The organism is Tardiphaga alba (assembly GCF_018279705.1).
GTDB classification, from domain to species: domain Bacteria; phylum Pseudomonadota; class Alphaproteobacteria; order Rhizobiales; family Xanthobacteraceae; genus Tardiphaga; species Tardiphaga alba.
In genome coordinates this window covers 633063-689341 of record NZ_CP036498.1, presented here as the reverse complement: position 1 = coordinate 689341, position 56279 = coordinate 633063, and the positions used below count along the sequence as shown (strand labels likewise).

The following is a 56279-nucleotide window of genomic DNA, read 5'->3' as shown; positions in this document are numbered from 1 at the left end:
GAGGTTGCGACCACGATGGTGGTGCGCTCGTTACGCTTGGCGAGGACATGATCCATCAGCCGAGCGATGAGCTGCATCGCGACGTCCTTGAAGGCCAGCGTCGGGCCATGGAAGAGCTCCAGCACGAACTGGTTCGGCGCGCTCTGGTCGAGCGGCACCACCGCGGGATGGCGGAAGGTGGCATAGGCCTCATTGGCCATGCGGCCGAGATCCTCGTCGGAAATCTCGCCGGCCACGAAGGGGCGGATCACCTCGACCGCGACTTCCCAATAGGGCCGGCCGAACAGCGACGCGATGGTGTCGGCAGAGAGCTGCGGCCAGACCTCGGGAATGTAGAGACCACCGTCCCGGGCAAGGCCGGTCAGCATGACATCGCAGAAGCCGAGTTTCGGGGCCTCACCCCGCGTCGAGATATAGGTCGTCAAGGCGTCCTCCAAAGGCGCGGGCTACCCGCCAAGCCTTTGATCTGAAAGAGGTTAACACTTCGGTCGGATGGAAACGAAGGCGCACCATAATGGGTTTCGGGCGCGAGGGGAAATGCGTTCGCCAAGGCCCGATCTTGTTTATGTACGGAAATTCCCGTACATAAAGCCATCAGGAGGCAGCCATGTTGCCGCATCAGAGAGACGTTGCCGCCAAGGGCGCCAAGACAGCGCGGATGGAGCAGCGGACGACACCACAGACCAAAGAACTGATCGAACAAGCAGCGACGCTGCTTGGCATCAATCCGTCTGAATTCATGATCGCTGCGGCAGTGCGCGCCGCGCGCGAGACGGTGGCGAGCCAGGAGCGCACCGTGCTGACGCCGGCGTCGCACGCTGCCTTCATGCAGGCGCTGGATGCGACAGAACCGACGGCGAAGCTGCGTGAGCTGATGCAAATGCACGCGGAGGTCATTGCATCGAAATGATCGACCGCGCCTTCCTCGCGCGTTTGCGAATCGAGCCGCTCGACCGCAGCAGGCACGAGAGGGCGGGCTTTCATTGTGGCGTCGATCGTGTTGATAATTTCCTGACCAACACTGCGGCGCGCCAGCAGGATAACGACCTGACACGGGTCTATGTCGCATGCCTCGATCAATCCGATGCAGTCATCGGATATTACGCACTCAACGCCCATGCGATTGATGCAGCTTCGCTGCCGCAGGCTATGGCGAAGAAACTTCCGAACTACCCGACGATCGCCGCCATCTACCTGTCAATCATCGGCTTTCATCGCGACCACCAAGGTAAAGGCGGCGGTGGCTTTCTCATGGCGGACGCGTTCCGTCGCTGTGTGCAGGTGGCCGACGTCGTTGGCGCCCACTTCCTCGTGCTCGATGCGCTGAACGAGCGCGCCGCGAAGCTCTATCGCGAACTTGGCTTCATCGACCTACCCGACCACGAGCCACGCATGATCATCGGGATGAAGGCCATTCGCGAAGCTTTGTAGGGTGGGCAAAGCGAAGCGTGCCCACCCTGATCTGCTGGTCACGCGAAGGTGGGCGCGGCGCAAGTACGCCTTTGCCCACCCTACGGGACTACACGGCAGCGCGCCGCTGTCTTGCCCACACCCCGAACGCGATCATCACCGCCGCCGCCAGGCTGAACCAGGTGATGGCGTATTGCATGTGGTTGTCCTTAAGGCGGACCTCCAGCGGGCCGGGCTTGGGGATCCCGTTCGCCGGTACCGGACTTTCCAGATCCACATAGAAGGGCGCGACGTCGCCCCAGCCGAGGGCACTGGCCATGGCGCGCTGGTCGCGGTTGAACCAGAGGCGTTTTGAAACATCGTCATGCGGGGTCAGCGTGCCCGCCGTTTCGGGATAGCGGAGATAGCCGGTCATGGTCACCGGCACGCCGGTGATGAGCGTCTTGGCCACACGGTCCTGCTGGGCGCGGTCCTGCATGGTGTTCTGAACGAAGCCGGCATTGATCACGACCGTCGCGCCATTCGGGAGCGCGGCGGGTAGGAAAGCCCAAGTAACTGCGCCGGGGACATCCGGCCGCACGCCGGAACCGGAGCTGTAGACCATGGCGTCTGGCTGCGGCTTGTAGGTGGCGGTGAAGGTGACGCGGCGGAATTCGTCAGTCGCGGCGCTCATCGCGCGCCAACGATCGGACGATGGCAACGCGACCGGCGCCTCTGCTAGTCGTGCATCGAGGGCTGCGATCAATGCGTGCTTCTCGGTGCGGCGCTGCAGCTGCCAGAAGCCGAGACTCAGCAACGTGGCGACGATAATCAGCGTGGCAATGCCGAAACCGGTGATGCTGCGCCGGCGCGCGGTGACGTCATTCATGGGGCTTGCGCGCGATCAACTGGCCTTCACTGGCCTTGTGGTGGAATTGCAGGGCGATCAGCAGCGACTTCATAGCGCGCAGCGGTAGCAGCGTGGTCGCGAGAATCAATGGCAGCCAGAGCGCGGCGTGCAGCCAGAACGGGGGCTGGTATTTCACTTCGACGATCAGGGCGGCGCCGACCACGATGGCACCGGCGATCATGATGATGAAGATGGCCGGGCCGTCACCGGTGTCGATGAAGCTGTAGTCGAGATCGCAGCGCTCGCAGCGTGGGCGCAGGGTGACGAAGCCACCATAGAGCCTGCCCTCACCGCAGCGCGGGCATTTGCAGGCGAGGCCGCGGGTGATGGTTTGGGTGAGTGGGATTTTGGCCGGAGCTTCTTCGATCATGCTCTCTTCCTTCCTTCTCCCCAAGCACAGCGAAGCTGTGCAGGGTGGGAGAAGGTGGCTTCGCGTAGCGAAGACGGATGAGGGGTACGGCCAGGCTCGGAGCTTGTGGCCACCCCTCACCCGTCTGCGCGCTAAGAAGCGCGCATCCACCCTCTCCCACAAGGGGAGAGGGAAGAAAAGCAAAAGGGCGACCTTGCGGCCGCCCTTTGAAGCATCAGCGTTGGCCGATCAATGCGCGGCAGCGCCGGCGATGACGCCGCCATAGCCCCAGACATAGATCGTGACGAACAGGAACAGCCAGACCACGTCCACGAAGTGCCAGTACCAGGCGGCAAACTCGAAGCCGAGATGCTGCTTCGGCGTGAAGTGGCCGGCATAGACGCGGAACAGACAGACGATCAGGAAGATGGTGCCGACCAGAACATGGAAGCCGTGGAAGCCGGTCGCCATGAAGAAGGTCGCGCCATAGACGTGGCCTTTGAAAGCGAAGGCCGCGTGGCTGTATTCATAAGCCTGTACGAAGGAGAACAGCACGCCGAGGGCGATGGTGACCATCAGGCCGTATTTCAGGCCCTTGCGGTCGCCTTCCAGCAGCGCGTGATGCGCCCAGGTCGCGGTCGTGCCGGAGGTCAGCAGGATCAGCGTGTTGAACAGCGGCAGATGCCAGGGATCGAAGGTCTGAATGTCCTTCGGCGGCCACACGCCACCGAACAACGCTTCACGCGTGGCATGTACGGGATCGGCAGGAAACAGCGAGGCGTTGAAATAGGCCCAGAACCAGGCGACGAAGAACATCACTTCCGAGGCGATGAACAGGATCATGCCGTAGCGGTGATGCAGCTGCACGACGCGGGTGTGATCGCCGCGCTGGGCTTCCTTCACCACATCGGTCCACCAGGCGGCGAAGGTGTAGAGCACGCCGATGGTGCCGATGCCGAACACGAGCGGTGCAGCAGAATACATCTTGTGCATCCAGCTGACCGCGCCCACCGCCATGATGAAGGCGAACAGCGAGCCGACCGCCGGCCACGGCGAGGGATCGACGAGGTGATAGTCGTGATGCTTGGCGTGCGGCGCCGCCTCTACCGATGCCATGTGTCTCTCTCCGTCAGTTGCGCCCGTTGAAGCCGGCGCGCGTTATTTCGATATTATAGCACTTGCTTGAGCATGATCTGATCCGAAAATCGGAAAACCACTTTTCGGGATCATGCTCTAGAGATTGCCCTTGCGCGCGCCGGTCTCCGTTGCCGCTACCGGCTTCGGGGTCTGATCGCGCTGGGGGTAGAACGTGTAGGACAGGGTGATCGAGTTCAGCCCGTCATTCTCGCTGTCGTCAGCGAGCTTCGGATCGACATAGAACACCACTGGCATTTCGCGCTTCTCGCCCGGCCCAAGCGTCTGGTCGGTGAAGCAGAAGCAATTGATCTTCTGGAAATACGCACCGACCGTGAGCGGCGCCACGTTATAGGCGGCCTGGGCGGAGGTGGTGCGGGCGGACTGGTTGGTCACCGTGTAGAAAACCGTCAACACCTCGCCGATGCGGACTTCGACTTCGCTCTGCTCCGGCACGAACTTCCACGGCAGGCCCGGCGCCACATTGGCATCGAAGCGCACGGAAATCTTGCGGCCGATAGGGCCGGATTCCGGCGCGCCGGACGCCACCATGGTAGTGCCGTTGAAGCCGGTGACGCGGCAGAACCAGTTGTAGAACGGGACGGCGGCGTAGGACGCGCCGACCATGAAGGCGACGACCAGACCGCAGATCGAGGCAACGACCGTATCGCGCTTGAGGCGCGGCTTGGTGGCTGGCTGATGGGACTGCGGTTCGGTCATGTCACCTCACTTGCTGTTCATCAAATCAGAGCGGCCGGACGAGAACGGCCGGCCCCTTGACCAAGGTGACGGCGAAGAACAGCACGACGAGAATCCCGAGCGTCCAGGCGATGGCGACCGATCGCTCGCGACGGCTCTTCTTCTGAGCCTCGGTGAGGACGATACCGTCCTGCTTGGCAGGCTCGGGCTGATCAGAATTTCGCTCGGTGTCCATCGGATCATGCGCCCTCTTACCAGATCAGCGGCAGGGCAGCCTTGACGGCCACCTCGAGCAACAAAATGGCGAACAGAGCAAACAGATAGAGGATCGAGAACGCGAACAGCTGACGCGTTGCCTTGGTAGCCGGCTTGCCCTCGCGCAGGCGATAGACCTGCACGGCAAGGAACATCATGCCAGCGCCAAGGATCAGCGAAGCGACGCCATAGACGGCGGAGAAGTAACCGAGCGGCCATGGGGCAACGGCGGTGACCACCAGCACGACCGTATAGAGCAGGATCTGCAGGCGGGTCGCATCGGGACCGGCAACCACCGGCAGCATCGGCACGCCGGCGCGGGTGTAGTCGTCGTTGCGGAACAGCGCCAGTGCCCAGAAATGCGGCGGGGTCCAGAAGAAGATGATCAGGAACAGAAGGATCGGCTCCATCGAGAGCGATCCCGACGCCGCGGCCCAGGCCACGACGGGCGGCAACGCACCGGCAGCACCGCCGATGACGATGTTCTGAGCCGTCCAGCGCTTCAAGCCGATCGTGTAGATGACGACATAGAAGAAGATGGTGAAAGCGAGCAGCGCGCCGGCCAGCCAGTTCACCAGGATGCCCAGCGTCATCACCGAGAAGAAAGCGAGCACGATGCCGAAGGTGAGCGCTTCCGGGCGCGTGATGCGGCCGCGCGGGATCGGACGATTGGCCGTGCGCGTCATCAGCGCATCGATATCGCCCTCATACCACATGTTCAGCGCGCCCGAGGCGCCACCGCCTATGGCGATGCAGAGGATCGAGGTGATGGCCAGCACCGGATGATGATCGCCCGGCGCCAGGAAATAGCCGACCATGGCGGTGAAAACGACCAGCGACATCACCCGCGGCTTCAGCAGCGCGAGATAATCCCGTACACCCGCTTCAGAAATGCGGGGGCCGGACAGGTCGATGGCGTTTTGGTCGAGGACGGACAAGATCGGTCTCACTTCGTGTCACTGGCACTCCGACGGCTCCTTGAGGGGCACGGCGGAGGCAATTTCATGCGGCGCACTATTGTGCGCCGCAGCACACTTACTTGATACGCGGCAGCACTTCAAACTGATGGAAGGGTGGCGGCGAGCTCAGGGTCCATTCCAGGGTGGTGGCGCCGACGCCCCACGGGTTGTTCGCGGCCTTTTCCTTGCGGACGAAGGCATCGATCACGCCGTAGATGAAAATCAGCACCGCGAAACCTGAGATATAGGAACCGACCGACGACACCAGGTTCCAGCCGGCGAAGGCATCGGGGTAGTCGATGTAACGGCGCGGCATGCCGGACAGACCAAGGAAATGCTGCGGGAAGAACACCAGGTTGACGCCGATGAAGGTGACCCAGAAGTGCAGCTTGGCGATGAAGTCCGAATACATGTAACCGAACATCTTCGGGAACCAGTAGTACCAGCCCGCGAAGATGGCGAACACGGCGCCGAGCGACAGCACGTAGTGGAAGTGCGCGACGACGTAATAGGTATCTTGCAGCACACGATCGACGCCGGCATTGGCCAGCACGACGCCGGTGACGCCGCCGAGGGTGAATAGGAAGACGAAGCCTACGGCCCAGACCATCGGCGCCTTGAACTCAATGGAACCGCCCCACATGGTGGCGATCCATGAGAAGATCTTCACGCCCGTCGGCACCGCGATGACCATGGTGGCAGCGACGAAGTAGGCCTGCGTCGCCGAGGACATGCCCACCGTGTACATGTGGTGCGCCCAGACCACGAAGCCGATGCCGCCGATGGCGACCATGGCGTAGGCCATGCCGAGATAACCGAACACCGGCTTCTTCGAGAAGGTCGAGATGATCTGCGAAACCATGCCGAAGCCGGGCAGGATCAGGATGTACACTTCGGGGTGGCCGAAGAACCAGAACAGATGCTGGAACAGCACGGGATCGCCGCCACCTTCAGCCGCGAAGAAGGTGGTGCCGAAATTGCGGTCCGTCAGCAGCATGGTGATGGCGCCTGCCAGAACCGGCAGCGACAGCAGCAGCAGGAACACGGTGACCAGGATCGACCACACGAACAGCGGCATCTTGTGCAGGGTCATGCCCGGCGCGCGCATGTTGAAGATGGTGGTGATGAAGTTGATGGCACCGAGGATCGATGACGCACCAGCGATATGCAGCGCCAGGATCGCGAAATCGACGGCCGGGCCGGGATGGCCCGAGGTCGACAGCGGCGCATACATGGTCCAGCCGGCACCGACACCGTTGGCGCCGGGCTCGCCTTCCACGAAGGTGGAGATCAAGAGCAGCGCGAACGCGGCGGGCAGCAGCCAGAACGACACGTTGTTCATGCGCGGGAAGGCCATGTCCGGCGCGCCGATCATCAGCGGCACCATCCAGTTGCCGAAACCGCCGATCATCGCGGGCATCACCATGAAGAAGATCATGATCAGGCCGTGCGAGGTGACGAAGACGTTGTAGGTGTGCGCCTCGTGGAAGATCTGCACGCCCGGATACATCAGCTCGATGCGGATCAGGATCGACATCAGGCCGCCGATCACGCCGGCGACGATGGCGAAGATTAGATACATCGTGCCGATGTCTTTGTGGTTCGTCGAATAGACGTAACGACGCCACCCGGTCGGATGCGCATGCGCGTGATCGTCGTGGGCGTGGCTGTCGTGAGCAGGTGTCGCAGCTGTGGTTGCCATGTTGAAAATCCTTACTGCGCCTGCGTGGTCGTCGCGGAAGCAAAGGTGCTCGACGGATTGCTGGCGAACTTCTTCTTGGCGGTCTCCAGCCAAGCCGCGAATTCCTGCTCGGTGACGACGCGGATCGCGATGGGCATATAGGCGTGATCCTTGCCGCACAGTTCAGAGCACTGGCCGTAGAACCAGCCGGTCTTGGTGGCCTTGAACCAGGTCTCGTTGAGACGACCAGGGATCGCGTCGATCTTGATGCCGAAGGACGGCACCGCGAAGGAGTGGATCACGTCCGCCGCTGTGGTCTGCACGCGGACCACCTTGTTCACCGGCACCACCACCTCGTTATCGACGGCGAGGAGGCGCGGCTGCTTGTCCTGGGCCATTAGCGAGTCGAATTCGAACGGGCCGTTGTCCGGATAGGAGTAGGTCCAGAACCACTGCTTGCCGGTAGCTTTGATGGTCAGGTCGGCTTTCGGAATGTCGAGCTGCAGGAACAGCAGCCGGAACGACGGCACCGAGACCGCGACCAGGATCAGCACCGGAATGATCGTCCACGCCACTTCGATCAGCGTGTTGTGGGTCGTCTTCGACGGGACCGGATTGGCCTTCGAATTGAACTTCACCACCACGATGACAAGCAGAGCCAACACGAACAGCGTGATGGCAGTGATCAGCCAGAGCATGAAATTGTGAAACCAGGTGATGTTTTCCATCACCGGCGTAGCCGCTTCCTGAAGCTTGTATTCCCAGGGTGCGGGCTGACCCATCACCTGAGCATAGGCAGCACCGCCAACAGCGAGACCGGCCCCAATAACCGCTAACCCCAGCAACCGGTGGCCAAACTGGCCCCTCAGCATCCTCATGCCGCGTGCGCTCCCATTTGAAATCTTACGCATCCCGGTATTGCCCGAGTATGCGGCCCGACCCCCTCCCGGACAAACGGACAAATTGCCCAAGGCAACCTGCAACTCCCGTTCGTTAGAATGCGTCGAAATCCAGCCTCTCAAACCATAATTCTTGACCTGTCGCAATGCAGGAGTGCGGTATCCCGGAATGCATTCGACCGAATTGCACGAAGGTCGTATTTCCCGCGTCGCTTCAATGACAAATGTCAGTCGTTTGCGACGGCGCTTGACACCGGCGGTGGCCGCTTTAGGCACGAAATATGCGATGATCCGGCAACTGATTCGCCACAATCGACGCGCAAGCAGCTGTTGTGGCCGCCTTCAAGGCGCCGTCATTGCAGTATCATTCCGCGCTCTGGAATTCTTCAGACGAAACAGCGTTCACAGTGCTGCCAAACCGATTGCAGAGATCACTGACATGATCGCGACAACCAACCACGCCCAAAACTCCTACGCCCAAGGATCGATCCGGATGAGGCCTTCGACAACGCAGCAGCAGCCGACCGTCAGCTGGCGCCGCCTCACGCTCGGCTTTCTGACATGCGCAGCTCTGCTCGCCGTGCCTGCCGCCGCCAACGCCCAGGGCGCCGTGAAATCCACGCATGGCGACTGGCAGATCCGCTGCGACACGCCGCCCGGTGCGCAGGCCGAGCAATGTGCCCTGATCCAGAGCGTGGTGGCGGAAGACCGTTCCAATGCCGGCCTCACGGTGATCGTGCTCAAGACCGCCGACCAGAAGAGCAAGCTGATGCGCGTGGTGGCGCCGCTCGGCGTGCTGCTGCCATCAGGCCTGGGCCTCAAGCTCGACAATCAGGACGTCGGCCGCGCCGGCTTCGTACGCTGCCTGCCGAACGGCTGCGTCGCGGAGGTTGTGATGGACGACAAGCTGCTCGGCCAGTTGCGCACGGCGAAAACCGCGACCTTCATCATCTTCGAGACCCCGGAAGAAGGCATCGGCTTCCCGTTGAGCCTGAACGGGCTCGGGGATGGCTACGACAAGCTGCCGTAGGCTCAAGGCCAACGATTACAACAGGATCGCCATCGTGATCAGATTCTCGTAGGTGCCATCGACGCATACGGCGTCGCGATGGATACCTTCGGTCAGGAAGCCAAGCTTCTTGTAGAGCGCAATGGCGTTTTCATTCGGCTCCCGCACGGTCAGTTCGACCCGGTGAAGGTGAGCTGCGCGCGCCACGGCCAGCGCCGTCTGAATCAGCTCTTTGCCTAGCCCTTTCCCGCGGTAAGGGGGCAACAGCCCCAGACCAAGGACACCGCTGTGGCGATAAACGAGTCTTGCCTTCGGCAGGATGTCGCACCAGCCGACAACCCCTTCCGCTGACGTGACCGCGACGATCTGAGGGTTTCCACTGCTGATATTTCCGAGAACGAAAGCGCGGATCTCGGTGATCGGAGGAGCCTCCAGGAACGCCAGATAGCGCTTCTCGCGCGCGACGAAATCGAGCGCATGATGGAAGCCTTCGACATCGTCTGCCGTGATCGGCCTGATCTGGACATCCATGCGGATCAGCTCCCGCTGCATCGACGGTCCGCGGCATAAGCCACGGCCGCACAGATGTCGCCCTCTGTAAGCTCTGGAAAATCTTCAATAATTTCCTGATGGGATTGCCCGGCAGCAATCCAACCGAGGATATCGGACACAGCAATCCTCATATGGCGAATGCAGGGGCGCCCACCACGTTTGCCCAACTCAACGGTGATAACCGCCTGAGAGCTCATGATCCAAGCGTATCACAATCTCTAAGGTTCGTGCAGCCGTATCACTACCGCTATTCGCCCGCCACCAGCCCCGCCGCACGGCGGTGATTGCGGCTTGGCTTTGACTGCGCCTTCAATCGGCGGCGCGAGAAGTACAGGATGATGCCGGTGACCGTGAACAGCGGCATCAGCGCGGCGGCGATCATGAACAGGATGCGGCCGACCAGACCGAAGGCCGCGCCGGTATGGATCTGCAGAACCCGCTGCAGGATGCTGTCACCGACGGATTTGTCCGCATAGCGCTCGACATTGACGACACGCCCGGTGGCGCCATCGATGCGGAAATCATCGCGGGCAACGTCATGCGGGGCGTCTTTGGCCAGCGAGCGCAGGCGTACCGGACCAGGGCCGTTCGGCACCAGCAGATAGACATTGGTATATTGGCTACCCTGCTCGGCGAGGAACGTCGCCCATGCACGATCGAGCGATGGGGCAGCGGCTTGCGCTGCGTCGGCAGGCTTGGCTCCACCCTTGGCCTTCGCCGGCGCCTTGGCGGCGGCGGGCGGCTTGCTCGACAGCAGCCAGGTGGCGCTGGCCTTGTACCAGTCGAACGACCACCACAGGCCGGTGAGAATCGTGATCACATAGATCGGCAGCACCCAGGTGCCGACAACGCTATGCAGCGACCAATGGAACGCCCGGCCGGGCATCGCCAGATTGGGCTTCAGCCACATCCTGATGCTGCGCACGCGGCGCGGCCAGCGCAGCACCATGCCGGAGATCAGCAGCACCAGCAGGCCGATCGCGCACACGCCTGTGATCAGGCGGCCATAGCCATTGCCGTTGCCCGGCAGCAGCAGGAAACGATGCAGGTTGCGCAGCGTGGCGAAGAAGCCCTCGCCGCTGACGGCCGAGAGGACACGGCCGTCATAGGGATCGACAAAGACCGACGAGCGCTCGCCGGCCTCGTTGCGCGCGAAGCGGGCGCGCACGGTGGCACCCGGCTCGCTCGACAGCAGCATCAGCTGCACCTTGCCGGCACCCGGCTGGGCCTGCAGTCGCGCCACGATCTCATCCGGCGTCAGCACCGGTGCGGAGCGCACATCGACCCTGGCGACATCGCGATTGAGCGCGGCGACGATATCGTCCTCGAAGGACAGCATCGCGCCGGTGAGGCCCATGAGGCCGACCACCAGCGCGATCGCGAGACCGATGATGGAATGAACCTGCAGGAAAGCGGATTTGATCGGAGAGGCCATGAGCAGCAGAAATTCTGAGCTGGAGGACGAAATGCGTCGGGTCTCAGCGCCCGCTGCGGCAATGGCCCACGCTTACCGCACAGCCACAGGGCGGACCACCACAGCAGTTTGTAATCGCTCCAAACTGGAACTCGCGCGGCGCGCCCCTGCCTCTCCCAATTTGTAACCCCGTACCTATCTTCCCGAGCGAACACCTGTATCGTCCGAGATTACGCCAATGTAAGGCGACCCGATCCCGGGTTGCCGCTACAAGGTGAAACCGCCGTCCAGCGCAGCAATGCCCGCCGTTTTGGAGCCTGCATGACCAGCCTCGCCACCACATCCCTGCTCGACCGTGCCAATCTCGACCGCGACGAGGTCCGCCGCGAATTGTTGCGGGGTTTGCAGGGGGCCGATGATGGCGAGCTGTTCCTGGAATATAGCCAGAGCGAGGCGCTCGGCTTCGACAATGGAAGATTGAAGCAGGCGACCTATGACACCGCGCAGGGCTTTGGCCTCCGCGCCGTGAAGGACGATGCGGTCGGCTATGCGCATTCCTCGGATGTCTCGATCCCGGCGCTGATCCGCGCGGCGGATGCCGTCAATGCGGTGCGCGGCGGCTATCACGGCACCTTTGCCGCGGCGCCCTCTCATACCAATGTGAAGCTCTATAGCGACGACAATCCGCTCGATGCCCCCGGCTTCGAAGCCAAGGTCAAACTGCTGGCCGAGATCGACGCCTATGTGCGCGACAAGGATCCGCGCGTGCGCCAGGTCTCGGTGTCGCTCGGCGCGAGCTGGCAGGTGGTTGAGATCATCCGTCCCGATGGCGAAAGCTATCGCGATATCCGCCCGCTGGTGCGCGTGAACATCACCGTGGTCGCCGGCCAGGGCGACCGGCAGGAAAGCGGCAGCAAGGGCTACGGCGGCCGCGAGGGCTATGCCCGCTTCATCGAAAGCGCGAATTGGCGCGCCGCTGCCGATGGCGCACTGCGCGAAGCGGTGGTGAATCTCGACTCGATCCCTGCGCCCGCCGGCGAAATGGATGTGGTGCTCGGGCCGGGCTGGCCCGGCGTGATGCTGCATGAAGCCGTCGGCCACGGGCTCGAAGGCGATTTCAACCGCAAGAAGACCTCGGCCTTTGCCGGCCTGCTCGGCCAGCAGGTCGCCGCCAAGGGCGTCACCGTGGTGGATGACGGCACCATCTCGTCACGCCGTGGCTCGCTCTCCATCGACGACGAAGGCACGCCGACCAATCGCACCATGCTGATCGAGGACGGAATTCTCGTCGGCTACATGCAGGATCGCCAGAACGCGCGCCTGATGGGCATGAAGCCCACCGGCAATGGCCGTCGCCAGGGCTATGCCCATGTGCCGATGCCGCGCATGACCAACACCTACATGCTCGCCGGCCAGCGCGACCCCGCCGAAATCCTCGCTTCGGTGAAGAACGGCATTTACGCGGTGAACTTCGGCGGCGGTCAGGTGGACATAACCTCCGGCAAATACGTGTTTCAGTGCACCGAGGCCTACAAGATCGAGAACGGCAAGATCGGCGCGCCGCTGAAGGGCGCGATGATGATCGGCAATGGTCCCACCGACCTGCACCGCATCAGCATGATCGGCAACGACCTCGCGCTCGATGACGGCATCGGCACCTGCGGCAAGCATGGCCAGGGCGTCCCGGTCGGTGTCGGCCAGCCGACGCTGCGCATGGACAAGGTGACGATCGGAGGAACGGGCTCGTGAGCACGGAAACGACGACGGAAGCGGCCGGCAGCACCGCCAGACGCTGGGGCGGCCAGCTCGCGCAGATCGCCGCCATCGTCGGCATTGTGTTTCTCGGCAAGGGCGCGCTTGCCGAACCGTTCTACGTTCCGTCCGCCTCCATGGAGCCGACCCTGCTGATCGGCGACGCGCTGCTGGCATCGAAATTTCCCTACGGCTATTCGACGGCTTCGCTGCCGATCCATGTGGCTTTCCCCGAAACCGGCCGCGTGTTCGCCTCCACGCCGAAGCGCGGCGATGTCGTCGTGTTCCGCTGGCCCGGCGATCGCTCGCAGGTCTGGGTCAAGCGCGTGATCGGCCTGCCCGGCGATCGCGTCGAAATGCGCGGCGGTCAGGTCTGGCTCAACGGCGTTGCCACGGCGATCACATCGGATGGCATCGGAGCTGCGGAAGACGACAGCGGCGGATCCGAGCCTGCGCATCGTTACGTCGAAACACTGCCCGGCGGCGTCGCGCATCCCATCTTCAAGCTGCGCGCCAATGGCCGCCTCGACAACGCGCCGGAAGTCACCGTGCCACCGGACCATCTGTTCGTGATGGGCGACAACCGCGACAATTCCGCTGACAGCCGCGTGCCGGTTCGCCAGGGCGGCGTCGGCATGTTGCCGATGGACAATCTGGTCGGCCGGGTCGATGCCATTGTCGGCTCATGGGACCTCGGCGTGCGCAGCCAGCCAGTAACAAACTGGATTTCCGGCCTGCGCTTCGCCCGGTTTTTTACCGGCGTGCATTGAGAACGCCCTCAACAGGGTCGATGATGGCTGCGGATTTTGTCGCGGCCGCATTGCGGAATCCGGTACATGACGCACTGCTCGAGCGGATCAGCGAGCTTCAGCTTCCCGACGCATGGATCGTTGCCGGCTGCTTGACACAGACGGTGTGGAACGCATTGTCCGATCGACAGATCGACTACGGCATAGATGACTACGATATCTTCTATTTCGATGCCGACCTGTCGTGGGATGCCGAGAATCGGGTCATCAACGACTTTCGCGCTTGCGCCGACCGCGTCGACGCCCGTGTCGAGATTCGCAATCAGGCCCGCGTGCATCTCTGGTACCCTGAGAAACACGGCAAGCCTTATCCGGCCCTCTCCAACGCGACCAACGGCATCGACCGCTTTCTCACCCGCTGCACGCAAATCGGCTTGAGCAGCAACGGCCGGGATGTCTATGCGCCTGAAGGTCTGGATGATATCCGGGACTTCGTGGTGAGGCCCAATCGCACGCCAAATTTTTCGCCGGACGCTTATCGACGCAAGTCCGCGCGTTGGCAGGCGCTCTGGCCCGAACTCCGGATCATGCCTGCCGGCACGTACAGCGACTTGCATGAGCGGAGCGCCAATGACGTTTGACGACCTGCGAAAGTTTGCGCTGACATGGCCGGAGGTCGAGGATGGCACATCCTATGGCACGCCTGCGCTGAAAGTACGGAAGAAGCTGTTGGCACGCCTGAAGGACGACGGCGACACCCTGGTCATGCCCGGCGTGCCGTTTGAGGAGCGCGCCATGCTGGTGGACCGCGCGCCGAAGGTCTTCTCCTTCACCGATCACTATCGCGACTATCCGATTGTGCTGATCAGTCTCTCCAAAGCCAAGCGTGCGGATGTCGAACCGCTGTTGCGCCGACAGTGGCTGGCGCTGGCCTCGAAGGCCGCACGCAAGGCTTATGAGGCCGGCAGCATGTAGGGTGGGCAAAGGCGCCCTTGCGCCGTGCCCACCTCCACCAGCCGCGCACTTGAAGGTGGGCACGCTTTCGCTTTGCCCACCCTACGAAGTCCCGTCAGAAATAAGCGATGGCCCGGCCGCAGATCGCGACACTGAGCCAGATCACCAGCGACGCCAATGCACCCTGCCGCGCACCTGCAGGCATCGGCGACGACGGCGGCAAGGCAGCGACCTTCGGCATGATCGTCCATTCGACCCAGACGACATTGAGCAGGCCCAATCCGATCAGCGCGACCTTGATCAGGAACACGCGGTTCATGACCACGTGGCTGGCTTCGGCGGTGAACAGCACCAGGCCCGTGACAACCAGTCCAACGAAGCCGGCAATCGCGAGACGGCGCATCTGGCGCAGCAGTGGGCCAGGCGCGGTGACCGCCAATCCGCCCGCCAGCCGCGCATCCATCACCGCGATCGCGCCGGTAAAGAACAGCAGCGCGACGATGTGCCCCACATTGGCGACCATATAGACCCATCGCGACTGCCGGATCGCTGCGCCGATGCCTGAGGCTTCGATGGCGATGAACAATGCGGGTGCAGCGTCTGTCATGCGGCGCTAGCGGAGTTCGTAGGTCTTGCCGTCCACCGTGATGCGCTCGGCGCGCATCTCGTCCTTCTCCACCGTGGACGGATAGCCATAGGCCGAAACAACCTTGCCGACCGCGACGATATCGGCGGTCGCACCGCGCGCCTGCATGCGGGATGTCGGCGCCAGCGTTGCGGTCCAGGCCTTGTCGCTGCCCTTGATGACGATGGTGGCGTGGGGATTCTCGAATTTCAGGCTTTCGATCGGCCCGCTGACGGTCACCGGCTTGGCCGCGTCATAGCTGCCCCAGCCGTGATGGGCCACGGCAGCGGCGGTCGTGATGGCCATGAGGGTCGTGGCGCCGATGGCGATTCGGAGGATACGCGTCATGTGTCGTCTCCCTTGCCTGTCGATGTTATCTGACAACGCCCGAAATGAAACCCGGTTTGCGGCGCGGCGGCTTGATGTCGTTTTTCAGGAAACAGCGCGCACTCTTGCCGGCATAGCCCGACCGGGCAAATGTCCAGGCCCGGCATTTGTTGTCGCCCTGGCAGGCGTCACGGCAGACATCGCCGCGATCTGCCTTGTCGTCGTTCTTCACCTCGAAGGAGCGGTAATCGCCACCATAACGGTCGGTGGATGTCTCAACCGGGCCGACGCGCGGCTCGATGACGCCGGCGCCGCGCACGCCGGAAACGCAGCAATAGCTCTGAACCCGTGGCGTGACCTTGTCCTTCAGCCAGCACACGGCGTTTTCGGAATTGTCGCTGGGGTAATTGAAGCTCCAGGCACGGCACTTCTTGTCGCGCTCGCAGATCAGCGCGCATTCGGCGGGGTCGCCCGACATGGATACTGAGCGCTGATAGTCACCGCCCGGCCGGTCGAAATTGGTCTGCGCCTGCGCCGGCACGGCTAGCGCGAGCACCAGCATGGCAAGTGCTGCCCAACACGCTCTGAACAGGCGGCGCTTCAACATGCAGACGGGCTTCCGGCGGGTTGCGACAGGTGATGCGTGAGGTGCCATTGGACCGCGCGCCACCTGTACGTCCGATGAACGGATTGACAGAATTCATCCCTGCCGCTCACAAGCGCTTGAGCTAGAAGCAATATTCCTTATAGGCGGGGGTCACCGAGCCACCCCAGGCGCCATTGAACTTGGCGAGCATCTCCTCGGCCGGCGTCTTGCCGCTCTCGATGATGCGATCGAGCGGCGTCAGGTGGCGCGTTTCGTCGAGGCCGTCGGCATCGAGCCTGGCGCGACGGCGCAGGCCGTCATGGGCGATGGCCAGACACTCCTTGGCGATCTCGAACAGATAGCGGTCCTTGATCCGGGCCTTGAAGCCGAAACGCGGCACGTCATCGCGCAGCGCCTGACGCTCCGGCGCCGTCCAGTGTTTGGCGATATCCCAGGCGGCATCGAGCGCGGCATCGTCATAGAGCAGCCCGACCCAGAAGGCCGACAGCGCCGGCAACCGGTCCGATGTCACGCCGTCCGCGCCGCGCATTTCGAGATAACGCTTGAGGCGGACTTCCGGGAAGATCGTGGAGAGATGATTGGCCCAGTCCGACAGCGTCGGCTTCTTGCCGGACATCTTGTCGTTCTTGCCCTCGAAGAAGGCGCGGAAGGAGGAGCCGGAGACGTCGATATAGCTGTCGCCGCGCTTGACGAAATACATGGGAACATCGAGCGCGTAATCGACCCAGCGCTCGAAACCCATGCCGCTTTCAAATGCCCAGGGCAGCATGCCCGAGCGGTTGTTGTCGGTGTCGCGCCAGATCTCGGAGCGGAAGGAAAGGAAGCCGTTCGGCTTGCCTTCCGTGAAGGGGGAATTGGCGAACAGCGCCGTCGCCACCGGCTGCAGCGCCAGCGAAACGCGCAGCTTCTTGACCATGTCGGCTTCCGAGGAGAAGTCGAGATTGGTCTGCACGGTACAGGTCCGGTACATCATGTCCAAACCATACGTGCCGACCTTCGGCATGTAGTTGGTCATGATCTTGTAGCGGCCCTTCGGCATCACCGGGATCTGCGCGCGCGACCAGGACGGCGTCAGGCCGAGACCGAGGAAGCCGATACCGAGCGGCGTCGCCACTTCGCGCACCTGGGCGAGATGCGCCATCAGTTCGGCCTGGGTCTGATGCACGGTTTCCACCGGCGCGCCCGACAGTTCGAACTGACCACCCGGCTCCAGCGAGATCGCGCCACCGCCGGTCACGTCATAGAGACCGATGATGTTGCGGCCTTCCATGATCGGCTCCCAGCCGAGCAGGTGCTTCATGCCCACGAGCAGCGCTTCGATGCCGCGCGCGCCGTCATACGGCACGGGCGCATGGCCATCGAGCGTAAACGGCGTTTTCTCATGCTCGGTGCCGATGCGGAATTCGGACGCGGGCTTCACGCCCGCTTCCAGCCACGCCACGAGTTCGTCGCGCGACTGCAGCGGCGTCATATCAAGTTGGTCACGCGCCATGGGACATCCGAATGAAGGGCGCTGCAATCCGATGCGCGCAGTGTCGGGGACGCTCAAGGCCCGAGCGGGCGGTGAGCGCAGGAAAAATGTGAAACGTCATCGTGCTGCTACGGCATCTCTCGCCACAGGGTCAGATGCGGCAGCGGAGTCTTTGCACGCGCAGCCGAGTAAATCGAGTAGCCCGCAGAGCTTTGCTGCATCTGCGTCGGTCAGTTTGCAGCCGACATGCTTTTCGATGGCGACCGCATAGGCGCCGCTCATCTTCTTGTGCAATTCGCGGCCGGTCGGAGTGATTTCCACGAACAGGCCGCGCTTGTCCATCTTGCATTCGCGGCGCACGGCGAGGCCTTCGTCCACCAGCCGGTCGATCAGCCGCGACGTCGAATATTGCGGTATCAACATCTGCTTTTCGAGCTCGACGGGACGCAGCTCGCCATTTGGCGCACGCGACAACTCCATCAAGGCGTCGTACCATGCGAGCGGCGGAAAGCCGGCGCGCTTGAGATCCTGTTCGACGCCGTCCAGCACCCGGGTCTGGACGCGCATCAGGCGGATCCAGGCGGCAGCGGCCTCGGTGGAAGGTTTACGTTTCATCTCTCGGTCCAAATGGTGCCGGCACCCTAGCCATTTAATGCACCTGCATCAATCTTGACTATTCCATGCCGATGCATTTAGTCACGCCCCGGCGTTAACCCAACGTCCTTAAGGAGAAATTTCGATGAAGCTGTATTATTCGCCAGGCGCCTGTTCGCTGTCGCCGCATATCGCACTTCTCGAAGCCGGCGTGGCCTATGACCTGGTCAAGGTCGACCTCAAGGCCAAGAAGCTGGAAAACGGCGACGATTTCCTGGCCGTCAACCCGAAGGGCCAGGTCCCGGCGCTGGGTCTCGACAATGGCAAGGTGCTGACCGAGGGCCCGATCATCGTCCAGGTGATCGCCGACCAGGCCGCCGGTAAGAACCTCGCCCCGGCCCGCGACAGCGACGAGCGCTACAAGCTGCAGGAAATCCTGAACTTCCTGACCAGCGAGCTGCACAAGAATTTCTCGCCGCTGTTCAACCCGACCTTCTCGGACGAGGTAAAAGGCTTCTTCCGCGACCGCCTGACCGGCAAATTCAAATATCTCGACGGCCAGCTCGCCGGTCACGACTACCTGATGGGCAAGCAATTCACGGTCGCCGACGGCTACCTGTTCACGATGCTGCGCTGGGCCGACGCCCACAAGCTCGACCTCTCCATGTTCAAGAACCTGATGGCCTACAAGGACCGCGTCGCCGCGCGCCCGAAGGTCCAGGAAGCGCTGGAGAAGGAAGGCCTGATGAAGGCGGCGTGAGCTGCGGCTTCATTGGACTGGGAATGCGAAAGGCCGGATCGATGATCCGGCCTTTCTTGTTTAACTTGTTTCCCTCTCCCCTTGTGGGAGAGGGTGGATCGACTGCGAAGCAGTCGAGACGGGTGAGGGGTAACCACAAGCTCAGAGCCTGGTAATACCCCTCATCCGTCTTCGCTTCGCGAAGCCACCTTCTCCCACCCTGCACAGCTCCGCTGTGCTTGGGGGAGAAGGAAAAAAGGGCGCACTCAAGCCGCCGCCTTCTTCGGCGCAAAGCGTCCGTAGAACGTCTCGCCCTTGGCGGCCATCTCTTCCAGCAGTTTTGGCGGCGTGAAGCGGGAGCCGTACTTTGCTTCCAGCTTGTGGCAGAGCTCGACGAACTTCTTGGTGCCCATGAAGTCGATATAGCTCAGCGTGCCGCCGGTGAACGGCGCGAAGCCGAAGCCCAAAATGGATCCGACATCCGCTTCGCGGGGATCCACGATCACATTGTCCTCGACCGTGCGTGCGGCTTCCACCGCCTGCACCACGAGGAAGCGCTGCTTCAGCTCTTCCACATCGAGCGTATCGGGATCGAGCGGCTTCGGCAGCAGGGGCGCAATACCCTTCCACAAAGCCTTCGAGCCCTTGCCCTTCGGCGGATACTCGTAAAAACCCTTGCCGTTCTTGCGGCCGAAGCGCTCCTGCTTCTCCACCATCTCGACGATGAGCTTCTTCTGCGCCTGATCGACAGCCTGCGAGCCCAAATCGGCTTCGGTGGCCTTCATGATCTTCAGCACCAGATCGAGCGCGATTTCGTCGGACAGCGACAGCGGGCCGACCGGCATGCCGGCCATCTTGGCGGTGTTTTCGATCATCGCCGGCGGCACGCCTTCGAGCAGCATTTCCAGGCCTTCGGCCGTGAAACGCAGCACGCAGCGATTGGCGAAGAAACCGCGGCTGTCATTGACCACGATCGGCGTCTTGCCGATGACGCGGATGTAGTCGAGCGCGGTGGCCAGCGCGACATCGCCGGTGTTCTTGCCGACGATGGTCTCCACGAGCATCATCTTCTCGACCGGCGAGAAGAAGTGGATGCCGATGAATTTCGACTGATCGGTGAATTCCTCGGCCAGCGAGTTGATCGGCAGCGTCGAGGTGTTGGAGGCGATGATGGCGCCTTCCTTCAGCAGCGGCTGCACCTTCTTGTAGATCTCGGCCTTGACAGCGCGATCCTCGAATACGGCCTCGATGACGAGGTCGCATTCCTTGATCACGTTGAAATCGGCAGTGGCCGTGATCTTCGACATCAGCGCGTCGCGATCGGCCTCCTTGGCGCGGCCCTTGGCGATCAGCCCATCGATCACCGACTGGCAATGCGCACGGCCCTTGTCGGCGGAGGCCTGGTCGCGATCGATCAGCACCACGTCGATGCCGCCCTTGGCCGAGACATAGCCAACGCTCGCGCCCATGAAGCCGGCGCCGATGATGGCGAGCTTCTTGACCTTGGTCGGCGGCACATTGGTGGGACGACGCGCGCCCTTGTTGAGCTCCTGCATGGAGAGGAACAGGCTGCGGATCATCGCAGCGGCTTCCTTGGTCTGCAGGACATGGGCGAAATAACGCGACTCCACGCGCAGCGCGGCATCCATCGGCAGCTGGAGGCCTTCATAGACGCACTGCATGATGGCCCGGGCGGCCGGATAATTGTCGAAGGTTTCGCGACGATAGATGGCGTTGCCCGCGGGGAACATCATCATGCCCTGCTTGGAATAGACGGGTCCGCCGGGCAGCTTGAAGCCCTTCTCGTCCCAAGGAGCCACGGCCTTGCCGCCGGCCTTGATCCATTCCTTCGCAGTCTTGATGAGATCGGCCGCCGGCACCACGGCGCCGACGATGTTCATCGCCTTCGCCTTGGCGAGATTGACCTGGTCGCCCTTCAGCAGCATCTGCATCGTGTCCTGCGGCTGCAGCATACGCGCCAGACGCTGGGTGCCGCCACCGCCGGGGAACAGGCCGACCTTGATTTCGGGCAAGCCGAGACGGGTCTTCGGATTCTCCGCCGCTACGCGATAGTGGCAGGCGAGCGTGAGTTCGAATGCGCCGCCGAGCGCGAGGCCATTGATGGCAGCGACCCACGGCTTGCCTGCGGTCTCGATCTTGCGCAGCGTCAGCGAGAGCTTGCGGCTCTCGTCGAACAGCATCTGCTGGGCGGCTTCCTCGCCCTTGGCCTTCTTCGTCTCGGCAAAAATCTTGTTCATGCCTTCCAGCATGGAGAGATCGGCACCAGCCGAGAAAGCGTCCTTGCCGGAGGTGACGACGACGCCCTTCACCGCGGCATCCGCTGTGGTCTGGTCGACGATGGCGCCGAGTTCTTCGATGGTGGTGGTGTCGAGCACGTTCATCGAACGGCCGGGAATGTCCCAGGTGACGAGGGCAATGCCGTCGGCGTCGGTCTCAACCTTGAAATTCTTGAAGGTCATGTGTGGCTCCCAAAATGCCTGCTGCCATAAAGCGCGAGCGTTGATGTCTCTTCCCCTCTCCCCTTGTGGGAGAGGGTGGATCGAACGCGAAGCGTTCGAGACGGGTGAGGGGTAGCCACAAGCACCGAGCTTCGCTGTACGCCTCATCCGCCTCCGCTTCGCGGAGGCACCTTCTCCCACCCTGCACAGCTTCGCTGTGCTTGGGGAGAAGGGAAGAAGGTTAGACGCGTTCGATGATGGTGGCGGTGCCCATGCCGCCGCCGATGCAGAGGGTGACGAGGGCCGTGGACTTGTTGGTGCGCTCGAGTTCGTCGAGCACGGTGCCGAGGATCATGGCGCCGGTGGCGCCGAGCGGATGGCCCATGGCAATGGCGCCGCCGCAGACATTGATCTTCTCATTGTCGATGTCGAAGGCCTGGATGTAGCGCAGCACGACCGAGGCAAAAGCCTCGTTGAGCTCGAACAGGTCGATATCCGACAGCTTCATGCCGGAACGCTCCAGCACCTTCTTGGTGACATCCACCGGACCGGTGAGCATCATCGCGGGCTCGGAGCCGATATTGGCGAAGGCGCGGATCTTTGCGCGCGGCTTCAGGCCGTTCTTCTTGCCGGCTTCAGCGCTGCCGAGCAGCACGGCGGCGGCGCCATCGACGATGCCCGACGAATTGCCGGCGTGATGAACATAGTTCACCGCTTCGATTTCCGGATGCGACTGCAGCGCAACGCCGTCGAAACCGCCCATGGCTGCCACGGCGGCGAAAGACGGCTGCAGCGCGGCCAGCGACTGCATCGTGGTGGACGGGCGCATATGCTCGTCCTTGGCCAGGATGGTCAGGCCGTTGATGTCCTTGACCGGAACGATGGAATTCTTGAAGCGGCCTTCTTCCCATGATTTCGCGGCGCGCTGCTGGCTCTGCACGGAGTAAGCATCGACGTCATCGCGGGAAAAGCCGTATTTGGTCGCGATCAGATCGGCGGAAACGCCCTGCGGCATGAAGTAAGCGGGAACGGCGATCGACGGATCGACCGGCCATGCACCGCCGGAGGCACCGATGCCCACGCGGCTCATGCTCTCGGCACCGCCGCCGATGGTGAGTTCGTGCTGGCCGGCCATCACCTGGGCGGCAGCAAAGTTCACAGCGTCGAGGCCGGAAGCGCAGAAGCGGTTGATCTGGATGCCGGGGACATCATTGCCATAGCCCGCCGAAAGCGCGGCCATGCGGGCGATGTCGCCGCCGGCTTCGCCGACGGGATCGACGACGCCGAGCACGACGTCATCGACGCTGCCGGGCTTGAGATTGTTGCGTTCCTTGAGCGCCTTCAGCGGCGCAGTGGCGAGCGCGAGCGCGGTCACCTCATGCAGCGAACCATCGGACTTGCCGCGACCGCGCGGCGTGCGAACGTGATCATAGATATAGGCCTCGGGCATGGTGTCTCCCTTATCTCTGTTGTCATCGCCCGGCTTGACCGGGCGATCCAGTACACGCGGGTGTTTGAGCTTGCTCTCTGAAATCTGTGTCTACTGGATCCCCGCATGCGCGGGGATGACAGTTGAGTGTGTGGTGGTAATGGAGTGTCAGAACGCTTCCGCCGGAAGCTCCATCGTGGTCGCCGCACCCGTCTGGATGCGGGCCAGATGCAGCGCCGTCTCCGGCAGCATCCGCTCCATGAAGAAACGGCCTGTCACAAGCTTGGTGGTCAGGAACGGCGTCGCGCCTTCAGCGGCGATCTTGTCCTGCGCGATCTTCGCCATCTTCGCCCACATATAGGCAAAGGCAGTGAGGCCGAAGAGTTGCATGTAGTCGGTGGCGCCGGCGCCGGCATTGTCGGGCTTGGCCATGGCATTGTTCATCAGCCACATGGTGGCCTGCTGCAGGTGACCGAGCGCATTCGACAGCGGATCGACATAGGGCTTCATGGCTTCATCGCCGCCATGCTCCTTGGCGAAGGCTGCGACCTCGCCGAAGAAGGCCATTGCGGCACGGCCGCCATCGCGCGGCAGCTTGCGGCCGACCAGATCGAGTGCCTGGATGCCGTTAGCGCCTTCATAGATCATCGCGATACGCGCATCGCGCACGAACTGCTCCATGCCCCATTCGGCGATATAGCCGTGACCACCGAACATCTGCTGCGCCGACACCGCATTGGCAAAACCGCCATCGGTGAGAATGCCCTTCAGCACCGGGGTCATCAGGCCCATGTGATCGTCGGCGGCCTGGCGCTCCTTCGCATCGTCGGAGCGATGGGCGACGTCGCTCTTCAGCGCGGTCCACACCACCATGGCGCGGGCGGCTTCGTTGAAGGCACGGATGGTCAGCAGCGTGCGGCGCACGTCTGGATGCACCATGATGGAATCCGCAGGCTTGTCCGGCGACTTCGGCCCGGTGAGCGAGCGGCCCTGCAGGCGGTCCTTCGCGTAGGCCACCGCGTTCTGATAGGCGACTTCCGACTGCGCGAGGCCCTGCACGGCAACGCCGAGACGGGCTTCGTTCATCATCACGAACATGCCCTGCATGCCCTTGTTTTCTTCGCCGATCAGCCAGCCGGTCGCATTGTCGTAGTTCATCACGCAGGTGGAATTGCCGTGGATGCCCATCTTGTGTTCGATGGAGCCGCAGACGACGCCGTTGCGCGCGCCGAGCGAGCCGTCGTCATTCACCAGCACCTTCGGCACCACGAACAGCGACACGCCCTTGATGCCGGCCGGCGCGCCTTCGATACGCGCGAGCACGAGATGGATAATGTTGTCGGCCATGTCGTGTTCGCCGGCCGAAATGAAGATCTTCGTACCAGTGATCTTGTAACTGCCATCGTCCTGCTTCACCGCCTTGGTGCGGAGCAGACCGAGATCCGTGCCGCAATGCGGCTCGGTGAGATTCATGGTGCCGGTCCATTCGCCGGCGATCATCTTCGGCAGATATTTGCTCTTCTGCTCGTCCTTGCCATGCACGATCAATGCAGCGGTCGCGCCCATGGTGAGGCCGCCATACATGGAGAAGGCCATGTTCGCGGAGATCTGGAATTCGGCAACGGTCTGCGACAGCGTCACCGGCAGGCCCTGGCCGCCATATTCGGCCGGCGCCGACAGGCCGAGCCAGCCGCCTTCAGCCACTTGCTTGAACGCGTCCTTAAAGCCCTTCGGCGTGGTCACGCTGCCATCGTCATGGCGCTTGCAGCCTTCGAGATCGCCGACGCGGTTCAGCGGCTGCAGCACGTTCTCGCTGAGCTTGGCTGCTTCGCCGAGGATCGCCTCGCGCACATCCGCCGAGGCATCCGCGAAGCCGGGGAGATTGTTGTAGCGGTCGAACTGGAACACGTCATTGAGCAGGAATCCGACGTCTTCGAGCGGCGCTTTGTAGCTGGGCATGAATTCTTCCCGGTTGGAATTGATCAGAGGCGGCGACGCGCGGTCATCTTACAGCATCGCCGTTGAAGGTGATTTTGAAATGACAGGCGCTTATTGCCGCGCCAGCATTTCACCCATGAGACGGTGCAGGAGATTGATGGCTTTCAGCGGCCGCACCATCACCTTGAAATGCGTGATGCGCCCATCGGCATCGAAGGTGATCATGTCGATGCCGTTGATCTTGATGCCTTCGATCTCGTTCTCGAATTCGAGCACGGCCGAAGTCTCGTTCCGCCATTCGCCGGTATAGGTGAAACCGAGTCCGCCCAGCACCTGTTCGGCGGCGGCGAGATATTTGAACACGATGTCACGGCCGCGCTGTGGCGAATGCACCACCGGGCTTTCGAACACGGCGTCGGGATGCAGCAGATCCCTGAGCGCCGCGTGGTCGTGGGACTTCATGAAGCCGTACCACTTGTCGAGGCCGGGCATTCCCATCGGCGATCTCCGCGTTTCCATACATCCCTGCACGGAAACTAACGCCGACGGATGGATTTCGTCAATACACATGTGTATGGTTGGCTCATGGACGCGCAAACGACCAAGGACCGGCTGACCCGCAAAGCGTGGCTCGATCACGGCCTCCGCATTTTGGCGCGGCAGGGCGCGGCTGCCTTGAAGGTCGGCGAGCTCGCCGCCGGGCTGAACGTGTCGCGCGGCAGTTTCTACTGGCATTTCAAGGACATCGGAGAATTCCGCCTGCAGCTTCTGGAACGTTGGCAGGAGCGCACCACCGACCAGGTTCTGGAGCAAACCGACGCCTCGACGACCGGCGCCGCGCGCCTGACCCATCTGATGAAGCTCGCCTTCAACGAGGATCGCAGCCTCGACCGTTCGATCCGGGCGATGGCATCGACCGATGCCACCGTGGCCGCCATGGTCGCCTCCGTGGACGCCCGGCGCATCGCCTATATGGCGAATGTGCTGACTGAAGCGGGGGTCGAAAGCCGGCGTGCATTGTCGCGCGCGGAATTTCTGTACTGGGCCTATATCGGCCAGTCCGCGGTGATGGATCCGCGTCACGTCTCGATGACCGAGGACGACATCGACGATCTCAGCGCATTGTTCGCACGGTAGTTGCACGGGCCGCGCGTTGCGGGCTCATGCCCCGAACGCCTCATCCTACCTACAAATCGGCGCAAGTGTATCGTCCGATTAACATTTAAGGCGCGAAGAGGCGCATCCTTAACCCGTTATTTACCCTAACCCTGAAAAGTCCGGAGAGAGGCAGACCACTCCGCTCCCGTTTCTAATTTCTTCATTTTGGGACGCGTGGCGGAAGCTGCAGGCGCTGGTTGGCGTCAGGCTCGTAACCGGACCAAAGCATGAATTCGCGCGTATCGTGGAGTGTTGAGGGGATGGACCCATCGGTTCGCGAGCGCGCTGAAGCTGCGGCGCGGCGCGCCGGCATGTCCCTCTCCGACTGGCTGAACACCACTGTCGGCGAATCTCCCGCCCCGCCTGCGATGCACGGCTATGCCGATCATGCACTGCCCAATGAGGCTCCCCAGCCTCCGCGCTATCAGGCGCGCCCCGGTCATGCGTCGCGCCAGACCCCGCCGGTGCGTCCCGTCATGCCCCAGCGCGAGGTTGCCGAAGTCGCCGATATTCATCAGCGCCTCGATGCGATCGCACGCCAGATCGAGGAATTCTCGCGGCCCAATCCGCGCAACAACGAGCCCGCCGTCGCACGCCAGCTTAACGAGGCGATCTCGCGCCTCGATGCAAGGCTGTCGCAGATCAACGAGCAGTCGCGCCATCCCGCGCCGCCGTATCAGCATTACGACGCGCAGCCCAATCCCGATATGGTCGAGCGCGCCGCCAACCAGGTCTATCGCGCCACGCCGAAGCCCGACCCGTTCTCGCTCGATTTCGCCATTGCCGAGATCACTGCACGTCAGGACGAGCTCGACGGCACGCCGCGCATGGCGCCGCGTTACGCCCCGCCGATCGCCCCGCATGTCACGCCGCCGCCTCCGATGCCGGACATGTCGGGTGTCGAGCGCCAGCTGTCGCAGATCACCAGCAAGATCGACGCATTGCAGCGGCCCAATGCCGGCATCGAACAGTCGATCGCGACCTTCCGCACCGAGCTTGCCGAGATCCGCACGGCGGTGACCGAAGCACTGCCGCGCCGTGCGATCGACTCCATCGAGAACGAGATCCGCGCTCTGTCGCGGCGCATCGACGAGATCAGCCAGAGCGGCATCGGCGCCGATGTGCTGACCAATCTCGAAACCGCGCTCGGCGACATCCACAAGACGCTGAAGACGCTGACGCCGGCCGAACAGCTCGCCGGCTTCGACGAGGCGATCCGCAATCTCGGCGGCAAGATCGACATGATCGTGCGCTCGAGCGACAATCCCGGCACGATGGAGCAGCTCGAAGGCGCCATCACTGCGCTGCGCACTATCGTCTCAAATGTGGCGTCGAACGAAGCGCTCGGCCGCCTGAGCAACGATCTGCAGACACTGTCCTCGAAGGTCGATCAGCTCGCGCAGAACAATGACGGAGGCATGTTTGCCGCGCTGGAAGCGCGCATCGTGTCGCTGACCACCGCGATGGAAAATCGCGAGCGTCCGCAGGCCACCAATTCGGATTCGCTCGAAACCGCGCTGGCCGCGCTGGCGCAGCGGCTCGACCACATGCCGGTCGGCAACGATCAGTCATCGGCCTTCGCGCATCTCGAACAGCGCGTCTCCTATCTGCTGGAGCGGATGGAGACCGTCAGCGATCCCCGCGCCAATTTCGGCCGCGTCGAGGATGGCCTGCAGGACATCCTGCGTCATCTCGAACGCCAGCAGTCGATGTTTGCTGCCGCGCTGAGCGATAGCCGCGCCGAATCCGGTCTGGTCGATTCCTTCAAGCGCGAACTGTCCGACATGCGCTTCAGCCAGTCGGAAACCGATCGCCATCTCCAGGATTCGATGGAGGTCGTGCATTCGACGCTCGGCCATGTGGTCGATCGCCTCGCCAAGATCGAGGGCGATCTGCGCAACGTCAATGCGCGTCCGGCTCCGCAGCAGCCCGCGCCGACTGCAGCGCCGATGCCGCCTGCGCCGCAGCCCACACCGATGCAGCCGGCTCCCATGCAGCCTGCCCCGATGCAGCCTGCGGTAAATCAGCCTGCAATGGCTGCACCGCCGCGCCCGCAAATGCCGAATCCGGTGAAGCCGCAAGCTGCACCGTCGCAGGTCGAGGTTCGTCCGCCGCAGGCCCATTTCGACGCCGCGCCGCGCGATTTCGCGGCGACCGCGATCTCGCATGAGCCGGCGCCGGCCTTCCAGGTGCCCAAAGCGATCAGCGACATTCTCGATCCCAAGCCGGCGCCGAAGCCGATGGCGCCGCCGGTCATGGTCGAGCGTCCGTCGCCGCGGCCGATGGCCGATCCCGAATTGCCGCCGGATCATCCGCTCGAGCCGGGCACGCGCCCGCACGGCCGCGGAGCCTCGCCGTCCGAACGGATCGCCGCATCGGAAGATGCGATCAGCGAGATCGCCGGCGCTGCGCCCGAGCCTGCAAGCGCATCGAGCTTCATCGCCGCGGCACGCCGTGCCGCGCAGGCGGCCGCCGTGACAGGCGACAAGGCCAAACCCGCCAAGACCGCCCCGCAGGCAGATGGCGAGAAATCATCGTCGACGCTCGGTTCGAAGATCCGCTCGCTGCTGGTCGGCGCGAGCGTGGTCGTGATCGTGCTCGGCTCGTTCAAGATGGCGATGACGCTGCTCGATGACGGCTCGCCCGCGCCCGTCGCGGACAACACCTATTCGCAGCCCGCCTTGCAGCTGAACACGCCATCACCGACGGAGCTCCAGTCGCCAGCGCCGGCCGCGCCGCCGGCATCGTCGATCGCCTCGCCGACCTCGATCGGCAAGCAGTCGCTGATTGCGCCGGCACCAGCACCGCAGCCCGCCCCCGCACTGCAAGCCGCTCCCGTTCCGCAGGCCGCGCCTGTGCCCTATATCTCGCCCGACGTGACCGGCAGCATCAATGCGCCGCAGCCGAGCCCGAGCCCCGTCGCGCCGATGCTTCCATCGAGCGGCCAGAAGCTTGGCTCGGTCACGATCCCCGCTGGTGAAAAACTGCCCGATGGCATCGGCAGCGCGACACTGCGCAATGCCGCGCTGAAGGGCGACGCCACTGCAGCTTTCGAAATCGGTGTCCGCTATGCCGAAGGCCGCGGCGTGCCGCAGAGCTACGAAGATGCGGCCAAATGGTATGACCGCGCGGCCCAGGCCGGCGTGGTGCCGGGCATGTTCCGCCTCGGCACGCTGCATGAGAAGGGCCTCGGGCTGAAGAAGGACTACGAGGTCGCGCGTCGCTACTACATGCAGGCGGCCGAGCGCGGCAATGCCAAGGCCATGCACAATCTCGCGGTGCTCGATGCCGATGGCGGCACCAAGGGCGCGAACTACAAGAGCGCGTCGCTCTGGTTCCGCAAGGCCGCCGATCGCGGCGTTGCCGACAGCCAGTTCAATCTCGGCATCCTCTATGCTCGCGGAATCGGCGTCGATCAGAACCTCGCCGAAAGCTTCAAGTGGTTCAGCCTCGCCGCCGCCCAGGGCGATGTCGATGCCGGCAAGAAGCGCGACGATGTGGCCAAGCGCCTCGATCCGCAATCGCTGGCTGCAGCGAAGCTCGCGATCCAGACCTTTGCGCCGGAAGGCCAGCCCGAAGACGCCGTCAATGTCGCAGCCCCCGCCGGTGGCTGGGATGCCGCACCGTCGCAAGCCGCCAAATCCGCGAACTCCAAGCGCGCTGCACGCTAGAGCATTTGCTCAGCGTGTAGCCCGGATGGAGCGAAGCGCAATCCGGGAATCAGAGCATCAGTATGTCGCCGGTCCCCGGATTACGCTGCGCTTCATCCGGGCTACGAGATCGCATTTAATCGCTCCAGTGTTCGAACCCGCGGTCTTATTTCCTCAACAAACCTTCATCAGACTCGGTGTGCAGTCGCGCGCCGAGAGGGAACATTCCTTGATGCGAGATGGCGTCGGGAATGCTGAAGCGTGAGGAATTCGATTTGTCTTTGCCTGGTGACGATCCGCAGTCGCGGCCATCCGCCCCATCCGCCGGCCCCTGGAGCATCCCCCGCGTTCCGCCGCCGCAACAGCAACAGTCGCGGCCGCAGTCCCCTCCGCCAGAGCCCGAGCGGGCCGAGCGCTGGCGGCCAAGCCTGATGACGATCGCTTTTGCGGTGCTGCTGTTCGGCGGCCTCGGCATTCGCGCCTACAAGGATCTCTCGACGCCGGAGGCTTGGTCCTACTGGAAGGATCTCTATGTCTCGCCGAGCATGAGCGCCGAAGTGATCGACAATCTCGATCCCGACAAGTCCGGTCGCGGCCGCAAGGCGCTGGCCATTTCCGGCAAGATCGGCGCTGCCAGCGCAAGCTGGTTTCGGGACCAGGTCGCACAGGCAAAACTCCAGCCCGGCGATATCGTGCTGATGTCGTCGCCCGGCGGCAATCTGAGCCAGTCCATGATCATGGGCGAGGTCATCCGCGCGCATGGGTTAACGACCGCGGTCGGCACGGCCGATGCCGATGGCCGCATCAAGCCGTCCTACTGTGCGAGCGCCTGCGTGACGGCCTATGCCGGCGGCAAAGTCCGTATGGGCATCGAGGGCTCCCGGCTCGGCGTGCATCGCTTCAGCTCGCCCAAGGTGAGAGACGATGCCGAGGCCTCCGCGCAGCGCACCATGGGCTATGTGCTCACTTACATGACCAAGATGGGCGTCTCCTCAGCCGTGGTCGAAGCCATGTCGGCCACCGAGAAAATCCGCTGGCTCGGCGCGAGCGAGGCCTCGACCATGAATCTGGTGACCGATCCCGTGCGAAAGAGCTGATGCCGCGCTTTGCGGGACAGGGATTTACCACGTGGCGTGAAGGCCCGTCCAAAAACCGGCCTTTGCGGCATTCATGGGTCCCCTCCTCCGCCGATATCGTCTAAGAGGGATTGCGGCCCGCTTCGTGCCGCCTCAAGAACAATGCCACGAGCGGCTGCGGCCGGATCACGGCGCCAATCTCGAGCGAACGCGCGTGCAGCTCTATCTCCCGATCGCCGACCTCCCGATCAATGTGCTGCTCATCCTGGCGATGGGCGCCGCGGTCGGCTTTGTCTCGGGCATGTTCGGCGTCGGCGGCGGCTTCCTGATGACGCCGCTCCTCATCTTTGTCGGCATCTCTCCGGCTGTATCCGTGGCTTCGGTTGCCAGCCATATCGCTGCCTCCTCCTTTTCGGGCGCGTTATCCTATTGGCGGCGTCGTGCCATCGATCCCGCGCTTGCCGCTGTGCTGCTCACCGGCGGCATCGCCGGCACGGCGCTCGGCGTCTGGGTCTTCACTCTGCTGCGCAGCATCGGCCAGCTCGACCTCACCATCGCCCTTTCTTACGTGATCCTGCTCACCGGCGTCGGCGGCGCCATGTTCTGGGAAGGCCTGCGCGCATTCGTGCGGCTGCGGCGCGGCACGCCCGTCACCTTCCGCCGCCCGGGCAGCCATAGCTGGGTGCACGGCCTGCCGCTGAAGATGCGCTTCAAGCGTTCGAAGATCTATCTCTCCGTCATCCCCGTCATCGCCGTCGGCCTCCTGATCGGCTTCATCGGCGCTGTGATGGGCATCGGCGGCAGCTTCATCCTGATCCCGATCCTGATCTACTGGCTGCGCGTGCCCACGGCGACGGTGATCGGCACCTCCATGGTGCTGACGCTCGTCACCATGGTCATCGCCACCATGCTGCATGCCGTGACCAACCATCTGGTCGATGCCGTGCTGGCGCTGATCCTGATGATCGGCGGCGTCACCGGCGCGCAATTCGGCGCCCGCGCGGGCCAGAAAATCCGCGGCGAGCATCTGCGCCTGCTACTCGGCCTGCTTATTCTCGCCGTCGGCATCCGCTTTGCGGCCCAACTCGTGATCCAACCGGAAGACCTGTTCACGGTGCGCGACCTCACCGGAGGTGGCGGATCATGATGCGGGCTGGGATCATCGCGATCATCGCATGGGCACTGGGTGCCGCGGCGCCCGCTCAGGCCGAGCGGCTGATCGTCTCGGTCTCGAACCATCGCGTCACGGTGACGCCGAATTATGCCGGCGAAGAACTGGTGCTGTTCGGCTCCGTCGAGAAGGACGACAAGACGCCGCCGGCACGCACCAATTACAACCTGGTGGTCACCGTGTCCGGCCCGCGCTCCGATCTCGTGACCTGGCGCAAGCAGCGCCGCTTCGGCATCTGGGTCAACACGGAGTCGCGTGAATTCCTGCAGGTGCCATCCTATCTCGCGGTGTTCTCGAACCGGCCGATCGATGTCATTGCGCCGGTGGACGTGCAGCGCCGCCAGCAACTCGGCATCAACAATGTACTGCTGACCCAGCGCATCGGCACCGATTTCGCGGATGTGGTGCCCACCGATCCATTTCGCAGCTCCTTCGTGCGGCTGCGCAAGGAGCATGGCCTCTATCGTGAAGAGACGTCCGCCGTGACCTTCCTCACACCAACGCTGTTCCGCACCACCATCCCGTTGCCGGCCGAAGTGCCGATCGGCACCTATGATGTCGAGATCGAATTGTTCGCCGATGGCGCCTTCATCGCCAAGACCGAGACCGCTTTCGACATCGTCAAGGTCGGCTTCGAGCAGTTCGTCGCCAATGCCGCACGCAATCACGGCGTCATCTACGGCGTCATGACCGCCGTGATGGCGCTGTTGTCGGGCTGGGCGGCGTCGATCGTGTTCAGGCGGGATTGACCGTCCGCCGTCATTGCGAGGAGCGAAGCGACGAAGCAATCCAGACTTTCCTTCGTGCGGCCTTCTGGATTGCTTCGCTACGCTCGCAATGACGACAATGCACTAGCAGCAGCGTGAGGCCGCGATCGCGTGCATGCGGTGATCGCCGAGCACATGGGCGACGAAGCCGAGCGTCTGGAAGATTCTTGCGAAGGCCGCATCGCGAATGCTGAGGCCGCCGGTATAGGCGCCGAAGGATGGCATCACGGCACGCACGCCATCGGTGGCGAAGCATCGCCGCTCCATGGCGCGACCGCGCGTGCTGATCCGCGCCTTCGGATGCAGATGGCCGGCGATCTCGCCTGCGGCTCCGGTCGGTTCATGGCGGAACGTGATCGCACCGATGGCGACCTCATCCGCGACTGCGCCGCCGAGATCGGATGGCAGCGCCGGATCGTGATTGCCGGAAATCCAGATCCAGTCACGCCTGGTCTGCAAGGCGCCGAGCACGCCGCGATTGGCGGGCGACAGACGCTCATGCGCCGAGCGATCGTGAAAGCTGTCACCCAGGGCGATCACCGTCTTCGGATCATGCCGCGCGATCACCGCACCGAGGCGGCCGAGGGTGGCGATGGTGTCATAGGGCGGCAACAGCACGCCGCGCATAGCGTAGCTCGAGCCTTTTTCCAGATGCAGATCGGAGACGACCAGCAGCCGCTCCTCCTCCCAATACAACGCGCCCGACAGATCCGCCGCCAGCGTGACGCCGGCGATGGTGACGGAACTCGTGTCGGGAATCGGTGAGGTGAGCATGTATTTCTTGTAGCCCGGATGGAGCGCAGCGCAATCCGGGATTCAGAGCATCAGCATGTTGCCGGTCCCCGGATTACGCTGCGCTCCATCCGGGCTACGACTCCATCGCTTCCTTCACGAGTTCCTCTGCCGCCTCCGCCAGCAGCGCATCTGACGCCTCGCCGAAGACCTGCTCGCGGCCGATCTCCAGCATCACAGGCACCGCCAGCGGCGAGACACGATCGAGTTCCCGATAAACGATGTGACCATGGATGCGGGTCAGCATGTCGCTTAGGCGCCGTAGATCGAGCAAGCCGGTGGCCGCATCGGCGCGGGCCGCGCGCAGCAGCAGGTGATCGGGCTGATGCTTTCGCAAGACGTCATAGATGAGGTCCGTCGAGAACAGCACCTGCCGCCGCGATTTCTCGGCATCGGTGAAGCGCGTATGGATCAGGCCGGAGATGACGGCGCAGGTACGGAACGTGCGCTTCATCAGCGCGGATTCCGCCAGCCACGCTTCGAGATCGTCGCCGAGCATGTCGGGATCGAACAATGCGGCGAGATCCAAGCGGCCCTGCCTGATCATGTGCGAGACATCGCCGAGCCCCCACACCGCCAGCGCATATTCATTGGCGACGAAGCCAAGCGGTCGCGCCCTTGCGCGTTCCAGCCGACGCGTCAGCAGCATGCCGAGCGTTTGGTGCGCGAGGCGACCTTCGAACGGGTAGCAGACGAGATAGAATTTGTTGGCGCGCGGAAAGGTCTCGACCATCAGCTCGCGCACGCCCGGCACATGCGAGACATGCGCCTGCAGCGACAGCCATTCGCGAACCTGATCGGGCAGCAGTTTCCATGCCTTCTCATTGTCGAGAAGTTTTCGCACGCGCTCGGCGAGATAGGTCGAAAGCGGAAACTTGCCACCCATATAGGACGGCACTTTCGGATCTGAATTGTTGGAGCGCGAGACATAGACCTGGTCCTCGACCAGCGCCTCGTAGCGCACCACTTCGCCACCGAAGACGAAGGTGTCGCCGAGCACGAGATTCTCGACGAAATATTCCTCGATCTGGCCGAGCATGCGCCCGCCACGGGCGATCGCCCCCGTCGATCCCTTGCCCCCGCCGCGCGCCCGCACGAGGCGCACCTTGAGCATGGATTCCTCGACGATGGTGCCGATATTCATGCGATACATCTGGCGCACCTTGGGATTGGTGACGCGCCATTTGCCCGACTTGTCCTGCTTGATGCGCGCAAAGCGCTCATAGGTCTTCAGCGCATAACCGCCTGACGCCACGAAATCGATAGTGTCGTCGAAATCCACACGCGACAGCTCGGAATAGGGCGCAGCGGAGCGCACCTCATCATAGAGATCGTCCGCGAGAAACGGCGTACCGCAGGCGCAGCCGAGCACATGCTGCGCCAACACGTCGAGCGCGCCGGTGCGCAGCGGCGGTGTGTCCTGCGCATTCTCGGCAACCGCATCGATGGCGGCACGACATTCCAGCACTTCAAAGCGATTGGCCGGCACCAGCACCGCGCGCGAGGCGGCATCGAGCCGGTGGTTGGCACGGCCGATCCGCTGCATCAGCCGCGACGAGCCCTTGGGCGCGCCGACATTGACGACGAGATCGACATCGCCCCAGTCGATGCCGAGATCGAGCGAAGAGGTGCAGACCACGCCGCGCAGCTTGCCGGCGGTCATGGCATCCTCGACCTTGCGGCGCTGGCCGACATCAAGCGAGCCGTGGTGCAGAGCGATGGCGAGATTGTCATCATTCACGCGCCAGAGATCCTGGAACAGCATCTCGGCCTGGCTGCGCGTGTTGACGAAGACGAGTGTCGTCTTGTTGGCCTTGACGAGATCATAGATCTCGCCGAGTGCGTGGCGTGCGGAGTGGCCGGCCCAAGGCAACCGCTCCTTGCTGTCGAGCATTTCCACGACCGGCTCTGCCGCGCCACCGGCAACCACAATATCGGCAGCGATGCTCACGCCGACGGGCTGAGGCACGAGGAAACGTGCGAGGGATTGCGGCTCGGCAACGGTCGCAGAGAGACCGATGGCGCGCATCTGCGGAGCGAGCTTCCACAGCCGGGCCAGACCAAGCGACAGCAGATCACCGCGCTTCGACGTTACCAGCGCATGCAGCTCATCCAGCACCACGCGCTTGAGCGACGAGAACAGGAACGGCGCATCGTCGGACGACAGCAGCAGCGCGAGCTGTTCCGGCGTCGTCAGCAGGATATCCGGCGGATATTTGCGTTGCCGCGTTCGCCGCGAGGTCGGTGTATCGCCGGTGCGCGTCTCCACTTTGATCGGCAGTTGCATCTCCGCGATCGGCGTTTCGAGATTGCGGGCAATATCGACGGCGAGCGCCTTGAGCGGGGAAATGTAAAGCGTGTGAAGGCCGCCCGTGCGCTGAACATCGCGGCCGGTGGAACGGACAGCCGAAGTCTTGTCGCCCAGTTCCACCAGCGTCGGGAGAAAACCCGCCAGCGTCTTGCCGGCGCCGGTCGGGGCAATCAGCAGCGCGGAACGATCGCCGCGGGCCTTCTCGATTAATGCGAGCTGATGCTCACGCGGCAACCATCCCCGCTGGGCGAACCAGCGGGTGAATGTCGTCGGCAGGCGATCGGTTTTCGAGGCGGATTTACGCGGCGGCACCGGATCAATCTAGGTGCTCGCAACCGTCATTGCGAGATGGAGGTGAACTCTCTCTCCGTCGTGCCCGGGCTTGTCCCGGGCATCCACGTCTTATGTCACGTGCATCGAGACGTGGATGGCCGGGACGGACCCGGCCATGACGTGGAAAGGTCGGAGAATCACTCCGTCATCGGCTTCTCGGAAATGTCCCAATCCTTGCCGTTGAAGATCGAAATGTAGAGCGTCTTCATCGGCGTATAATTGTCCGGCGTGTAGCTGTAGGTGACGCCGTCCAGCATATAGGGCGAGTGGAAGCCGGTGAGGTTCTGCGCCTGCTTCAGCACATTTTCGCGGGTGAGATTATCGCCACAGCGACGCAGGATTTCACCCATGGCGACCGCCTGGCCGTAGCCGGCATAGGCGATGGTGTTGTCGGGGTCGACATTCGGCAGGTACTTCTTGCGAAGTTCCTCGAACGCCATCACTTCCGGATCCTTTTCGAATTGCGGCGTGCCGACTTCCTTCGAATAGCGGATCGCGACGATGCCCTTGGCATTCTCGATCCCGGCGGCATTGAGGATCGAACGACCTGTCGAGCCCGCAGACAACAGATGCAGCGGCTTCCAGCCGAGTTCGGCGACCTTGCGGATCGATTGCGACGTCGCCTTGCCGGTGCTGATATTGTAGAAAACGTCGGCGCCGGATTTCGCCAGATTGATCAGCTGCGAATCGATGGTGGGATCGGTGAGATCGTAGGTGACTTCCGCAATCACCTTGGCAGTGCCGCCGGCCTTGGCCAGCTCTTCCTTGAACGGCCCGAGGAAGTCACGGCCGAAATCGTCGTTCTGGTAGAGAATGCCGACCTTCGCATTGGGCTTCACGCTGATGACATGCTTGGCGAGAATGCGGGCTTCGGTGGGATAGAGCGGCAATCCCGCCATGGTCCATTTGAAATTCTTCGGATCGTTCCACTTCGATGCGCCGGTGTTGAGCAGCAGCTGCGGCACGCCCTTGGAATTGAGATATTTGTGCACCGCTGTCTGCGGCGCAGTACCAAGCGAACCATAAAGCGCGAGCACCTCTTCCTGCTCGACGAGACGCCGCGTCGCTTCCACCGCCTTCGGCGCGCTATAGGCGTCGTCGAGCGAGAGAAACTTGACCTTGCGGCCGTTGATGCCACCCTTTTCGTTCAGCATCTGGAAATAGGCTTCGCCGACGCGGCCGAGCACGCCGTAGAGCGATCCGGGGCCGCTATGCGGCACAGTCTGGCCAATCTTGATCTCGGTGTCGCTGGCGCCGGGATCGTATTTCTTCTGGGCGAAGGCAGTTTCTGTGAATGGCAGGATGGCAACGGCCGCAATCAACGCGGACGCAAATGTCCCCTTGGTCATGACGTTCTCCCTGAAATTGTTGCTTCGGCTCTTTGTGAGTCCGATTTTATCGTGAGCCCCCCGGCGCTGACGCCGGGGAATATTGCTTGAAAAACGCGTTTACTGGCTCACCGGCTTGTCCGAGAGATCCCAATCGTTGCCGTTGAAGGTGCCGACATAGAGCGCCTTGATGGTGGTGTAATCGGTCGGCGTGAAGCCATAGGTGATGCCCGGCAGGAACACCGGCGCGCGATAGCCGTCGAGATTGGTGGCGTGCTTGAGCACGTTCTCGCGGGTCAGCTCGTCGCCGCAGCGGCGCAGGATCTCTGCCATGGTCACCGCCTGGGAATAACCCTGGAAGGCGATGGTGTTGTCGGGATCGACATTGGGCAGATACTTCTTGCGCAGCTCCTGGAAGGCGATGACATCGGCATCGTCCTTCCATTTCTCGCTGCCGACCTCCTTGGTGTAGCTCATCGCCACGATGCCCTTGGCATTGTCGGCGCCGGCGGCATTGAGGATCGAGCGGCCGCTCGAGGTCGAGACCAGGAGATGCAGCGGCTTCCAGCCGAGTTCGGCCACCTTGCGGATCGACTGCGACGTCGCCTTACCTGTGGAGATGTTGAAGAAGGTGTCGGCGCCGGACTTCGACAGGTTGATCAGCTGGGAGTCGATGGTCGGATCGGTGAGGTCATAGGAGGCTTCCGCCACCACCTTTGCCTTGCCGCCGGCCTCGGCCAGGATCTCCTTGAACGAATTCATGAAATCCTTCCCGAACTCGTCGTTCTGGTAGAGGATCGCGACCTTCGCGTCAGGTTTGGCCTGGGTCAGGTAGCGGGCAATGATCCGGCCCTCGGTAGAGTAGATCGGCAGCCCCGGCGTGGTCCACTTGAACTCCTTCGGGTTGTTCCAGCGGGACGCGCCGGTGTTCAGCAGCAGCTGCGGCACCTTTTTAGTGTTGAGATATTTCTGAACCGCCGACTGCGGCGCGGTGCCCAGCGAGCCGAACAGCGCCAGCACCTCGTCCTGTTCGACGAGACGGCGGGTGGCCTCCACAGCCTTGGGGGCGCTATAGGCGTCATCCAGCGACTGGAAGTTGATCTTGCGGCCGTTGATGCCGCCCTTCTCGTTCAGCATCTGGAAATAGGCGGCCTGGGTCCGGCCGATCACCCCGTAAAGCGAGCCTGCGCCTGAATGCGGGATGGTTTGTCCGAGCTTGATTTCCGTATCGCTGGCGCCCGGATCGTATTTCTTGTCCGCCCCGAGGGCCGCCGTGGCGACGGCCGAGAGCATCGCGGCACCGGCCGCGAGCGTAAGGACGGAATGGTGACGTGACGGCATTTCGCAGTTTCTCCCATGATACCCGCCTCTTGCGGGCGTGTTTGAGCCGCCGCCGCGTTTATCGCGGTCTGGTCGACCAACGGCATCCTGTGCGGGCGCGCAGGGGTTGGCAATCCCCTTGAGGTTGCGACACGTTTTCCAGAATTGGAGGGGTTCGGGGACGGTGCGGTGAGGGACGATATGACGAATGGCGCAATGACAGCGATATGTCGCTAAACACTTATTTAACCGCGGTTTTTGCGCCATCCGCCAATTTGCGCAATGTCAGAAGGTGTGGCTGCACGGATACAGCCATCCCGGCTCGACTCCCCTATTGTCCGGGTTCAATTCGAAATGGGGTCCACCATGAAACGTCTTCTTCTCGCCAGCGCCGCACTGATCGGAACCGCCGTCAGCGCCCAGGCAGCTGACATGGCCGTCAAGGCCCCCTACTACAAAGCCCCGGTTGTGGCCGTCTACAACTGGACCGGCTTCTACATCGGCGTGAACGCCGGCGTCGGCGTTGGTCGTGACCGCATCACCCACAGCTTCACCAACGACTCGCTTTATCGTACCCCGCAGGGCGGCTTCGGTGGCGGCCAGATCGGCTGGAATTGGCAGACCGACTCGTTCCTGGGTCCGCTGGTTTATGGCCTCGAAGCCGATATCCAAGGCTCGGGTATGACCGACGGCCGCACAAGTGTGGTCGGCGCCAATACGCTCCCGACCGCCTATAGCCAGAAACTGGACTGGTTCGGCACCGTGCGTGGTCGCCTTGGTCTCGCCACTGGCCCAGTCCTCAGCTACGTCACCGCTGGCTTCGCCTACGGCAACGTGAATTCCACGATCACCGAAACCGGCGTCGGCGCTGTGTCGAGCAGCCGTACGGCAACGGGTTGGACTGTTGGTAGCGGCGTTGAAGCTGCTCTGGGCGGCAACTGGACCGGCAAGATCGAATATCTCTACCTCAACCTGGGCAGCCGCTCGATCGCCTTCGACGCGCCCTTCGCTGGTCAGCTCGCCAACAGCGAACTGCGCGAAAATCTGTTTCGCGTCGGTCTGAACTACCGCATCGGCGGCAACAGCACGTACACCCCGGTGGTTGCAGCCAACTGGACCGGTTGGTACCTCGGCGGCAACGTCGGCTCCGGCACAGGCCGCAGCCCGAGCTCGCTGACTGGCACCAACCCCGTCGTCATCAACGAAGCGTTTAACCTTGCGCCGGATGGCATCAATGGTGGCGCACAGATCGGTTACAACTGGCAGGCTTCCAACTGGGTCTACGGTCTTGAAGCCGACATCCAGGCGTCCAGCCAGCGCGACAACAAGACTGTCGTAGGTTTCGGCAACATCGCCTACGACGCTCGCCTGCCCTGGTTCGGCACTGTTCGTGGCCGCCTCGGCTACTCGGTCGGCTCGACCCTGTTCTACGCCACCGGCGGTTTCGCTTACGGCGGCGTGCACAACAAGCTGTTCAATAACGGCGTTCAGATCGCCGACTTCTCGAGCACCAAGACCGGCTGGACCGCTGGCGCTGGCATCGAGACCCCGTTCAAGCTGCTGGGCCTGTTCGGACCGAACTGGACCTCGAAGACCGAGTATCTTTATGTCGATCTCGGCCGCACCAACGACCTGATCCCGAACGGTGACATCGTGTCGAGCACGAAGACCACCGAGCACATTTTCCGCACCGGCCTGAACTACCACTTCAACACCCCGGTCGTTGCGAAGTACTGATCACGATAACAACAGCGTCAAACAGCAAAACCCCGGCCGAAAGGCCGGGGTTTTTGTTTGATCGTGTATCAGGTCAGGCTTTCGAAGCCACCATCACGAGGCTCGGCACGGGCATCTCGCCTTCGGTACGGATCGAGGCGTTGTCGATGTGTTCGACGACAAGACCCGCAGTGCCGAGCAGGCCGCGCAAATGTGCCTCGCTTTGCGCGAAACGAAGACCGGCGCCGAGGGTGACGCCATCGCCGTTGTGGGTCTCTGCGGTGAAGGCGAACAACCCGCCGGTCTTCAGCACACGCGAGACCTCCATGAACAACGGCGCGAGGTCGTGGATGTAGATCATCATGTCGGCAGCAAGCACGAGATCGGCGCTCGCATCGGACTGCTGCCGCAGGCCATCGACCGCATCGCTCGTCTCCAGCGCCTTGTAAAGCCCCGTCGCCTGCGCGCGCTTGATCATCTCGGCGGAGAGATCGATGCCGATGAATTCCTCGACGCATTTCTGGAATGCTTGCGCGGCGAGACCGGTGCCGCAGCCGAGATCGACGGCGCGGTGGAAACGCATCCGCTGCGACGTCGCTTCGCACACCGCGTCGAACAGCAGCGCCGGACCGCGATAGCCGAGTTCACCAACAAGGGATTGCTCGAATTTCGACGCGTATTGATCATAAAGCGTGGTGACGTAGTGCGGCGACATCGCCGCCAGCTGATCGCCGGTAAGCCGCAACAGCCGCAGGTCTGCGCCTAGGTAATCGGCGCCATCTGTCGCCTTGGCGCGCCGGAACGCCTCGATCGCTCCGGCTTTGTCGCCCTGCCGCTCGCGGATATCGCCTAGCGCGAACCAGGCCGAGGCGAATTCCGGCGCCAGTTCGATGGCCTGCGTGAACAGATCGGCCGCACCCGCGAGATCGCCCCGGAGCTCAAGATCGCGTCCATAATCGAAACGACGGTCGGCGATCATTTCGCCGGATGACATGAAGACGTGCGCCATAAGGGAACCGGGCAAAGCGAGGGGCGTTCGCTCGATGACTTCAACCGGCCCCGAGCGGGCCTATATCATGACCATGCGCCCGCAAGACATCCTGATCCCCGAACCGGCCGGCCTTCTCTGCAAACCCGGTGGATTCCACATCGATCCGGTCAGACCGGTCGATCGTGCGGTCATTACCCACGGCCATTCCGACCACGCCCGCCCCGGCCATGGCGCCGTGCTGGCGACGCGGGAGACGCTGGACATGATGCGGCTGCGCTATGGGGAGAATTTTGCGGGTTCGACGCAGGAAATTTCCTACGGCGAAAGCCTCAAACTCGGCGACGTCACCATCTCCTGCCATCCGGCCGGGCATGTACTCGGCTCCGCGCAGATCGCGGTGACTTGCAAGGGCACCTGCATCGTCGCCTCCGGCGACTACAAGGACGCGCATGATCCGACCTGTACGCCGTTCGAGGTGGTGCCGTGCGATGTGTTCATCACCGAAGCAACGTTCGGCCTGCCGGTGTTTCGGCACGGCGATGCCGCGGATGAGGTGCGCAAGCTGCTGGCCTCCGTTGCACTGTTTCCGGAGCGGGCGCATCTGGTCGGTGCCTATTCGTTGGGAAAGGCGCAGCGGGTGATCAAGCTGATCCGCGAGGCCGGCTACGACGCACCAATCTATCTGCATGGCGCCATGGAGAAGATCACCAGTTACTATCAGCAGCGCGGCATCGATCTCGGCGAGCTGCGCCCGGTGAAGGGCGTGAAGAAGGCCGACCTCGCCGGCACCATCACACTGGCACCGCCATCGGCGACGTCCGATCTGTGGACGCGGCGTTTTCCCGATCCGGTCACGGCCTTTGCATCCGGATGGATGCGCGTGCGTGCGCGCGCGCGGCAGCGTGGCATCGAGCTGCCGCTGATTATTTCCGATCATGCGGATTGGGACGGGCTTTGCGCCACCATCGGCGCGACCGGTGCTGGAGAAATCTGGGTCACGCACGGACAGGAAGATGCGCTGGTGCATTGGTGCCAGAGCAAGGGGCTGATCGCGCGACCGCTGGCGCTGGTGGGCTATGGCGACGAAGAGGAGGAAGAGTCCCTTCCGGCCGGCGAGAGTGCGGACGCATGAACCGCTTTGCCGAGCTGCTGGATCGCCTCGCTTATGAGCCCGGCCGCAACAACAAGCTGCGGCTGCTGGTCGGCTATTTCCGCGAAGTGCCGGATCCCGATCGCGGCTATGCATTGGCGGCGCTGACGGGCGGGCTGTCGTTCAAACATGCGAAGGCTGGATTGATCCGGGACCTGATCGCGTCGCGGACTGATCCGGTGCTGTTCGAACTGTCCTACGACTATGTCGGCGATCTCTCGGAGACAGTGGCATTTATGTGGCCTGCCCCACGCGCCGCCCTTTTTTCACCTCTCCCCACCGGGGAGAGGTCGACGCCGAAGGCGGCGGGTGAGGGGGCGCCACAGGCAACGGCGCATGTGGTGCCCCTCACCCGCGCCCAAGTGGGCGCGACCTCTCCCCGGAGGGAGAGGTGAAGAGCCAGCGCCTTCGCACTTTCACAACAATCCGCCTCCACCCACGCTCACCGAAGTCGTCACCACACTCCGCACGCTTGGCAAATCCGAACTCCCGGCCCAGCTCATGCGCTGGCTCGATGAGCTCGACGAAACCGGACGCTGGGCGCTGCTGAAGCTCGTCACCGGGAGCTTACGCATCGGCATTTCCGCGCGGCTCGCCAAGACGGCCGCTGCGATGCTTGGCGACAAGGACCCGCATGATGTCGAGCTGATCTGGCCGGGCCTGGCGCCGCCTTATGGCGAGCTGTTCGCCTGGCTCGAAGGCCGAGCCGAGAAGCCGGTCAATCTCGATCCCGCGCCGTTCCGGCCGGTGATGCTGGCGCATGCGGTGGAGGACGGCGATCTCGCCAGCCTCAACGCCAGCGAGTTCACAGCCGAATGGAAATGGGACGGCATCCGCATCCAGGCCAATAGCGGCGCGGATGAGGACGGCAAGCTTATTACACGACTCTATTCGCGGTCGGGCGAGGACATCACGGCAAGCTTCCCCGATCTGGTGCCGTCGCTGCGTCTCCCCGGCGCCATCGATGGCGAGCTCCTGGTGCTGCGCGACAAACGCGTGCAGTCGTTCAACGTGTTGCAGCAACGGCTCAACCGCAAGAGCGTGACGCCGAAGCTCATGAAGGATTATCCGATCCATCTGCGCGCCTATGACCTGCTCAGCGACGGCGAGAGCGATTTGCGCGAGCTGCCGTTCGAGGAACGGCGCAGGAGGCTGGAAACCTTCATCGCCGAACTCGACGATGAGCGCATCGATCTCTCCGAGCAGATCGCCTTTACCGATTGGGAAGCACTCACCGCCGCGCGCGCCGATCCCGCCAGTGCTGGCGCCGGCGAGGACGCTGAGGCCGTCGAAGGCGTCATGCTGAAGCGTCGTGATTCCGCTTATGTGCCGGGGCGGCCGAAGGGCCAGTGGTGGAAGTGGAAGCGCGATCCGCATATCATCGACGCTGTGCTGATGTATGCCCAGCGCGGCCATGGCAAGCGCTCATCATTCTATTCGGATTACACCTTCGGCGTCTGGACCGATGGCGATGACGGCGATCGGCTGGTGCCGGTCGGCAAGGCCTATTTCGGCTTCACCGATGAAGAGCTGTTGCAGATCGATCGCTTCGTTCGTCGCAACACGACGGAGAAGTTCGGGCCCGTGCGTCATGTGACGCATGAGCCGGACAAGGGGCTGGTGTTGGAAGTGGCCTTCGAGGGGCTGGCGCGCTCACCGCGGCACAAGTCGGGCGTGGCGATGCGCTTCCCGCGCATCAGCCGCCTGCGCTGGGACAAGCCGCCTCGCGAAGCCGATCGGCTGGAGACGCTGGAGCGGATGTTAAAGGCCGAGGCCTTGTAGCCCGGATGGAGCGCAGCGTAATCCGGGAATCAGAGTATCAGCAATTCGCCGGTCCCCGGATTTCGCTGCGCTCCATCCGGGCTACGACCCTACGTCTTGACGCCGCAGCCGGGTTCCCCATCTCCCTCATACCGACTAAGATCAACGCGCCATTTCGCGCAGGAGAGCACGATGCAACCAAACGAGACCCGCGACGCTTCGGGGCGCAGTCTGCCGGCACAGAATGACGGCCTGTCACGCTTCCTTGGTGGATCGCCGCTCGCGGTGCTCGGCCGCCTGGTGCTGCTGTCGGTCCTGGTTGGCGTGGTGCTCGCGGCCATCGGCTTCGATCCGTGGAATATCGTGTATTCGATCCGCCGCCTGTTCCAGTGGATCTACGACTTCGGCTTCGATGCCATCAGCGGGCTGTGGCGCTATTTCCTGCTGGGCGCGGTGATCGTGGTGCCGATCTGGCTGATCTCGCGGTTGTTCAGTTCGCGGCGCTGATGGGTACTACCAACTGTCGTTATCCGCGCAAGCGGGTAACCCAGTAGACGCAAGCATCAGCGCTTCATCATTCCCGATGCTGTTTACTGGGTTGCCCGGTCAAGCCGGGCAACGACAGAAACTGCACAATGACGACAACGGCCTCCCCCATATTCCATCCCGCCACCACCCGCGATGTGTTCTCCATCGCGGGGCCGGCGATGCTGGCCAATCTCACCACGCCGATGCTCGGCATCGTCGCGACCATGGCGATCGGCCGGCTCGGCGACGCGACGCTGCTCGGCGGCGTGGCGATGGCGTCGGTGCTGTTCGACTGCACATTCTGGCTGTTCGGCTTCCTGCGCATGAGCACGGTGGCTTTCACCGCGCAAGCGCTGGGCGCCGACGACCGGCAGGAACTGCGGGCGCTGCTGCCGCGCGGCTTCATCATCTCCGGTGCCATCGGCGCGCTACTGATCCTGCTGCAGGTGCCGCTCGCTTATGTGCTGCTCACCGCCATGGGCGGCAGCGCGGGGGTCACCGAGGCGGCCCATCACTATTTCACCGTGCGCATCTGGTCGGCGCCGCTGGTGCTGTCGAACTTCGTCGTGGTCGGCTGGCTGGTCGGCCAGGCGCGCGCCTCGCTGGCGCTGGGTGTGCAGATCGTCATCAACGCCGTCAACATGGCGACAACGCTGCTGTTCGTGCTGGTGCTCGACATGAGCATCGTTGGCGCCGCAGCGGCGTCGGTGGTGGCCGAGGGCACCGGTCTTCTGCTCGGCGTCATCATCGCATGGCGGATCACCGGTGGCAGGCTCACCGCACCATGGGCAGTGCTGCTGGAGCGCGACAAGCTCACGCACACGATGGCGGTCAATCGCGACATCCTGATCCGCACGGCAGCGCTGATCACTGCCTTTCTGTTCTTCACGGCGCAGGGCGCGCGGGCGGGCGATCTCACCCTCGCCGCCAATTCCGTGCTTGGCAATTTCCTACTGATCAGCGCCTTCTTTCTCGATGGCCTCGCCAGCGCGGCCGAGCAGCTCTGCGGGCGCGCCTATGGCGCACGCAATCGTCTCGGCTTTGTCAGTGCCGTCAGGCTGGTGATCGTCTGGGGCTTTGGCTTCGCCATCGCGCTGAGCCTGATCTATGCGCTCGGCGGTGGCGTACTGATCGATGCGATGACGGCGAGCGCCGATGTGCGCGTGCTGGCGCGCGAATTTCTCTGGCTGGTGGCGCTGGCGCCGGTGCTGGGCGTATTCGCCTTTGCCTATGACGGCGTGTTCATCGGTGCCACCTGGGCGCGCGACATGCGCAATCTGATGGTGCTGTCGCTGGTGTGCTTCTTTGCGGGATGGTTCCTGCTGAAGCCGTGGGGCAATGCCGGCCTTTGGGGCGCGCTGCTGGTGCATTACATCGCACGCGGCGGGTTGCAGGCAATGAGGTATCCGGCGTTGTTGAGGAAGACGTTTTCGTAGCCCGGATGGAGCGAAGCGCAACCCGGGAATCAGGGCATCAGCACATTGCCGGTCCCCGGATTTCGCTACGCTCCATCCGGGCTACAAGTTACACCGGCCAATCTTCCGCGGTAATCGTCGCCGCATCCGCGCCGACGATCTCGGACAGCGAATCTCGTCCCGTACGCAGCAGCGTTGACGAGAGATCCGACTTGATCGCATCGACCAGGCCAAGCCCCTTATAGACCAGCGACGAATAGACCTGGATCAGGCTCGCACCGGCGCGGATTTTTGTGAGCGCAGCGCCACCGCTATCAATGCCGCCGGCACCAATCAGCGGGAAGGCACCCTCCACGCGCACAAAAGTTTCGGCGACCATGCGTGTGGAAAGGCGAAACAGCGGACGCCCGGACAGGCCGCCGGTTTCCGTGGCCTTCGCCTTGTCGCGCAGGCTGGGCGGGCGGCCGATGGTGGTGTTGGCGACGATCATGCCATCGACGCCGCGGGAACGGGCCACATGCACGACATCGTCGAGATCGGCGAGGCCGAGATCCGGCGCGATCTTCAGGAGCACCGGCGACTCACCGGCGGTCTTGCGAACGCGGTCGCGCGCCTCGATGACGCGGGCGAGCAGATCGTTCAGCTCGGAGGCCTGCTGCAGGTTGCGCAGGCCCGGCGTGTTTGGCGAGGAGACATTGACGGTGAAATAGCTGGCCACCGGCGCAAAAGTCTCGATCAGCTTCACATAGTCCTGCGTGCGATCGGTGGACTCTTTGTTTGCACCCACATTGACACCGACGATGCCACCGCGTTGCGCGCGCGCCGCGAGGCGTCGCAGCACGGGCTCGGCCCCCTCGCTGTTGAAGCCGAAACGGTTGATCACCGCTTCATCGCGCTCAAGACGAAACAAACGCGGACGCGGATTGCCAGGCTGCGGCAGCGGCGTCACCGTGCCGATCTCGGCAAAGCCGAAGCCGAGGCGCAGCAGCGCGTCCGGCGCTTCGGCATGTTTGTCGAAGCCGGCGGCGATGCCGATGGGGTTCGGGAAATTCAGGCCGAAGGCTCGCACTGCGAGCTTCGGATCATCCGGTCGCGGCTTTGCATAAGGCAGCAGTTTCAGCCCGCGGATGGCGAGGCGGTGGGCATCTTCCGGATCCAGCATGCGCAGCATCGGCAGGGAAAAGGCATCGAAGGCACGGATCACTTAAGACAACTCCGGAATGACATGGCTGCCGTCGGCGCGCAGCCGCAGGTCCATCACGGCGGTGACGGTGCCGAGATCGAGCTCGCCATAAAGATGCGGAAACAGGTCGCCGCCACGGGAAGGCTCCCAGCGCAATTCGTCGCCGAGCGCGTCCCTGTCCACTGCGATCAGAAACAGGCCGCTCTGGCCGCTATAATACTTCTTCAACGTGCCATCGAGCTGGGCGGCGGTGGAAAAATGGATGAAGCCGTCCCGGATGTCGTCGGCGCTGCCGCGATAGGTGCCCTGGCGTTCGGCTTCGCGCCATTGCGGCGCCGGACAGATTTTATAGATGCTGCGCAATCGCCGGGCTTTCCAACTGACGGGCTTTCCAGATTCTTCTCGAAGTTGTTCTCGGTGGCGTGCGGACGACCCGCGATACGTCCGTTCGGGTGTCGGCGGCCGACCGTATCGGCGGCGAGGTCGCAACTCAAGGCCGCACATTTTTTTCAGATCCCAGTTGCGTAAATCCCGGAACCGCGGCAATAATTCCTAGTTGCCATCACGACTCACCGTGCCAGGCGAATGCCGGGCCATGACGCCGAGGGACGAGACCCATGCTGACCCATGCCCAGATCTGGAACGCACTCGACCTGCTCGCCGAACGCAACGGTATGACCGCATCTGCGCTCGCCAAGAAGGCGGGACTGGACGCCACGACGTTCAACAAATCCAAGCGCATCACCAATGAGGGGCGCGAGCGCTGGCCTTCGACCGAGTCGGTGTCGAAAGCGCTGCAGGCAACCGGTGTGCCGATCGAGGCCTTCGTGTCGCTGATCGAGGGCACGCGAAAGATCGTGCAATCGGTGCCGTTGCTCGGCTTCGCGCAAGCGGGCCAAGGCGGGTTCTTCGACGATGCCGGCTTTCCGGTCGGCAGCAAGGGCTGGGACGAAGTCGGCCTGCCCTCGGTGAATGACGAACACGCCTATGCGCTGACGATCTCGGGCGATTCGATGAAGCCGGCCTATCGCGACGGCGACATCATCGTGGTGTCGCCGAATGCTCAGATCCGCAAGGGTGACCGCGTCGTGGTGAAGACCCGGGATGGCGAGGTGATGGCCAAGGAGCTGAAGCGCCGGACCACCAAGCTGCTGGAGCTGCAGTCGCTCAATCCGAGCCATGTGGACCGCAGTTTTGCAGTGCAAGATATCGAGTGGATTGCCCGGATCGTGTGGGCCAGTCAGTAAAACGCCAGATTTTCTACTCGAACGGGTAATTATATCACCTGAAAACGTGAGGGTGCCGCTATCTTTGCGGGAACCGATCGCCTAGTGCTGCCTCGTTGTCAAAGTTCCACACGAGGAAAGCATCATGAGCCATCTGTCGAAACTCGCTGCATGTGCCGGTGCGCTGGCATTTTTCACCCAGATCGTCCCCGCTTCGGCAAAGCCGATGACCTGCGTCGCGGTCTCCGAAAAGCAGATCGAAGGCCTGTTCGATCGCTGGAATGCGTCGCTGCAGACGCTGGATCCGGTCAAGGTCACCGATAATTACGCGGCCGACGCCGTCTTGCTGCCGACCGTCTCCAACACGCCCCGCACCAACCGCGCCAGCATCCAGGCCTATTTCGTCGAATTCCTGCAGAAGCGGCCGAAGGGCGTGATCAACACAAGGACGGTGCGGATCGGCTGCAACTCGGCGAGCGATGTCGGGACTTATACGTTCACGCTGGCCGGCAAGGCGCCGGGCGAGACCGTCCAGGTGCAGGCGCGCTACAGCTACAACTATGTCTATCGCGACGGAAAATGGCTGATCGCACATCACCACTCATCGGCAATGCCCGAACCGATCGCACCGGCAACGGCTTCGGCTGCGCCGAAGTAACAACGACAACGAGCATTTTCATCGCCCGGCTCGACCGGGCGATCCAGTAAGCGCTGGCGGTTGTGCTGTCACTGGCAGCCGTGAGTACTGGGTCACCCGGTCAAGCCGGGTGACGACAGTCGGAGCTTACGCGCTCCGGGCCAGCGCCCCGTCGATCATGTTGATCGCATTCTGCACGCCGTAGACAGCCACGAACGAGCCGAAGCGCGGGCCTTTCTCCTGGCCGAGCAGCACTTGATACAGCATGTTGAACCAGTCCAGCGACACGCCGGGGCGGCCATCCTTGGCCGGCTTCTTGTGATCGAGGAACGGTTCGCGGCGGCCGATCTCGTAGACGGCGTTCTGGATGTCCTCGGCCGTCGTCTCTGCGGGAAGGCGCGACAGCGCATCCCGGAGATCCTGCAGCGCCACGCGCTCGACATCGGTGGGCTCGCGGAAGGTTTTCGTGGGCGCAACAAAATCGCGATAGTAGTTGATCGCATAACCGACCATCGCATCCAGCTTCGGATGCGTCGCGGCACTCACGCCCGGGCGATAGCGGCCGATAAAGCCCCACAGCGTGTCGGCATTCTCCGCGTTCGACGACGACACCAGCGTCAGCAGCAGCTGAAACGTGACCGGCATGTCCACCTTCGGCGGATTGCCGGCATGGATGTGCCAGACCGGATTGGACAGCTGCTGTTTGGCGTCCTGGCGGTTGTAGCCGTCGCTGAACTGCTGATACTCATCGACATTGCGCGGGATGACGTCGAAGAACAGACGCTTCGCCGCCTTCGGCTCGCGATACATGAACAGCGACAGCGATTCCGGCGAAGCGTAGCGCAGCCATTCGTCGATGGTCAGGCCGTTGCCCTTCGACTTCGAGATCTTGCCGCCGTTCTCGTCGAGGAAGAGCTCGTAATTGAAGCCTTCCGGCGCCGTGCCGCCGAGCGCCGCGCAGATCTTGCCCGAGAGCTTGACGGAGTCGATGAGATCCTTGCCGGCCATTTCGTAATCGACGCCGAGTGCAGCCCAGCGCAATGCCCAGTCCGCCTTCCACTGGCACTTCACCGCGCCGCCGGTGACGGGCGTGGTGACCTCTTCATTCGTATCGGGATCGATATAAGTGATCGTGCCGGCCTTCACGTCGCGGCGGATCATCGGCACCTGCAGCACCACGCCGGTGGTCTTGCTGACCGGCAGGAATGGCGAATAGGTGGCGCGGCGATCGGGGCCGAGCGTCGGCAGGATGATGTCCATCACCTTGTCGTAGACTTCGAGCATGCGCAGCAGCGTGGCGTCGAAACGGCCGGACTTGTAGTAGTCGGTGCTTGATGCGAATTCGTAGTCGAAGCCGAAATGATCGAGGAAGGCGCGCAGCCGCGCATTGTTGGCCGCGCCGAACGATACGCCCTCTTCGATTGGATCCGGCACTGATGTCAGCGGCTTGCCGAGATGCTGTGCCAGCATCTCCTTGTTCGGCACATTGTCCGGCACCTTGCGGAAACCGTCCATGTCGTCCGAGAAGGCGAGCAGGCGCGTCTTGATCTTGTCTTCGGTGAGAACGCGGAAGGCATGACGCACCATGGTGGTGCGCGCCACTTCGCCGAAGGTGCCAATATGCGGCAGGCCCGAGGGGCCGTAGCCGGTCTCGAACAGCACTTCGTCCTTCGGATGTTTCTTCAAGCGAGCCACCAGCGCCTTCGCCTGCTCGAACGGCCAGGCGTTGGAAGTTTCGGCGAGCGCACGCAGATCGCTCGGGCTCATGGTGGTTTCAGCAGTCGACATAATCAGATGGCCTCCGGGCCGCGGAACCTAGCGGCTCCGCACGCAAATGCCAAACCGCTAAATGTGAGAAATCAGAACGGGCTGACGGAAAAGTATTTCAGCCACAGATCGGTGTAGCGGCCTTTTTCCCAGGTGCGGAACAGGGCCCAGTTCAGCGCCTGGCGCAGCGTGTCGTTGCCCTTGCGGACGCCGATGCCGATGCCTTCGCCGAAGAAACGGCTTTCGATGAACGGCCCGCCGCTGAAGGCGCAGCAATCGGACGAGTCAGACCCATTGATCCAGAACGCCAGCGAGATCGCATCGCCGAAGATGACATCGACCTCGCTCTTGCGCAGCGCCTGGCGCAGCGCGTCCTCGTTCGGGAATGTCACCAGCACGGCATCGGTGAACATCGCCTTGAGGAAGGCTTCATGGGCGGTTCCAGCGATCACGCCGATCTTCTTGCCCTCGAGATATTCCGGGCGCAGCTCCTTCATGACCGCATCCTTGCGCGCCACGAAGCGGCCGGGGGCGCGATAATAAGGGTCGGTGAAGTCGACGCGGGCACGGATCGCCGGGGTCACCGCCATGGAGGCAATGATGGCGTCGCCGCGATTACTGGCAATGGCATCCAGCAGCGTCTCGAACCGGCGCATCTGGATGGTGCAAGTCACCTTGATCTCCTCGCAGAGCTGGCGCGCGAGATCGACATTGAAACCGGCGGGGTTGCCGTCCGGGCCGGTATAGTTGAAGGGCGGATAATCGGTCTCGGTGAGGAAGCGGATTACGGTGAGGCGCGACAGGTCGGGCCGCTCCGGGCGGCGGCGCGGGTCCCAGAAACCGGGGACGGCCTGCGCGCCGGGCTGGCTTCCCTGCTGCGTGGACAGGCTCGGCGCCAATGGCGGCACCGGTGCCTGAGCCTGAGCCTGAGCCTGAGCGGCCGTCCATGCCCCCGCCAGCAACGCACCGGCAAGACAACCCGCCACCAAGGCTGCGCGCGCACACACCTGTAGTATTCGCTTGAAGATGCTAGCCATCTGTGGTTGCATGAAGTGTATCCGGTTGCGATCTTATAGACGATCCGCCCGGAGACGCGAGGGGCGTTTGCAGCATCGTTAGTGGCGTGAGGGGCGTAACATGGCCCTGTTGGACCATGACGGTTATCCAGAGCCATTCCTGTCGCCGGGCCGGGCATTGCTACCGCGCCAAGGACAACGCCTGCCCGACAATGACAATGATCTTCCTCGCGATGTCCTGCCCATCGCTCCCGAACTGTATTGCCTGGTCGGATTGATTGCGTTTCCCACGTTGACCGCCGCGACCAATCGCAGCTACAGAGTCGGTGTCGGCGCCAATCAGATCCTCATCGACTGGGGAGAGATCGACGAGGCGAGCTATATCCGGCATCTGGCGGCACATCTCGGCATTCCGGTCGCACCGCTGGGCGAAGGCGTTCGCGGCCACCGCCCGTTGGCGCCGGAAGACTATGCATCGGCGGCAACGATGGGACTTCTGTCGGCACGCCACGGACCCGGCTCGAGTTTCGTCGTCGCGCCGCGCTTCCTGTCGTCACGAAGGCTGACGGAACTGGCGCTAGAGCGGCCCGAACTGATCGCAGGGTTCGAACTCGCAACCACGCAGGCGTTCAACCGCTTCCTGACGGCGCAAGCAAGCGCGCCGCTGGCAGACATGGCAGCCAACGGCCTCGCGAAGCGCTGGCCGGCACTGTCGGCTGCCTCCGGAAGTGTGTCTGGGTGGCGCGGCGTCGGACGCGCGATGCTCATCATGGGTATCGCCGCAGCTCTCGTCTTCCCGTCGCTGCTCGGCGAAGCGATCTGGACTGCATTTCTGACCGTGGCGTTTCTCGCTTTCGCCGTCTTCCGCCTGCTCGGCGGTCTCGTCCCCCACCTGCCAGAACCGAAACCGTCGCGCCTCCCCGATGCGCGACTGCCGGTCTATACCGTGATGGTCGCGCTCTATCGCGAGGCGACATCGGTTGCTCCCTTGATGCAGGCGATCGAGAACCTCGACTATCCCCGCGAGAAGCTCGACGTGATCCTGGTCACGGAAGCCGACGATGACGTCACCCGCCGGGCGATTGCACGACTCGGCATCAAGCCGCATGTCCATGTCGTCACCGTCCCCGCCATTGGCCCGCAGACCAAGCCGAAGGCGCTGAACTATGCGCTGCCATTCGCCAAAGGCAGCTTTGTCGCCGTATTCGATGCCGAAGACCGCCCAGAACCCGGACAGTTGCGCGCGGCGCTGACGGCGTTCGCGCATCACGGCGATGACCTCGCTTGCGTTCAGGCCAGCCTGTGCATCGACAACGGCTCCGAGAGCCTGTTGTCGCGCATGTTCGCTGCCGAATATGCCGGCCAGTTCGATGTCTTTCTGCGCGGCCTGTCGGCGATGAACTTGCCGCTGCCGCTGGGCGGATCGTCCAATCATTTCCGGACCGATCTGCTCCGGCATGTCGGCGGCTGGGACGCTTACAATGTCACCGAGGATGCCGATCTCGGCATTCGCCTGGCACGCTTCGGCTATCGATCGATGACATTCGCCTCGGCGACCTATGAGGAAGCTCCGATCCATCTTGGCGCCTGGCTGCGGCAGCGATCCCGCTGGATGAAAGGGTGGATGCAAACGGCCGGCGTGCATCTCATGCATCCGCGCCAACTGTATCGCGATCTCGGATGGCGCAAATCGATCGCGGTCGTGCTGATCGCAGGCGGCAACGCGCTCACCGCCCTCGCCTACCCGCTTCTGCTTGTGGAAGCGCTGTTGTGGTCGATCTCCGCGCAACACAACGGAGATCCAATCGGCCTTGCGACGAACCCGCTGATTTTACTGCACCTGACAGCGATCTGCGCCGGCTATATCTCCACCGTCACTGTCGGGCTGCTGGGCCTCCGCAAGCGGAGACAGCTCCGCCAGGCCTGGATCCTGCTGCTGGCGCCGGTCTATTGGGGCTTGCTGTCCATCGCCGCGTGGCGGGCGTTGTGGCAGTTGCTGCGCGAGCCGCATCGCTGGGAAAAGACCCAGCATGCGGTATCGCCACGCTCCAAAGCGATGCGATCGGCTTAGAGATACCGCTTCAAGTCTTTCGCGGCATCTTCCGGCGAGCGCTTCAGGTTGAACGGCGCGACGAAATTGCCGTCCTTGTCCATCAGATAGATCAGCGCGGTATGATCCATCGTGTAGTCGCCGTCCTTGGTCGGGACCTTCTTCGCATAAACGCGATAGCCGGTGATGATCTTGGCGACTTCCTCGGGCGTTCCGGTCAGGCCTTTCAGATGCGGATCGAAAGAGGAGAGATAATCTTTCATGATCGCCGCGGTGTCGCGCTCGGGATCGACCGAAACGAAATAGGTGTTCAGCTTGCCGGCATCTGGGCCCAGCGTGCGCAGCACTTCGGACATCTCAAACAGTGCGGTCGGGCAAATATCCGGGCAATGCGTGAAGCCGAAGAAGACCAGCGACGGCTTGCCCTTCAGGCTCTGCTCGGTGACCTTCTGGCCGGATTGATCGGTGAGCTGGAACTGGCCACCGATAGCAGCCGGCGCCGCAACGCCCTTGAAGCCGCTGAACCCGCCGGAGAGCCACAGCACGAGCAGCAACCCTGCGGCGAGGCTGCCGGCAAAAGCCGCGATGATGACCAGCGGACGGGTGGAGCTACTCATTGAATATTTCCTGGAATGTTTCCCGAACTCACATGCAGGCGGCGATGCCGCTCTTCACCATCTCGAAAAAGACGGTGGTGCCGTAATAGGCCCACAGGCCGATGGCACTGACGACGAGCAGGCCGGTAAAGGCGGCTGCGGCGCCCACGATCAGCGTCGCCGCGCGCGACGGCTGCGATGCCACGTGGTCAGGAGCGGATACCGGCTGCATTGACGAACCTCAATCGACAGGCATCCCGCGGGACGCCTGCATACAGGTTCCAGATAGGCCGAGTTGCGAGCCTGGGCAAGCGTCGGCAGGGTCGCATCGATCAAGTGATGGAGAGCGGAAATCACCGCATCGAGGCGCGGGCGTCCATGTAGCAGGGCTTGTACATGCTCGCGAGCTGCGGGCCGCGGAGGAACACCATCTGCGGCTTGAGGCCGCCGCGCTTGGCGATCCAGCGGCGGATATTCGACGGATACATCGAATACAGCATCCGGGTCGCTTCACGGTTGGTGACGGCGCGACCGTTGGCGCCCGGATCCCATGCGGCATGGAAACCGAGCGTGGCATTCGGGTCACGCAGATGCGGTCATGCGGAACGGCGCCGAGCACGATAGTGCAGGCCGAGGCGCAGAGGCCGTCGATGACAACGGTTTCGCCCGAGGAGCGCAGGCCCTGATATTTATCGACATAGGTTCCGATCCGGCCGCCGCGGTCATCGGCGATGCGGACCACGGCGTGGCTTGCACCGACGCTTGCGACCAGAAAGCCTGCCACCAACAGAACCGCCGCCAGCAAGCCCGTCACGAATTTCATGCTCAGCCCCAAAACCTGTCGATCCCGAATCTGTCTGTCCCGGTGATGCGGGACCTGATCAGCGTGTTGTCGAAACGACTTTTTGTCCAGCGACACGTGATGACGGCAAGTCGATTCAAATCGAGTGTTGCGCGCGGGATGCAGTGACGGGAACGCAGGTATCAATCTGGAACAACAGCCGCGATGTTCCGCATTTTCCGTTGACCAAAGTTCCGGTGACGACTTCAATCTCTCTTAACAAAATGTTGGGGAGAGAAATCATGGCTGCCGATGCGGATGTCATCGTCGTCGGTGCGGGGCTTGCGGGTCTCGTCGCCGCGACCGAGATCGCGGATGCCGGCAAGCGCGTGATCGTGATCGATCAGGAAGGCGAACAGAATCTCGGCGGGCAGGCCTTCTGGTCGTTCGGCGGTCTCTTCTTCATCGACTCGCCCGAACAACGCCGGCTCGGCATCAAAGACAGCTACGACCTCGCGCACCAGGACTGGATGGGCTCGGCCGGTTTCGACCGCGAGGAAGATCACTGGCCGAGGCGCTGGGCGGAAGCCTACCTCGCTTTCGCCGCCGGCGAAAAGCGCGACTGGTTGCGCGCGATGGGACATCGCTCCTTCCCCATCGTC

At 63.0% G+C, this 56279-nt stretch carries 54 protein-coding genes and 2 pseudogenes (2 of these 56 cut by a window edge); 23 read left to right on the top strand and 33 right to left on the bottom strand.

All coding sequences use genetic code 11. The features are described from left to right. Positions 1-425, bottom strand: the 5' end (the start) of a protein-coding gene (gene thrC / locus RPMA_RS03265) for a threonine synthase (protein ID WP_211911518.1). Its footprint begins 991 nt before the window's first position; 425 of the gene's 1416 nt are visible here — the first part of the coding sequence; the start codon lies at positions 423-425; its stop codon lies beyond the left edge, outside the window. 182 nt (positions 426-607) lie between these two features. Here thrC and RPMA_RS03260 point away from each other — a divergent pair, with 182 nt between their 5' ends. After that, a complete protein-coding gene (locus tag RPMA_RS03260) occupies positions 608-910 on the top strand; it encodes a type II toxin-antitoxin system TacA family antitoxin (protein ID WP_211911517.1) in 303 nt (100 codons plus the stop codon). Beyond that, the gene (locus RPMA_RS03255; RefSeq protein WP_211911516.1) at positions 907-1431 is read left to right on the top strand and encodes a GNAT family N-acetyltransferase; all 525 of its coding nucleotides are present in this window, start codon (positions 907-909) and stop codon (positions 1429-1431) included. Before RPMA_RS03260 ends, RPMA_RS03255 begins: the two co-directional genes overlap by 4 nt. 88 nt (positions 1432-1519) lie before the next feature. On the opposite strand, the gene RPMA_RS03250 is transcribed toward RPMA_RS03255, so the two are convergent. The 8 genes from RPMA_RS03250 to coxB form a co-directional block, all read right to left on the bottom strand. Continuing rightward, positions 1520-2278 carry an SURF1 family protein gene (locus RPMA_RS03250; protein WP_211911515.1) on the bottom strand — a complete coding sequence of 253 codons (759 nt, stop codon included), beginning with the start codon at positions 2276-2278 and terminating at the stop codon, positions 1520-1522. Continuing rightward, entirely contained in the window at positions 2271-2669 is a 399-nt protein-coding gene (locus tag RPMA_RS03245) for a DUF983 domain-containing protein (RefSeq protein WP_211911514.1), read from the bottom strand. Before RPMA_RS03245 ends, RPMA_RS03250 begins: the two co-directional genes overlap by 8 nt. A gap of 228 nt (positions 2670-2897) precedes the next feature. Next, a complete protein-coding gene (locus RPMA_RS03240) occupies positions 2898-3764 on the bottom strand; it encodes a cytochrome c oxidase subunit 3 (protein WP_211911513.1) in 867 nt (288 codons plus the stop codon). 117 nt (positions 3765-3881) lie between these two features. Next, the gene (locus RPMA_RS03235; protein WP_211911512.1) at positions 3882-4502 is read right to left on the bottom strand and encodes a cytochrome c oxidase assembly protein; all 621 of its coding nucleotides are present in this window, start codon (positions 4500-4502) and stop codon (positions 3882-3884) included. Between the two features lie 25 nt (positions 4503-4527). Continuing rightward, positions 4528-4716, bottom strand: a complete 189-nt coding sequence (locus RPMA_RS03230; protein WP_211911511.1) for a CoxF protein — start codon at positions 4714-4716, stop codon at positions 4528-4530. A 16-nt stretch (positions 4717-4732) separates the two neighbouring features. Further along, a complete protein-coding gene (locus tag RPMA_RS03225) occupies positions 4733-5674 on the bottom strand; it encodes a heme o synthase (RefSeq protein WP_211911510.1) in 942 nt (313 codons plus the stop codon). Between the two features lie 97 nt (positions 5675-5771). Beyond that, positions 5772-7397 (bottom strand): cytochrome c oxidase subunit I, encoded by a 1626-nt coding sequence (gene ctaD / locus RPMA_RS03220; RefSeq protein WP_211911509.1) that lies wholly within the window; start codon positions 7395-7397, stop codon positions 5772-5774. Positions 7398-7408: 11 nt separating this feature from the next. Then, complete coding sequence (coxB, locus tag RPMA_RS03215; protein ID WP_211911508.1) at positions 7409-8254, bottom strand: cytochrome c oxidase subunit II; 846 nt, start codon at positions 8252-8254, stop codon at positions 7409-7411. A gap of 514 nt (positions 8255-8768) precedes the next feature. Here coxB and RPMA_RS03210 point away from each other — a divergent pair. Further along, positions 8769-9305: an invasion associated locus B family protein gene (locus tag RPMA_RS03210; RefSeq protein ID WP_249225533.1), complete on the top strand. Its 537-nt coding sequence runs from the start codon at positions 8769-8771 to the stop codon at positions 9303-9305. A 15-nt stretch (positions 9306-9320) separates the two neighbouring features. On the opposite strand, the gene RPMA_RS03205 is transcribed toward RPMA_RS03210, so the two are convergent. The 3 genes from RPMA_RS03205 to RPMA_RS03195 are packed head-to-tail and all read right to left on the bottom strand — an operon-like array spanning position 9321 to position 11271. After that, the gene (locus RPMA_RS03205) at positions 9321-9815 is read right to left on the bottom strand and encodes a GNAT family N-acetyltransferase (protein WP_211911507.1); all 495 of its coding nucleotides are present in this window, start codon (positions 9813-9815) and stop codon (positions 9321-9323) included. 5 nt (positions 9816-9820) lie between these two features. Then, positions 9821-10033, bottom strand: a complete 213-nt coding sequence (locus RPMA_RS03200; protein WP_211911506.1) for a DUF433 domain-containing protein — start codon at positions 10031-10033, stop codon at positions 9821-9823. Between the two features lie 50 nt (positions 10034-10083). After that, a complete protein-coding gene (locus tag RPMA_RS03195; RefSeq protein ID WP_211911505.1) occupies positions 10084-11271 on the bottom strand; it encodes a PepSY-associated TM helix domain-containing protein in 1188 nt (395 codons plus the stop codon). A 300-nt stretch (positions 11272-11571) separates the two neighbouring features. On the opposite strand from RPMA_RS03195, the gene tldD reads away from it, so the two are divergent. The 4 genes from tldD to RPMA_RS03175 are packed head-to-tail and all read left to right on the top strand — an operon-like array spanning position 11572 to position 14726. Continuing rightward, on the top strand, positions 11572-12999 hold the full coding sequence (gene tldD, locus RPMA_RS03190; protein ID WP_211911504.1) for a metalloprotease TldD: 1428 nt from the start codon (positions 11572-11574) through the stop codon (positions 12997-12999). Then, positions 12996-13772 (top strand): signal peptidase I, encoded by a 777-nt coding sequence (gene lepB / locus RPMA_RS03185; RefSeq protein WP_211911503.1) that lies wholly within the window; start codon positions 12996-12998, stop codon positions 13770-13772. Before tldD ends, lepB begins: the two co-directional genes overlap by 4 nt. 20 nt (positions 13773-13792) lie before the next feature. Then, positions 13793-14392 (top strand): nucleotidyltransferase family protein, encoded by a 600-nt coding sequence (locus RPMA_RS03180; RefSeq protein ID WP_211911502.1) that lies wholly within the window; start codon positions 13793-13795, stop codon positions 14390-14392. After that, positions 14382-14726, top strand: a complete 345-nt coding sequence (locus RPMA_RS03175) for an MmcQ/YjbR family DNA-binding protein (RefSeq protein ID WP_211911501.1) — start codon at positions 14382-14384, stop codon at positions 14724-14726. The genes RPMA_RS03180 and RPMA_RS03175 overlap by 11 nt, the downstream gene beginning before the upstream one ends. A gap of 94 nt (positions 14727-14820) precedes the next feature. Here RPMA_RS03175 and RPMA_RS03170 read toward each other — a convergent pair whose 3' ends face one another. From RPMA_RS03170 to RPMA_RS03150, 5 genes are all read right to left on the bottom strand, one after another. Next, entirely contained in the window at positions 14821-15312 is a 492-nt protein-coding gene (locus RPMA_RS03170) for a hypothetical protein (protein WP_211911500.1), read from the bottom strand. Between the two features lie 6 nt (positions 15313-15318). After that, complete coding sequence (locus RPMA_RS03165; RefSeq protein WP_249225532.1) at positions 15319-15678, bottom strand: DUF6152 family protein; 360 nt, start codon at positions 15676-15678, stop codon at positions 15319-15321. A gap of 25 nt (positions 15679-15703) precedes the next feature. Further along, complete coding sequence (locus RPMA_RS03160) at positions 15704-16264, bottom strand: PAN domain-containing protein (RefSeq protein ID WP_211911499.1); 561 nt, start codon at positions 16262-16264, stop codon at positions 15704-15706. Positions 16265-16385: 121 nt separating this feature from the next. Continuing rightward, a complete protein-coding gene (locus tag RPMA_RS03155) occupies positions 16386-17756 on the bottom strand; it encodes a glutamate--cysteine ligase (RefSeq protein WP_211911498.1) in 1371 nt (456 codons plus the stop codon). Positions 17757-17852: 96 nt separating this feature from the next. Next, positions 17853-18350 carry a MarR family winged helix-turn-helix transcriptional regulator gene (locus tag RPMA_RS03150; protein ID WP_211911497.1) on the bottom strand — a complete coding sequence of 166 codons (498 nt, stop codon included), beginning with the start codon at positions 18348-18350 and terminating at the stop codon, positions 17853-17855. 124 nt (positions 18351-18474) lie between these two features. On the opposite strand from RPMA_RS03150, the gene gstA reads away from it, so the two are divergent. Next, a complete protein-coding gene (gene gstA / locus RPMA_RS03145; RefSeq protein ID WP_211911496.1) occupies positions 18475-19089 on the top strand; it encodes a glutathione transferase GstA in 615 nt (204 codons plus the stop codon). Between the two features lie 245 nt (positions 19090-19334). Here the strand turns inward: gstA and RPMA_RS03140 are convergent, their stop codons facing one another. From RPMA_RS03140 to RPMA_RS03125, 4 genes are all read right to left on the bottom strand, one after another. After that, a complete protein-coding gene (locus tag RPMA_RS03140; RefSeq protein ID WP_211911495.1) occupies positions 19335-21548 on the bottom strand; it encodes a 3-hydroxyacyl-CoA dehydrogenase NAD-binding domain-containing protein in 2214 nt (737 codons plus the stop codon). 220 nt (positions 21549-21768) lie between these two features. Continuing rightward, positions 21769-22977: an acetyl-CoA C-acetyltransferase gene (locus tag RPMA_RS03135; protein WP_211911494.1), complete on the bottom strand. Its 1209-nt coding sequence runs from the start codon at positions 22975-22977 to the stop codon at positions 21769-21771. Between the two features lie 147 nt (positions 22978-23124). Continuing rightward, positions 23125-24915, bottom strand: coding sequence for an acyl-CoA dehydrogenase C-terminal domain-containing protein (locus tag RPMA_RS03130; RefSeq protein ID WP_211911493.1), 1791 nt, complete (start codon positions 24913-24915; stop codon positions 23125-23127). A 90-nt stretch (positions 24916-25005) separates the two neighbouring features. After that, positions 25006-25392 carry a nuclear transport factor 2 family protein gene (locus RPMA_RS03125; protein ID WP_211911492.1) on the bottom strand — a complete coding sequence of 129 codons (387 nt, stop codon included), beginning with the start codon at positions 25390-25392 and terminating at the stop codon, positions 25006-25008. 87 nt (positions 25393-25479) lie between these two features. On the opposite strand from RPMA_RS03125, the gene RPMA_RS03120 reads away from it, so the two are divergent. From RPMA_RS03120 to RPMA_RS03100, 5 genes are all read left to right on the top strand, one after another. Then, positions 25480-26031: a TetR/AcrR family transcriptional regulator gene (locus RPMA_RS03120; protein ID WP_211911491.1), complete on the top strand. Its 552-nt coding sequence runs from the start codon at positions 25480-25482 to the stop codon at positions 26029-26031. Positions 26032-26279: 248 nt separating this feature from the next. Continuing rightward, positions 26280-29723 (top strand): SEL1-like repeat protein, encoded by a 3444-nt coding sequence (locus RPMA_RS03115; RefSeq protein WP_211911490.1) that lies wholly within the window; start codon positions 26280-26282, stop codon positions 29721-29723. 410 nt (positions 29724-30133) lie between these two features. Continuing rightward, positions 30134-30799 carry a COG3904 family protein gene (locus RPMA_RS03110; RefSeq protein WP_249225531.1) on the top strand — a complete coding sequence of 222 codons (666 nt, stop codon included), beginning with the start codon at positions 30134-30136 and terminating at the stop codon, positions 30797-30799. A gap of 193 nt (positions 30800-30992) precedes the next feature. Next, a complete protein-coding gene (locus RPMA_RS03105) occupies positions 30993-31925 on the top strand; it encodes a sulfite exporter TauE/SafE family protein (RefSeq protein WP_249225680.1) in 933 nt (310 codons plus the stop codon). Next, positions 31922-32698 (top strand): TIGR02186 family protein, encoded by a 777-nt coding sequence (locus RPMA_RS03100; protein ID WP_211911488.1) that lies wholly within the window; start codon positions 31922-31924, stop codon positions 32696-32698. The genes RPMA_RS03105 and RPMA_RS03100 overlap by 4 nt, the downstream gene beginning before the upstream one ends. Before the next feature lie 102 nt (positions 32699-32800). On the opposite strand, the gene pdeM is transcribed toward RPMA_RS03100, so the two are convergent. From pdeM to RPMA_RS03080, 4 genes are all read right to left on the bottom strand, one after another. Continuing rightward, the gene (gene pdeM / locus RPMA_RS03095; protein WP_211911487.1) at positions 32801-33490 is read right to left on the bottom strand and encodes a ligase-associated DNA damage response endonuclease PdeM; all 690 of its coding nucleotides are present in this window, start codon (positions 33488-33490) and stop codon (positions 32801-32803) included. A 94-nt stretch (positions 33491-33584) separates the two neighbouring features. Continuing rightward, complete coding sequence (locus RPMA_RS03090; protein ID WP_211913407.1) at positions 33585-36140, bottom strand: ligase-associated DNA damage response DEXH box helicase; 2556 nt, start codon at positions 36138-36140, stop codon at positions 33585-33587. Positions 36141-36289: 149 nt separating this feature from the next. Continuing rightward, positions 36290-37501, bottom strand: a complete 1212-nt coding sequence (locus RPMA_RS03085; protein ID WP_211911486.1) for an ABC transporter substrate-binding protein — start codon at positions 37499-37501, stop codon at positions 36290-36292. A 99-nt stretch (positions 37502-37600) separates the two neighbouring features. After that, positions 37601-38773 (bottom strand): ABC transporter substrate-binding protein, encoded by a 1173-nt coding sequence (locus RPMA_RS03080; RefSeq protein WP_249225679.1) that lies wholly within the window; start codon positions 38771-38773, stop codon positions 37601-37603. 393 nt (positions 38774-39166) lie between these two features. Here RPMA_RS03080 and RPMA_RS03075 point away from each other — a divergent pair, with 393 nt between their 5' ends. Beyond that, positions 39167-40537, top strand: a complete 1371-nt coding sequence (locus RPMA_RS03075) for an outer membrane protein (RefSeq protein ID WP_211911484.1) — start codon at positions 39167-39169, stop codon at positions 40535-40537. Between the two features lie 73 nt (positions 40538-40610). On the opposite strand, the gene RPMA_RS03070 is transcribed toward RPMA_RS03075, so the two are convergent. Then, a complete protein-coding gene (locus RPMA_RS03070; RefSeq protein ID WP_249225529.1) occupies positions 40611-41510 on the bottom strand; it encodes a methyltransferase domain-containing protein in 900 nt (299 codons plus the stop codon). A gap of 88 nt (positions 41511-41598) precedes the next feature. On the opposite strand from RPMA_RS03070, the gene RPMA_RS03065 reads away from it, so the two are divergent. From RPMA_RS03065 to RPMA_RS03050, 4 genes and pseudogenes are all read left to right on the top strand, one after another. Then, positions 41599-42639 carry a ligase-associated DNA damage response exonuclease gene (locus RPMA_RS03065; protein WP_211913406.1) on the top strand — a complete coding sequence of 347 codons (1041 nt, stop codon included), beginning with the start codon at positions 41599-41601 and terminating at the stop codon, positions 42637-42639. Further along, a pseudogene (locus tag RPMA_RS03060) lies at positions 42636-44439 on the top strand (cisplatin damage response ATP-dependent DNA ligase). The gene RPMA_RS03065 and the pseudogene RPMA_RS03060 overlap by 4 nt, the downstream one beginning before the upstream one ends. Before the next feature lie 171 nt (positions 44440-44610). Next, positions 44611-44925 (top strand): DUF6460 domain-containing protein, encoded by a 315-nt coding sequence (locus tag RPMA_RS03055; RefSeq protein ID WP_211911482.1) that lies wholly within the window; start codon positions 44611-44613, stop codon positions 44923-44925. Positions 44926-45053: 128 nt separating this feature from the next. Continuing rightward, positions 45054-46382 (top strand): MATE family efflux transporter, encoded by a 1329-nt coding sequence (locus RPMA_RS03050; RefSeq protein ID WP_211911481.1) that lies wholly within the window; start codon positions 45054-45056, stop codon positions 46380-46382. Between the two features lie 88 nt (positions 46383-46470). Here RPMA_RS03050 and RPMA_RS03045 read toward each other — a convergent pair whose 3' ends face one another. Continuing rightward, entirely contained in the window at positions 46471-47565 is a 1095-nt protein-coding gene (locus tag RPMA_RS03045) for a quinone-dependent dihydroorotate dehydrogenase (RefSeq protein WP_211911480.1), read from the bottom strand. Next, positions 47566-47907, bottom strand: coding sequence for a DUF952 domain-containing protein (locus RPMA_RS03040; RefSeq protein ID WP_211911479.1), 342 nt, complete (start codon positions 47905-47907; stop codon positions 47566-47568). Positions 47908-48161: 254 nt separating this feature from the next. On the opposite strand from RPMA_RS03040, the gene RPMA_RS03035 reads away from it, so the two are divergent. Then, positions 48162-48791, top strand: a complete 630-nt coding sequence (locus tag RPMA_RS03035; RefSeq protein ID WP_211911478.1) for a S24 family peptidase — start codon at positions 48162-48164, stop codon at positions 48789-48791. A gap of 124 nt (positions 48792-48915) precedes the next feature. After that, positions 48916-49428, top strand: coding sequence for an SgcJ/EcaC family oxidoreductase (locus RPMA_RS03030; protein WP_249225528.1), 513 nt, complete (start codon positions 48916-48918; stop codon positions 49426-49428). A gap of 126 nt (positions 49429-49554) precedes the next feature. Here RPMA_RS03030 and RPMA_RS03025 read toward each other — a convergent pair whose 3' ends face one another. Beyond that, positions 49555-51195, bottom strand: coding sequence for a lysine--tRNA ligase (locus RPMA_RS03025; protein WP_211911477.1), 1641 nt, complete (start codon positions 51193-51195; stop codon positions 49555-49557). 71 nt (positions 51196-51266) lie between these two features. Further along, positions 51267-52223 carry a transporter substrate-binding domain-containing protein gene (locus tag RPMA_RS03020; RefSeq protein ID WP_211911476.1) on the bottom strand — a complete coding sequence of 319 codons (957 nt, stop codon included), beginning with the start codon at positions 52221-52223 and terminating at the stop codon, positions 51267-51269. 88 nt (positions 52224-52311) lie between these two features. Between RPMA_RS03020 and RPMA_RS03015 the strand changes: the two genes are divergently transcribed. Next, positions 52312-54261, top strand: coding sequence for a glycosyltransferase (locus RPMA_RS03015; protein WP_211911475.1), 1950 nt, complete (start codon positions 52312-52314; stop codon positions 54259-54261). On the opposite strand, the gene RPMA_RS03010 is transcribed toward RPMA_RS03015, so the two are convergent. From RPMA_RS03010 to RPMA_RS03000, 3 genes and pseudogenes are all read right to left on the bottom strand, one after another. Further along, entirely contained in the window at positions 54258-54857 is a 600-nt protein-coding gene (locus RPMA_RS03010) for an SCO family protein (RefSeq protein ID WP_211911474.1), read from the bottom strand. The genes RPMA_RS03015 and RPMA_RS03010 overlap by 4 nt on opposite strands. A gap of 28 nt (positions 54858-54885) precedes the next feature. Beyond that, positions 54886-55068: a hypothetical protein gene (locus tag RPMA_RS03005; protein ID WP_211911473.1), complete on the bottom strand. Its 183-nt coding sequence runs from the start codon at positions 55066-55068 to the stop codon at positions 54886-54888. A gap of 121 nt (positions 55069-55189) precedes the next feature. After that, positions 55190-55545: pseudogene (locus RPMA_RS03000) on the bottom strand (hypothetical protein). On the opposite strand from RPMA_RS03000, the gene RPMA_RS27930 reads away from it, so the two are divergent. Together RPMA_RS27930 and RPMA_RS02995 are read left to right on the top strand one after the other, a co-directional pair. Continuing rightward, the gene (locus RPMA_RS27930; RefSeq protein WP_249225787.1) at positions 55435-55806 is read left to right on the top strand and encodes a hypothetical protein; all 372 of its coding nucleotides are present in this window, start codon (positions 55435-55437) and stop codon (positions 55804-55806) included. The pseudogene RPMA_RS03000 and the gene RPMA_RS27930 overlap by 111 nt on opposite strands. A 113-nt stretch (positions 55807-55919) precedes the next feature. Continuing rightward, on the top strand, positions 55920-56279 hold the 5' portion of the coding sequence (locus RPMA_RS02995; RefSeq protein WP_211911472.1) for an FAD-binding dehydrogenase. Its footprint extends 1296 nt past the window's final position; 360 of the gene's 1656 nt are visible here — the first part of the coding sequence; the start codon lies at positions 55920-55922; the stop codon falls past the right edge of the window.

Excerpts from the sequence above, each read along its gene's own strand:
- RPMA_RS03260 (WP_211911517.1), top strand. The coding sequence starts at position 608 with ATGTTGCCGCATCAGAGAGACGTTGCCGCCAAGGGCGCCAAGACAGCG.
- RPMA_RS03255 (WP_211911516.1), top strand. The coding sequence starts at position 907 with ATGATCGACCGCGCCTTCCTCGCGCGTTTGCGAATCGAGCCGCTCGAC.
- RPMA_RS03250 (WP_211911515.1), bottom strand. The coding sequence starts at position 2,278 with ATGAATGACGTCACCGCGCGCCGGCGCAGCATCACCGGTTTCGGCATT.
- RPMA_RS03245 (WP_211911514.1), bottom strand. The coding sequence starts at position 2,669 with ATGATCGAAGAAGCTCCGGCCAAAATCCCACTCACCCAAACCATCACC.
- RPMA_RS03240 (WP_211911513.1), bottom strand. The coding sequence starts at position 3,764 with ATGGCATCGGTAGAGGCGGCGCCGCACGCCAAGCATCACGACTATCAC.
- RPMA_RS03235 (WP_211911512.1), bottom strand. The coding sequence starts at position 4,502 with ATGACCGAACCGCAGTCCCATCAGCCAGCCACCAAGCCGCGCCTCAAG.
- RPMA_RS03230 (WP_211911511.1), bottom strand. The coding sequence starts at position 4,716 with ATGGACACCGAGCGAAATTCTGATCAGCCCGAGCCTGCCAAGCAGGAC.
- ctaD (WP_211911509.1), bottom strand. The coding sequence starts at position 7,397 with ATGGCAACCACAGCTGCGACACCTGCTCACGACAGCCACGCCCACGAC.
- coxB (WP_211911508.1), bottom strand. The coding sequence starts at position 8,254 with ATGAGGATGCTGAGGGGCCAGTTTGGCCACCGGTTGCTGGGGTTAGCG.
- RPMA_RS03210 (WP_249225533.1), top strand. The coding sequence starts at position 8,769 with ATGAGGCCTTCGACAACGCAGCAGCAGCCGACCGTCAGCTGGCGCCGC.
- RPMA_RS03205 (WP_211911507.1), bottom strand. The coding sequence starts at position 9,815 with ATGGATGTCCAGATCAGGCCGATCACGGCAGACGATGTCGAAGGCTTC.
- RPMA_RS03200 (WP_211911506.1), bottom strand. The coding sequence starts at position 10,033 with ATGAGCTCTCAGGCGGTTATCACCGTTGAGTTGGGCAAACGTGGTGGG.
- RPMA_RS03195 (WP_211911505.1), bottom strand. The coding sequence starts at position 11,271 with ATGGCCTCTCCGATCAAATCCGCTTTCCTGCAGGTTCATTCCATCATC.
- tldD (WP_211911504.1), top strand. The coding sequence starts at position 11,572 with ATGACCAGCCTCGCCACCACATCCCTGCTCGACCGTGCCAATCTCGAC.
- RPMA_RS03180 (WP_211911502.1), top strand. The coding sequence starts at position 13,793 with ATGATGGCTGCGGATTTTGTCGCGGCCGCATTGCGGAATCCGGTACAT.
- RPMA_RS03175 (WP_211911501.1), top strand. The coding sequence starts at position 14,382 with ATGACGTTTGACGACCTGCGAAAGTTTGCGCTGACATGGCCGGAGGTC.
- RPMA_RS03170 (WP_211911500.1), bottom strand. The coding sequence starts at position 15,312 with ATGACAGACGCTGCACCCGCATTGTTCATCGCCATCGAAGCCTCAGGC.
- RPMA_RS03165 (WP_249225532.1), bottom strand. The coding sequence starts at position 15,678 with ATGACGCGTATCCTCCGAATCGCCATCGGCGCCACGACCCTCATGGCC.
- RPMA_RS03160 (WP_211911499.1), bottom strand. The coding sequence starts at position 16,264 with ATGTTGAAGCGCCGCCTGTTCAGAGCGTGTTGGGCAGCACTTGCCATG.
- RPMA_RS03155 (WP_211911498.1), bottom strand. The coding sequence starts at position 17,756 with ATGGCGCGTGACCAACTTGATATGACGCCGCTGCAGTCGCGCGACGAA.
- RPMA_RS03150 (WP_211911497.1), bottom strand. The coding sequence starts at position 18,350 with ATGAAACGTAAACCTTCCACCGAGGCCGCTGCCGCCTGGATCCGCCTG.
- gstA (WP_211911496.1), top strand. The coding sequence starts at position 18,475 with ATGAAGCTGTATTATTCGCCAGGCGCCTGTTCGCTGTCGCCGCATATC.
- RPMA_RS03140 (WP_211911495.1), bottom strand. The coding sequence starts at position 21,548 with ATGACCTTCAAGAATTTCAAGGTTGAGACCGACGCCGACGGCATTGCC.
- RPMA_RS03135 (WP_211911494.1), bottom strand. The coding sequence starts at position 22,977 with ATGCCCGAGGCCTATATCTATGATCACGTTCGCACGCCGCGCGGTCGC.
- RPMA_RS03130 (WP_211911493.1), bottom strand. The coding sequence starts at position 24,915 with ATGCCCAGCTACAAAGCGCCGCTCGAAGACGTCGGATTCCTGCTCAAT.
- RPMA_RS03125 (WP_211911492.1), bottom strand. The coding sequence starts at position 25,392 with ATGGGAATGCCCGGCCTCGACAAGTGGTACGGCTTCATGAAGTCCCAC.
- RPMA_RS03120 (WP_211911491.1), top strand. The coding sequence starts at position 25,480 with ATGGACGCGCAAACGACCAAGGACCGGCTGACCCGCAAAGCGTGGCTC.
- RPMA_RS03115 (WP_211911490.1), top strand. The coding sequence starts at position 26,280 with ATGAATTCGCGCGTATCGTGGAGTGTTGAGGGGATGGACCCATCGGTT.
- RPMA_RS03110 (WP_249225531.1), top strand. The coding sequence starts at position 30,134 with ATGACGATCGCTTTTGCGGTGCTGCTGTTCGGCGGCCTCGGCATTCGC.
- RPMA_RS03100 (WP_211911488.1), top strand. The coding sequence starts at position 31,922 with ATGATGCGGGCTGGGATCATCGCGATCATCGCATGGGCACTGGGTGCC.
- pdeM (WP_211911487.1), bottom strand. The coding sequence starts at position 33,490 with ATGCTCACCTCACCGATTCCCGACACGAGTTCCGTCACCATCGCCGGC.
- RPMA_RS03085 (WP_211911486.1), bottom strand. The coding sequence starts at position 37,501 with ATGACCAAGGGGACATTTGCGTCCGCGTTGATTGCGGCCGTTGCCATC.
- RPMA_RS03080 (WP_249225679.1), bottom strand. The coding sequence starts at position 38,773 with ATGCTCTCGGCCGTCGCCACGGCGGCCCTCGGGGCGGACAAGAAATAC.
- RPMA_RS03075 (WP_211911484.1), top strand. The coding sequence starts at position 39,167 with ATGAAACGTCTTCTTCTCGCCAGCGCCGCACTGATCGGAACCGCCGTC.
- RPMA_RS03070 (WP_249225529.1), bottom strand. The coding sequence starts at position 41,510 with ATGTCATCCGGCGAAATGATCGCCGACCGTCGTTTCGATTATGGACGC.
- RPMA_RS03065 (WP_211913406.1), top strand. The coding sequence starts at position 41,599 with ATGCGCCCGCAAGACATCCTGATCCCCGAACCGGCCGGCCTTCTCTGC.
- RPMA_RS03055 (WP_211911482.1), top strand. The coding sequence starts at position 44,611 with ATGCAACCAAACGAGACCCGCGACGCTTCGGGGCGCAGTCTGCCGGCA.
- RPMA_RS03050 (WP_211911481.1), top strand. The coding sequence starts at position 45,054 with ATGACGACAACGGCCTCCCCCATATTCCATCCCGCCACCACCCGCGAT.
- RPMA_RS03035 (WP_211911478.1), top strand. The coding sequence starts at position 48,162 with ATGCTGACCCATGCCCAGATCTGGAACGCACTCGACCTGCTCGCCGAA.
- RPMA_RS03030 (WP_249225528.1), top strand. The coding sequence starts at position 48,916 with ATGAGCCATCTGTCGAAACTCGCTGCATGTGCCGGTGCGCTGGCATTT.
- RPMA_RS03025 (WP_211911477.1), bottom strand. The coding sequence starts at position 51,195 with ATGTCGACTGCTGAAACCACCATGAGCCCGAGCGATCTGCGTGCGCTC.
- RPMA_RS03020 (WP_211911476.1), bottom strand. The coding sequence starts at position 52,223 with ATGCAACCACAGATGGCTAGCATCTTCAAGCGAATACTACAGGTGTGT.
- RPMA_RS03015 (WP_211911475.1), top strand. The coding sequence starts at position 52,312 with ATGGCCCTGTTGGACCATGACGGTTATCCAGAGCCATTCCTGTCGCCG.
- RPMA_RS03010 (WP_211911474.1), bottom strand. The coding sequence starts at position 54,857 with ATGAGTAGCTCCACCCGTCCGCTGGTCATCATCGCGGCTTTTGCCGGC.
- RPMA_RS03005 (WP_211911473.1), bottom strand. The coding sequence starts at position 55,068 with ATGCAGCCGGTATCCGCTCCTGACCACGTGGCATCGCAGCCGTCGCGC.
- RPMA_RS27930 (WP_249225787.1), top strand. The coding sequence starts at position 55,435 with ATGCGGAACGGCGCCGAGCACGATAGTGCAGGCCGAGGCGCAGAGGCC.